The sequence below is a fragment of the Pseudobacillus badius genome (assembly GCF_002189605.1).
Classification (GTDB): Bacteria; Bacillota; Bacilli; order Bacillales; family Domibacillaceae; genus Pseudobacillus; species Pseudobacillus badius.
This window is the reverse complement of sequence record NZ_MWMM01000004.1, coordinates 1-55867: the sequence shown is the minus strand read 5'-3', so window position 1 is coordinate 55867 and position 55867 is coordinate 1. Positions and strand designations below refer to the sequence as shown.

The window sequence follows — 55867 nt, the reverse complement described above, 5'->3', positions numbered from 1 at the left end:
CCTATAGGCCACAGAAGAGATAGAGAATGGAACAACATTAATCTCTTTTTTGTCCGTCAATTTCCCGTTCTTCAGATGAAACGTTTGCTGGAATACATACGTATCTTTATCGCTTGGGTTGCGGTTGCCGCCAAACATAAAGTTGCCTAGACTGTAAACAATAAATTTGCCATTGTATTCTTCTATCCCTTGAACGACATGAGGATGATGACCAAGAACCAAATCGGCCCCGCTGTCTACCGTGTAATGTGCCAGCGTTTTTTGTGACTCTGCCGGCACATAGCTTCGTTCCACTCCCCAATGATAATGAACAAGAACGATTTCAGCGCCTTTTTTCTTCAATGACTGGATATCCTTTGCTACTTGCTCGCGAATCTCTTTTGTATCGTTCCAGCCTTCATAGCCGAGAGCGCCTACCTTTATTCCTTTTACTTCCGTTATATATTGATGGTCATAGCCAAAGTAGCCTATTTTTTGTTTCTTTAGTGTCTCTATCGTATCTTCATAGCCTTTTTGCAAATAGTCATGAATATGATTGTTAGCCAGATTGACGCTCTCAATTCCGCCAAGCTCCAAAATTTGTGCATAGGAAGGATCACCTTTAAAGCGGAATTTCTTGACGGCTTTTTCTGTAGCATTTGTCAAGGTCGTCTCTAGATTAACAGTTGATAAATCATCGTTTTTAAAAATATCGTCTAATTCTGCTACAAAGTACGGAAGACCATTCTTTTCTGCTTCATCAGGAAAAGAGCCTGCATATTGGAACGTTTCATCCGTCCCAAGCGTAAAGTCTCCAGCCGCACTGATGGTGAGCGTGGTTTCCTTTATCGGCGCCGATTGTTTTTTCTCTGCTTGCTTTGCTTCTGCTCTTCCTTTGTTCGTATCTACACTTGCTGCAGTTTCACCAGATTTTAAGCTGAAATTATATATGGAGAGTCCGACAATCAACATACTGAGAACACAAAGCGTCAGTTTCACTGATTTTTTTAAGCGTCTGCGCTTTCTTCTCTTATTTCGGCTGTTTAGTTCATTATTCATCTTCTTGCCAATAGCCCCTTTATGTGATTATTTTTCCACCTCCTATGAATATACTACAATTTTTGTTAAATAACTATCACTATTTTATCAGGGTTTGTGTATCTATCCGGCTGTTTCTGGTACCCTTCCAGCCCTCCCGGGAGAAAACCGCAGGATGAAACAAAAAACAGCTTCAACCTGGGCATTTCTGCTATCACATTAGCGGTTCAAAGCCTCCTGTGAAAAATCAGTTTCATATCCATGTGCCACAATGTTCTTCAAAACTGCCGATGAAGTTTCTGCCTGGCAGCCGCAGGTTCCGCCTGTTACCTTGGCGCGCAAATTTTCGACGGTTGCCTGTTTCACCCCTGCCCCGATCAAAATGCCCGTTTTAGCCGACTGTTCAATTACTACATTTTTCATATGGACATCATCCGCCTTTTGCGCTCCGCCAAATACTTTGATATCTACTCCGGCCGTTCGAAAGTCTTTGATGTGCAAGTTGTGAAGGTGGACGTTTCGTGCTCGGTATTGAATAGCGATGACCGGCTGTTTGTTATAGTTGTAAACCGGGTCGCCGACCGCAGCAAACCGGTTGATTACCACATTTTTATAAGCCGATACAACGAGAGCCCTCGGCTTGGAATCCCGATAAAGGGCGGTTCTGATAGGAGCGACGGCCACAATGCGGGAAGCCGTAATATTATAGGCGGTGAGCGATTCCGGGTCGTCGGCACTATGATGGCCAATATGCCGGAAATTAAAGGAACGATTATCATTCACAGATAAGTGGCCAATAATATGCACATTGTTTGCGGCTGATGAATTATGATGCGCCTTTACTTCCACTCCGCCAAAGCATCTGGCGGTCGAGTTGTTGAACAGCCAAACGTTTTGCGACCCATCGTCTACTTCGATGCCGTTCGAATTAGAAAATCCTTCATTATGCGCCTTTCCGCTCGGATCACACATATGAGAATTAGAAATGAAAATATAATCGCTATGATGGGTGGTGATGCCGTCATCGCCAAACCCATAGCCCTGCAGGCCGTCGAGCCAAACGTACTTGCTGCCCCCCTGCGCTCTCGTTCCATCCCCTGAGTAACTGTATTTCGTGGAGGACACATCGAAGCAATGCAGACCCGGGTTGACCGCCTTCACCTTTTTGACCCATCCATAGGTCACATGGGCATAAGTCAGGCAGCTTGAACGGTTGCCGCCTGTGCTCGTTCGCGGGATATCTCCAAGGCGTTCGACATTCCAATCGAGTGTCATGTTTTCCACACAAAGATGATGATTGCCTTTTTTATGATCTGCATTGGTAATCAGCCAACTGCTTTTCGGGGCTTGATCATGAAGCTTAAGAATTGTTTGCTCTGCTCCTTCTCCCATCAGATAAGTAAAAGAAGGAAGACGAATTTCTTTTACTATGAAGGTTCCTTTCGGGATGCGCACCCTTACTTTTCCGCTGCCGATTGCTTTCTGAAACGCTTCTGTACAATCTGTTATGCCGTCACCTACAGCTCCAAACTGCTCCACACTGACTTCTCGAACGATGTTATTTAAAGCGGCGTATTCCTTATCCAGCCTTTCCTTCCAAGCTGGAAAAACATTTCCATACTCATCTGTTAAAGTGGCTGATGGCACAGCAGGCTTCGCTTTCTCTGCCGGAAGCAGCAGCTGAACAAAAAATGAAACAGCCCTCTGAATAAAACGGCTAATCGAGAACGGCCGGGGCGTCTCCGCAACAGCAGAGGCAGAATAGCGAGTTTTTTGTCTATCGAATAAATTGTTTGTTTCCTGAACAATTTGGTTTATAGATGGTTCATTTTGGAAAAACTGAGAAATGAGCTGATCATTCTTGGAAGGATTATGATTTTTAGGTAAATCAAGCATAAGCTGACACCTGCCCTTTCAATAAGCTTTTTTATTTGTTGCTATCAAATGTACCCTTGTTTTTCAAATGAAATCAAGCTTGAATGACTGAACCTTTCTTTCAAAGGATTAAAAAATCCAGAAATAGGGTATATGTCGATTTGACAGAATGTATATCATAAACAGCAATATCATGGCTTAAACTTTCTTTTCATTCTTCTGTCAATTTGGGGCATACATAAGAAAGAAACTGCACGTTACACAACAGAACCAATTTTATGAAGAGAAGAGGCGGAGAAGTGTGAATACCATTTCAATCATCATACCAGCTTATAATGAAGAAGCGAACATCTCGTTAATCTATGAAAGCATCAAAAAAGAATTTACAAAGTTAGCGTATGATTTTGAAATCTGTTTTATTAACGATGCCAGCACAGACAATACACTAGAAGAAATGAAACAATTAGCTGTAAAAACAACAAAAGTAAAATTCATCTCGTTCTCGCGCAATTTCGGCAAAGAAGCTGCCTTGCTTGCTGGCCTGCAGCATGCCAACGGCCGGGCCGTCATTATTATGGATGCCGACTTGCAGCACCCTCCTTCTTTAATTCCTAAGCTGCTGAAAGGCTATGAGGAAGGATTTGACCAGGTCATTGCACGGCGCAACCGCAACGGGGAAAAAGCGGTAAAGAGATGGCTTTCCTCATCCTATTACAGGTTAGTGAACCACATTGTGGATGTCGAGCTGGAGGATGGCGTTGGGGACTTTCGGCTGCTCAGCGAAAAAGCGGTTCAAGCCGTTCTTTCCCTTAACGAAGGGCAGCGGTTTTCTAAAGGGCTGTTTTCATGGATCGGCATGAATCAAAAAATCATTGATTACAACAACGTATTAAGAGAAAATGGGGAAACAAAATGGTCATTTTCCAAATTGTTGAATTATGGGCTGGACGGTTTTATTTCATTTAACAACCGGCCGCTAAGAATATGCTTTTACTCAGGAGCAGTTGTTTTATGTTTGGCGCTTATTTACAGCGCAATTACCTTTGTTCAAATTTTGCAAAACGGCATCGAGGTTCCCGGTTACTTCACGATTATTACAGCCGTGTTAATACTGGGGGGCATCCAGCTTGTCAGCCTCGGTGTAATCGGCGAGTACATCGGCCGAATTTATTATGAAACCAAAAAACGGCCGCCTTATTTAATACAGGAAACCAATTTTATGAACGGAGCGCAGTATGAAAAGAACAAGCCAAGAATTTATCAGATTCGTCATAATCGGGGGAATCAATACCTTTAATTATTACTTTGTTTATTTACTTCTTCATAAGATCCTCGGATGGCTGTATATGCCCTCCCATGTGATCGCCTTTTTCGTCAGCTTTGTCGTTTCCTTCTTTTTAAACTCTTATTTTACGTTTAAGGTAAAGCCGACATTGGCAAAATTTTTAAAATTTCCGTTATCGCAGGCGGTTAACTTTGCAGCTTCTTCCCTTTTTATGTATGTGTTTATTGAATACTTCGGTATAAACAGCATGATCACTCCTATCCTGGCTGTATTCGTTGCCCTGCCTGCTACATTTATCGTTACAAGCAAAATTTTGAAAAAAGAGAGTGTTAGTGCATGAGAAAAAAAAAGGTCTTGCTTTTGATGATAAGCAGTCTGCTTTTATCGGCGGCTGCTCATTTCTTTTTTATCCAAGAGTGGCTGAATGGACGATTTATGATCGGGCCAAATGACGGCTTGTCGCAAATGGTTCCGTTTAAGAAATTTATTTACGATCAATATAGCGAGGGGAATTTCTTTTATTCATGGGCGTTTGGCTTAGGGGGCGGATTTTACAGCCAGCTCGCTTATTACTTTTCTACTTCCGTCATTTTCCTTATTACTGCAGCCATCGTTTTTTTATTAGAAACTGCTGGACTCATCTCGCCCCCTGATTTGTTATTTTGGGCGAATAGCGTATTAATCGTCAGCCTTATCAGACTCGCTCTAATTATCTTAACAACTGCCTTCGTCTTCAAATACATGGACATTCGCCTGTCAGCAGCTTTTACCGGCGCCGCTGTCTACGGCTTGTCGGTTATGTATTTTCGGCATGTCATATTTTGGGAGTTTTTCACAGATGCGATGCTCTGGCTGCCCCTTCTCGTTTTAGGCACGGAGAAAATCATCCGTGAGGGAAAACCGGCCTGGTTTATCGTTGCCTGGTCGCTCATGTTTTTCAATAATTTTTACTTTGCTTATATTCACTTGATCTTTTTATTTATTTACCTCCTGTTCCGCTGGCTGATGCCGCTTGCCAAACAGGAGCTTCCCAAACAGAAACAGCTCGGGCTTTTTTTCATGGGAGGGCTTATTAGTTTCTGCATAAGTGCTATTTCCTTTCTCCCTGCTGCATATGGATTTTTTAACAATCACCGGCCGGCCTATCAAGCAGAGATTCCTTTTTTCCTAATTACAGATCATGTACTATACGCCAGCAAGTATGTGATTTTGCCGGCTATCCTGCTGTTATTTCTCTTCACTGTCCGGTTATATAAAGAGCGTACATACCGTTTTTTTGCTGTACTGACTGTTTTCTTGATTATTCTTCATTTCAGCCCATGGGCAGCAAGCGCATTCAACGGCTTCTCGGCCCCGCAATACCGCTGGGAATATCTGCTTTCCTTTGCAGCAGGCGGCTGTGTAGCGGCGGGCTTGCAAGTGCTGCATAAGCTTCAAATCCGGCCGCTTATTCTCTCTGCAGCAGGAGCTTTTTTGCTTTATTGGCTGCTGGCAAAAGTAACCATGCAGATCATTGAGCCCGCGCTTCTTCCGACCTTTGCACAGCAAAGAGACCTAATTATTCAGCTTTTTGTGCTTTCTGCTCTTCTGCTGATGCTTTACGTATGGAAAAAAAGAGCCGTGCTCTTCTTTTTGTTACAGCTTGCCATTATCGTCTCCTGCCTCGTTGTTGTCAATAAGTATGAACAAATGACCATGTCTGAAAAATTCGGCGTAGACCAGGTTTCCCGCGACTTTTTGCAAAGCCCGGAATATGACGGAGCGGAGCAGCAGCAATTGATCAAAGAAATTCAGCGTTCCGAAAAAGATCCTTTTGCACGAATCGACTGGATGAACGGCCTTAGAAACAATACACCGATTGTGCAAAACTTTAACGGAACAAGCCTGTATTCAAGTATCTTTAACCAGGAACTGCTCTTCTTCTATTGGCGCGATCTGCAAATCGATATGGGCCGGGAAAGCGTGAGCCGTTATGCTACTTTGGGCAACCGGGCAAATCTTTACGGCTTGCTGCAAACGAAGTACTGGATGAGAGAAAAAGGGGCAGCCGCAAATGCGCCATACGGTTTCACTCCGATAGCGGAAACGGCTCACTACAAAGTATTCAAAAACACGCTTCCCCTTCCGTTTGTTCGAACGACAAGTAACGTATTTTACGAAGAAGACCTGAAAAACCATTCGGCGCTTGACAAAGAACACGCCATGCTTTCAGGAGTCGTGCTGGAGAAAAAGCATGGGCCAGGCCAGGTAGTGGAAAAAGAGAAAAATACGATTGAACAAGCGGAAATCAGAGAGGCGGATGCCATTTATAAGAACGGCAAATTACAGGTGGCGAAAAATGGCGGCGGCCTGATCATCACCCCCCATCCTTCCTCCGAAAAAACAAAAGATTATTATGTGCAATTCTTTATTAAAAATGTTCATGGAAAAGGTTTTAAGCTGAAAGTCAATCAATATGAAACCACAAGAAAAGCGGCTGAGTCTATTTACAAAACCGGCATTTCCACAGTTGTGATTCGGGTGCCGAAAGCGGAACGACTCTCCATCCAGCTGCCTAAAGGAACCTATGAGTTAAAAAATCTGAAGCTGTATGAGGAAGATTACGAGGAGCTGCACCGAGCGGCCGCACAACCGATGAAGCAGCCTGCTATGAACTGGAATAAGAACAAAATCAGCATTGAATATAAAAATACAGCAGGAGAGAAATATATGGTGCTTCCTATCCCATTTGAAAAAGGATGGCACCTGAAAGTAAATAATGAAACGAGGCAGATTGAAAAAGCGAATTTTGCCTTTACCGGCATCCCACTGCAGGCAGGTATGAATCGTATTGAACTCGTCTACCGTCCGCCCTTCTTTGCTTTATCAATGGTTTTGCTCGTTCTTGGTCTCTTGGGAGCTGCCTGGCTTATTCAGAGGACGTCTAGAAGGAAAAAATATTCTCATGTTTAAACCAAGCGCCTACATGGTAAATATATAAAGAATATAAAAATATGAGGAGGCCAATCAAATGGTTACAACAAAAACAGTAGAAAATGCCGTACAAGCAAAACAGGAGATCGAAGGTTTACTTGCTCAAGGGTTTTCCCTTGATGATATGTATATTCTCGCCCATGATGGCCACCGCGGAGAAGATATATCCGAGGCGCTTCATACAAATGAAGTCGGTATGAAGGAGCAAGGGCTTTTAACTAGCATGAGCAACATTTTCAAATCACGAGGCGATGAGCTGCGCAGCAAAATGGAAGCGCTCGGCCTTTCCCAGCAGGAAGCGGAAACGTATGAAAAAGAATTGGATAAAGGCAAGCTGGTTCTGATCGCTAATAAAGAATAACATACAGACCAAAAAAGCTGTCATGGAGCGGAAAGTCCCCTCCATGACAGCTTTTTCTGACGTATTTTGCGGCGAAAAGACGCCCGGCCACATCCAGACGTTCCGCCCCTAAAGGCGGGCTTCTCGACTTACGCAAATTAGCTCATCGCCTGATTACTATAACATACCTTCCCCCTGAACAGCAATCTATTTTTTACATTGACGGCTAATTCCTGAAAAAAGAGCGCAATAAACGAACTGTGGAAACAGACGGAAGCCAGCAAAGGAGACTCAAAATGGAAAAAGAAACTAAAACAAGCAATGGATTATCAGAACGGTTTGAAACGGCATTTAATCGAATACACAATCATTTAAAAGCCATCACCGCACAAAAAGACGGAGATGCTTTCATGGAACTCCTCCATACGAGCGCACGCAACCACGCCAGCGTCCGCGCCCATCTCGACGAATTGAAGCAATACGCCAAATTGCGGAACGCGATCGTTCATCAAAAGACAGAAGCGAACTATTACATAGCCGAGCCGCATCAAGAAATTGTCGAGCGCATCGAACAAATTGACAAGATGCTGTCGGAGCCGGCGGAAGCGATGTCAATCGCCTCGTCACCCGTCTATATTGTGGAGGCAGACACTCCGCTCATTCAAGTGCTCGAAATGGTCCGCGATTTTAAAATAAATGAATACCCCGTGTACGAAAAAGGAGATTGCCAAGGGTTGCTGACCGGGCGGGACATATTAAAATGGATGGCCAATACGCAATTGGACGGACAAATTACGATCGACTCCGTAAAGGTAAAAGATATTCTGCCGGAAAAAAATGAATATCTCATTTCTTTCGCCAAACGGGACGCAAATATTTTTGATATTGAATATACCTTTGAAGAATACCAATCACAGAACAAAAAATTAGAAGCGATCCTGATTACTCCCGAGGGGAGATCAGACGAATTGCCGGTCGGCATTATTACCTCCTGGGACTTAACCAAAAACAATGACGTTATTTTAGGTCCATAATGTGCCTTTAAACACTCGTCTGCGAACGATGCTGCCTGTCGATACAACGGATCAAGCAATAAAAAAACGGATATAAACCTGTCCCGGTTTATATCCGTCCTGTTTTATTCACTTGATAAAGCAAAGTAAACGGTTTCTTTTTATCAGTAAGTTTTTGCTCCTAAGTAACGCTTAGACCAATATGTACTTTTGAGCGAGCTGATGGTTACTCCCGCTGAAGAAGAACTATGTATAAATTGGTTGCCTCCTAGATAAATCCCGGCATGTGATGCCCCTTTTTTGTATGTTTCAAAGAAAACAATATCGCCGACTTTCGGGCTGCTCGTCCTTTTTCCTTTAGAATAAATACCTGATACTGTTCTCGGCAAAGAAATATTCGCGCTGTTTCTGTATACATAACCTAAGAAGCCGCTGCAATCAAATCCTGACGGTGTGGTGCCGCCCCACTTATAAGGAACCCTCATGAACTTTTTAGCGTAAGATGCCGCATTTGTTTTGCTGGATGCACTGCTTGCCGGTTTGGAAGCGGTATGAGAACCTGATTTACCCAGTACCCGGAATGTATTTTTTCCCGCAATGCCATCAGCCTTTAGCCCATGGGCTTTTTGCAATTTGATGACTGCCGTTTTTGTTAATGGGCCGAAGGTGGTATCTAGCGAAGAATGATAATATCCTTTTGACTTTAGGGCTTGCTGCAATTCCTTGACATCCTGATGTTTCATCCCGCTTTTTAACGTTTGATCCCCTAGTGCTGCTTCTCCCACAGCCGGACTTGCCAATAAAGCGCCAGCCATTGTTGCTGCCACGATCCATTTTCTCACTCTTTTTCCCCTGCTTTCTATGTATTTTCTAGTTGTCCCTTATTTTAGCATTGAAAAATTGCTAGCATATTTTAATTAGATTACAAATATATTAAACGTTTGGAGATCTTCTATTCTCCTTTGCTTTTCTTCTATACTGGCGATAATAAATGTAAAAAGCAGAAGGATGCACGTGGGCAAGCTTCTGCTTTTTACATTTATTTCATTTTTCTGTATTGCCACTCAAAAAATTACTTGGCATCACAACCGCTACTACTTCTCCGCGGGCACAGAGCATGTCATCGGCAAACACTTCTGTGTGAACCTTCCATTTCTTTGGATGAATTTCCTCTATGGTGCCAACTGCTTGTAATGGAATGCCTTGCGGCGTCGGCTTCATAAAGTCGACATGCAAGGAAGCGGTTACAAAACGAGGCGGCTGTGACCCGTCCCCTATGTGATGACCGTTTTTGCGATGCAGCGCTAAAGAAGCTGAACCTGTTCCGTGACAATCAATCAATGAGGCGATCACTCCTCCATATACAAATCCTGGAACGGCTGTATGCTCCTTCTCCGGTGTATAAACCGTAACCGTTTTCTCCCCTTGCCAGCCTGTCCGGAAATGGTGTCCCGTTTCATTTAAACGGCCGCACCCATAGCACCAAGCGAAATCATCTGGATAATGATCTTGAATCGCTTCTGTTGCTGTTTTCTCCATCACTCTTCCCCCTTTCAAAACTAGTATACCACACCAAATCTATTACTATTTTCCAATTCCATAAGAAAATGATAGATAAAAAACCGTTCCCTCGTTAGCGGAACGGCTTAGCCCACTCTATTTATTTCAAGGTATCTGCATACGCCTCTACCATTTCCGGCGTGACTAGCTTGCGGGAAGGAATGAGCCGGTGGTTTGACAAAAGGTTAATCTGGGCAGTCACTTCATTAATTTGTTCTGTGGTAAACGCCTTTCCTGCTTTGCAAAGTTCCACTGCCTCTTGAATATGCTTCTCTCTTTGCTGATCAAGGCCGATGAATTTCTGATACAGCTGGTTTTGCTTTTGAGCATGAAGCTCAAGGTCTTTATGTACACTCATGAATGTCCACTCCTGTCATTTAAGATCATCATTATCTCTTATATTAACAAGTTTACGGAAAATACTGAAGAAATAAATGTTTACTTTGTCTCTATCCGAAAAGCATATACAGCTTCTCCTTCTTTCCAGTGAGCATGAATAATATAAATGTAGGTTCCTTTCTTTTTAGGTAACATAACCTTATTATCTTCCACTTCTTTCGAGTGATCTTCGTTATTTGCCCAAATCCCGGCTTCGATCGAAGAAGGCCGATCATCAAAGTGGACCTTCAGTTCTGATCCTGCCGGGACAGCCGGATACTCCTTCCCCTTGGTCAATTCCTCTGGATCAGCAGCATCAGCTTCGATGCTGCGTCCGCTGTCCTCCTAGGAATAAGTGCTTATTTTATAAGGAACCTCCATTGTTCCCAGCGTTAAATAAGGGTCAGGAGGATGAGGAAGACCTAATTGACAGGCGGCTAAACAAGCAGTCAGCAGAATAAACAACAGACGTTTTTTCATTTACCGTTCCCTCCTTGCGCTTGCTTTTTTCAAGCAGGTAAAGAGCAGACCGCATAAGGCGGCTATACTAAAAAACGAAAGGCTGAAAGCAAAGGGATCGATCCATTCTCCGCCAAATGCGACGTCGTTTTGAAGAACGGAAACGGCTGCGGACTCACTCGAAAGCTCCGGCTGGTAAAAAACAGTCTTTACATATCCGTTCACAAACGGAAAGCCGTAATAGACAAGATGGATGAAAAAAGAGCCGATCAGCGCCCGGACAACAGTTTTCAATGGATATCACCTCTTTTTATGGACTGCAGACCAACGATAGGATAGGCGCTCGCCTTTTTTCTAAGTTTCAAAAAAATGGTTCAACCGCCCGACATGGCCAGAACAAATAATGACCAATAGGAAACGAAACCTCCGATAATAATCGTAATCGCTATATACACACCAGACTGACTGTTATTCAGCTTTCCTCTCCATGTTAGAAAGGAGATCCATACAAACGCGCCTGCGTATAATCCCCAGCTTAGCACTGTAACAGCAAACAGCCAATTGAATGGCGATATATTTGGTATATAGCTGTATAAATGATCAGCAACATCTTGAGCATAGACACCTGAAATAGTGGCCAAAATTAACAAGATGCTTATCAACATCCCTCTTCTCCTCAATGCGCTCTCCCCCTGTTAATAGTTCCTTTTATGCACATGAAACGGCCATAGCGGCCACCACCGTTCCCTAATCAATGAGCATCGTTGTTTCTGCATCAAAGCGGGCTATAGAGCACTTCTTTTGCGCCTGTTCGCCATTTGTGATCACAGCTGTATTTTTCATCGGGCACATCACAAGAGCTTCGGTAGGGCTCTTTTTTTCAACAAAATTGAAGGATACCTCCATAACTGCGGACCGGCTTTGCGCGCTGCGGATAAATTGAGCAATCGCCTGCCACTGCTCTTTAGACCCTGAAAAATCTCCCTCTAGCTCCACGCGGACGAATAGTTCGGCATCTGCCTGGCTGTAATGGGGAATAGCAGGACCTTTCACCATATCCACATTTTCAGATCTGACAAAATCTATTTGAATAGTTTTCATATGAGGAAATGCTTTTTTCGCCTCCGGCTCCAGCTCCTCCTTCAACTGCCGGGACCATACGACCCCCGGATAATCATCTGCATACTTGTATTCGCCATATCCTTCATCCGCATAAAACGCCAGAGATGGATCGTCCTTTGGGTAAAAAGAGCCTCCGTATTTTCCATCTTTAAAATTAAAATAGGATTCTTTTAAAACAAAGTCTTTTTCATATTTTTTCTCTAAATGAGCCTCCAGCTTTCCAGCGACCGCTTTTTCCTTCCAGGGCAAGCCGTAAAACGCTGCTGCCAGCCATAAAGCGGCGGACGCCAAGACGACACCGGCAACAATAAATCCGGTTCGAAGCTTAGTCACAGTGCTCCCCCTCTTTCTTAATCAGCTGCTGCCATTCGGCAGTGACCGCCTGTTGATCATAAGTGCTAAAAAGCCGGTAATCCGCCGGATCCAGCATACGATAGTGGCCGCTGATGATATTTTGCTGCAGCCGGAAGCCATTCCACTGTTCTTTTTCCCGCCACCAGACACGGCCGCCCAATGTTTTGTCACGAGAACGGCGGATATAGCGGTGCGCGGCTATCTCCGCTATCTCTACCGGATCAGAACTGCCGAGAGCATCCTGTAAAATCCGGCTTTCACGAAAAAGCGCGCATACAGCAACAGTTGTGGTCCACCCAGCCAAGCTCCGTCCCTTTTCGATCTGGACAAGCGTTTTCTTAGAAAGGCCAATTACTTCTGCCATTTTATCCTGAGTGTATCCCTGTTCTGTCCGAATCAGTTTCAATTTTTCAGAAATGAGCTGGTTTAACCGTTCCTTATCCATTCATTCCCAACCTCCTTTTAGTGTAATTTTACACTAAAAGAGCAAAAACACAATAATTTTGACAATTTTTCTCTAATAAAAGCTATCAAAATAATTGTAAACGATTAAATATCAACAAAAATACTATAAAAAAGCTGGCTCTGCCTCCCAGCAGAACCAGCTCTGTGCCGCTTTTCACCTTATCGCTTTCTGCTTTTAGGCTTCACAGCGGTCATCCATCGTTTAAACAACACATCATTTGCCACTGTAAATAAGCCAAAAAAAGCAAGAAAAAGAATAGGGGTCGATTTTAATTGGGGCTGATAGGCAAAATAAATGCCAAAAAGGCTAGCCGTTAAAATGGCTTTGTACCAGAGGTTATCTAGAAACTTAAGCACGGTATCCTCCATGTTAGTATTAGTTAGTGCTGGCTATGCCGAAAAGCCTGCTTACATGTTTCGGCGCTGAGAAGCTGATAAAACAATGAACATCCCGACAAGCGCGGCGAAGCCAATGAAGCTGATGATCATCATCACGCCTATTCCTTCCCAGCCGCCAATCATAAAAGGGCTGGCTAAAGCGGCTGACGCACTGGCTAACGAAATGGCATAAAAAAAAGCAAACATCTTCGAATGCTTTACATGTTTAGTAAACAAAAGTGTAGCCCCGAGAAGAATAACTGCTCCCATAACAAACATTTTGTACACTCCTTTTAAGCATAAGGCGCACATCCTCGTTGATGCTGCTGAAATCCGTTACTCTTTTTTCGATTTCCCTTGCATCAGATCATCGAATGGGGCTTGCCGATTGCTTGGTAAAGTCTTCTTCTTTATCATTCTATAAATGGAATAAGAAACAACAAAGACGGGGACAGCAAGAAATATGTACGCCATATCACCTCTCCTTTAAACGGCCTTCTCTATTTTAAGCTGGCAAAAGCCATTGCCTATCAGGTGCTAAGACTTTTGAAAAATAACGATAAAAGGCGAAATGCCGGCTTCCGGCAGGCAAAATCGGCAAGCCGCTTCATCGCAGAAGCGCTTTCTAAAAAATTTTTATGATCGCTTTAGGCTCATCGTTACACGCCTTGCTTTAACTCCCATCTCTAGGGCACACACCCCGCTAAGCTTCTCTTTGCCTAAACGAAAAAAGCTTTCTTATTGAATCTTGCAGGCGGGCAGACCTCCTGCTTTTCAACGCATATATTCCTTTTATATCCTTTATTGTAACATACATCCACACCATGCACGCCAATCACCTGTTTTTCTTCTTACAACTAACCAAACGTATCCGGCGCCCAAGTCGCTATGCCATTGCCGGGGACCGCTACAACAAGCCATTCATCCCCTGTATATCCCTCGCCGTCCCCCGCTTGCCAGCATTCATACTGGTCATCATATCCATTGATAAAAAGCGTTTTTTGGGATTTGAAAACGATAAATAAATGCGGAGACTCGTCACCAAGCTTCACATCCGTCACTTCTTCACGGCGAAGGCTGGCCACTTGCTTGATCGCCTGTTCTTCAGTGAGCTCCTCGGTCATTGGCAAAACCTTCTCTGAATGTTTAATAGCAGCAGGCAGTACAGTAAATTTATTGATCTCAATATTCACCCATAGCTTATCAGGCTCTTTTTCTGTGTAATGGAGAAAATATAAGAATGTGCCGCCAGGCCCTGCGCCAAATTTAATGCCATCCAATTGGCTGCCAATCAATAATTGCTGCAACGCTTTTTCGGCAAATTGTTTGTCCTCTGCTTTCATCTGCGACTCCCCTTTTACTTTTTTCTGATGATGGCTAAAAAACGCCCATTAAAAAGCGGTTGCTTCTTAATGGGCGTCAGCTGGATGATTTACTTATACTTTCTTAACAAACTCGGATTTTAACTTCATCGCTCCGAACCCATCGATTTTACAGTCAATATTGTGGTCTCCATCAACTAATCGAATATTCTTGACTTTTGTCCCTATTTTTAAAACCGATGAACTGCCTTTTACTTTCAGATCTTTAATGATTGTGACTGTATCACCGTCATGCAAAGTGTTGCCATTCGCATCTTTAAATACTTGCTCTTCTTCCGTTTCTGACTCTAGCGTCCATTCATGGGCACATTCCGGACAAACGAACAAATTTCCGTCCTCGTAAGTATAGGTTGATGTACATTTCGGGCAGTTTGGCAAAGCTGGCATCCCTATTTCCTCCATTCAAAAACATTCAGTTTTTTGTATTCAGTAGTTGAACGAAATACATAATAAGTATTTCCTCATACTTTTCTATCGTGTCATAACCTTGTCTTATTGACAATCCTTTTTCTATTCTGCTTGAATAGTAAACTGGGCATACGGTTCGTCATCCACTGCCACCTGGACTTCCCATGCTCCCGGTTGGTCAAATACTAGCTTCGCTCCGCTTTGACCGTTTTCAATCACCGCTTCATACAAATCGTTCTGCTGTCCTGTCTCCTGATGCAAAGCAGACAGGTAATAAGTTTTCCCCTCTATCTGTTCAGGCTGATTTAGAAATTGGATGTGATAGTGCCGGCCTTTCCCTGCTGGAAATTCCGGCTCGTCGTTTTCCCCATTCAGCTTCCTGATCCCAAACTTTCCCTCTTCCCCATAAAGAAGCTCTCCATTCATTTTAAATAGAGAAGGTTGTTCTTCCTTTTCCCTCTTCGTTTGGCTTTCTGTACATCCTGACAGTAAAGAAGCAACCATTAGCAGCAAAAAAACGATCCACCGTCTATCCCTGTTTCCCATCCTCTTTCCCCCTATTCTTTTATTGACAAGGAAGCTGGGACAAATTCCGCAATCTATTCCCCTGCATGAATATTCCCCCTATCCTTTACATACAAATGAGGCAACACGTCATGTTGGATAAGAAAGGAAGAATGCCATGAACAAGAAGCCAACCGCTTTCCTGCTGACGGTTCTTCTCGTCCTTCTCACCGCCGTCTCAAGCCTTGATTTCTCCTCCCGCCAGCTTGTTGACGAAAAGACCTCGCTGCAGCCAGATAGCGCGCCGGTCATCGCAGAAGCGAAAGGGGCGGACAAGCAATGGCAGCCTAAAAGCTTCAAGCTAGAAGAACAGCTGGTGAATCGCGAGGAGATCGGCCACTATATCGTTGAAACCTATCGTGAATATGAGGTGTACACAGATGGACAAGGGAACGTGAAGGAAAGTGTGCCTACTTCAAACTATAACTATATCCGTTACCGGAAAAATTAGCCGTCTGCAGGTAAAGTCCGCTTTTTAATCAACCAGAAATACCTCATCACCCGTCTGAATGTCCCCTATTTTTATCACAGAAGCAATACACGCCGAACTCATTGTTTCTTTCCTTTACAACTACTTTCAGAACAGATGGCTGTCTAGGACCGCTCTCCGGGGCAACTGTAATTATCATGCACCTCTCACAATGACGCTTTCACTGCATGCCTACTTCCCGTCCGACCCTGAGCCGCTTGCCAAACCAGCTTTCTTCCATAAACGGAGTATGATCTTTTAATGATAAAATTAAAGGGGGGCGGGAGCGGCGGTGATCCACCCCCGATTTCTCCTAACCTTTCAATCGAAGCGTCTGCAGCAAGCGGGAGCGGCTCTTCCTCAATGGCGCCTCAAGGAACTTGAACAAACGAATCCTTCACAAGGGAGAGTTTCTTTTTCGATCTCACTTCCAGTTCTTTCAGCCGTTCGCCATTTTCAAAGCGGACAACGGTTCCTTTGGGCGTGGTTATTTAAACTTCAGGATAATCTTCTATTCGTTCTTCCCCTGTAAACCTTGCTTGATACCGGACCATATCCGGAAATTGGGTCATCGTCAAAAAATTGCCCGGCCGGCTTTTGTCCTAAAAATCATGGCTGCGGTCACCATATAATCACTACTCCATCAGCTTTGCTCCCTAGACGCTTTCTCCACGAAAGGATTTTGCCGGATGCCTAACAATTTCCTTAATTGAGCCAATAAACCTCTCATTTCCCTTCCCTCTGTTAAGTCAGTGTTCAGATTTCTGCAAAATTCTCCATTCTATGACAATCTTTGCCTATTAATTTGTCGATCGCTTGCCTCCTCATACGTGTAACTAGTACAGCTCCAATGGCGGCGACCTGGCCTTTTCTCTCCTTTCCAGCCATTCTTTAATAGCTCGCGAGCAATGAACTGATTGAACATCCCATGTCCGGAGAGAAGCACGTGTTCATGTTGGGCAGCCAATTCCATTAATCGCCTGCTTGCCTGAACAGCTCTCTCCTTCGCCTCCTTCATTGATTCTTTGTCTCCTTTGTATCCCAGCAGCCAGGCACAGCGGCAATATACCGCCCAAACAGATGGAGGAGCTTTTAAGTGTAAAAAAGAAAAAGCAGAAACAGGCAGATCTGCTTCCCGAAAAAGCGGATCGGAGAGGATAAAAGATGCGGATTCGAGCTTTTCGGCTGATTGAATGGAGCGGCATCGTGTACTCGCAACGATTAACTTCGCCTGCTTCGCTTTCAGTTTCGCTTCGTCTGGGACGGCGGCTTCCTGAATAATTCCCGCTGCTTCATAACCATCGACCCACTTGCGAAATTCAGAGCATGACATAGCTGATTGATCCGCATAGCTCGATTTTCCATGCCTCATAAGCGTAATTTTCACCTTTTCACTCCCTATGTATTGTTTTTATATTTATCATTTCCCAGAAAATATTGTTCGAATATTCTTTCAAATGGAGCGGCAGCTTGCTAAGTGAATGGTGGATTGCTGCTCATTCTTGTGCTATCGAGCAAAATGTTCCGTATACATATTTATCTTCCTATACTAAATCATTTTTTTCAAGGATATTACTTCTTTATTTGGCATTTTTTTATATAAATGACTCGTATGTTTGGATGGCTTCACAAAGGGTATGAAATAACTATCACTTCATTTAACATTCATTACGACATAGGAGGTTTTACAATGAAAGATCATGGCATGGAGGACAAATTAAAAGGAATGGGAAATAAAATGAAAGGAGAAGCAAAGGAGACTTGGGGCAACATGACCAACGACGAACGCACCAGAGCTGAAGGAAAGGCTGATCAGCTAAAAGGGAAATTTCAAGAAAGTGTCGGGAAAGCAAAAGATAAGCTGAGCGATTAATGATTGGATAGTGAGCGTCAAAAGAAAAGAACAGCTTGAAAATTAATATGCTGCACGTCGCCTTGTTAAAGATAGGGTTAACAAGGCGACGTGCTTTTTTTGTTCTATTTTTCTTTTCGGGTAGGAATCTTTGAGACGGGCTTTTTTCCATTTTTGTCTTATAATATAAAAGAGAATATACAAATGGAGGAATGGTTATGGCTATTTGGGAACGATTAAACTTTGCACGCACCGCCACGGTGAACACATTGGAAAAAATTGATGAAAGCAAATGGGACGAGCAGCCTGAAGGTTTTTCCAATACTATTAGATGGAATGCCGGACATATTTATCTTGTCATGGAGTCATTAATGACGATTGCTGCACCTGATTTAGAAACAAAGATCCAAGAATATGCGCCTTTTTTCAGTCCCGGCACAAAACCTTCGGACTGGCCGGATGCTGTCCCTTCAAAGGAAGAAATTATTGAACTGCTTACGGAACAGCACACGCGCCTGCAGCAGCATCTGGAAGGCCGCCTGTCACAACAGCCGGCAAATGAGATTGCTATTGGGCCCTTGAAGCTCGAAACAATTGATGACCTGCTGAATTTCCTGTTGTTCCACGAAGGCATGCACTTAGGCACGATACAAGCTCAAATGAGACTTATCTAATGCAGCACAGGCTGGCCGTAAAGAAACCGGCCAGCCTGATTTCTTATCCTTTGATTCCTTGAAGCCATTCTGAATAACAGTACTCGCACATCGTCTCTTCACGTTCTGCGTTTTCGTGAAAAAAAGAAATGTAATGCGTCCGCTTCTGTGTTAAATCCTCATCGCAATAAAAGCATGTCTGGTCCATTGAGCTACCATCCTTTGTTTATAAAGTGCCTCTAACAAGACAGTTTTATTGTCCCCTTTATTGTTTAGAGCATATCCGGAGAAATATTTTACAGAAGGTCGCTGCTTTTTAATCAAACATAGAAGCACATGAAAAAGCATGGAAAAGATTTGACTTTTCCATGCTTTTTCACTCATTTCCTATCCGATAATGCCTGCAAGACCGGGTTAATCCACTTTTTTCGATATAGACAAGCCCTGCTGCCGTTCTCTTTCCTGCTCTGCAATAATTTCATTGTCTTCTGCATTGTCTCTTGTTACTTTCTGCGTCAAAATCGCCCCAACGGCTACTAAAATCATGACAGCGATATAATACCCTTTTTCATTCAGCTCCATATCAGCGTTATAAAGGCCAATACTAAATAAAAGAACACCTGCAACAAACGTAAAATATGCCAGTACGGTAAAAGCAGTCGTATTTCGCTTTCTGTACTTCTGCATGCCAATGACCTCCTCAACATAGTCCCACATAAAATAAAAAATTTCCTTTTATGCTATATTTTATGATTTTTTCAAAAGAAAGACACTTTTCCTTATCATATCAATTTACTTGCTGAACGGATACCTTTTTATGGATGAACAGTCATTTATTCCTACAAAAAACGCCGAGCTTTTATTTCAAAAGCATGCGTTCTGTGACCATTTCTCTAGTTTGCTGAAGTTCTTCTTCTATCCATGTCAGCAGCTCCTGCTTGGATTTCGGCACTTTTTTTATTTTTTGTCCGGACTTCGCTTGCAAGGCCGCAAATACTTCCATCATCCACGGCTGCTCTAAATGGCAGTCTGCCAACAGCGCTTGGTCATGAAACAGCTCCTCCGCACCAGCGAATGCCCGAACTCCTCCGCTTTGCATAATTAATATTTCATCGGCCCATTCGTAAGCAAAGTTCACATCATGAGTCGAAAGCATAACCGTCGTTTCTTCATTATGCAATTCATTTAAAAGCTGCATAATTTTTCGGGCATAGTAAGGATCAAGTCCGGCTGTTGGCTCATCAAGAATAAGAAGTTTGGGCTGCATAGCCACCACACTGGCAATAGCTGCCCGCTTTTTCTGTCCGAGGCTTAAAAAATGCGGCGGCTTATGCTGAAATTCCAGCACGCCTGTTTTCTCCATCGCCTCCAATGCTGCCTGCTCGGCATGCGCTTGGGACCACCCCAGGTTATTGGGGCCATACAGCACATCTTCGCGAACAGTTGGGGAGAAAAGCTGGGTATCGGGATGCTGAAAAACGATGCCGACCGCCCTGCGCAATTCTTGCAGCTGCCGCCGCTTGTAAGCAACTGGGGTGCCGTTAAACAAAAGCTGGCCTTCTGCCGGCTGAAGCAATCCATTCATATGGAGAAACAGCGTTGATTTTCCTGCTCCATTGTTTCCAAGAACAGCAATCTTTCTTCCGGGAGTAATCGCAAGCGACACGTCGTTTAATGCTTTTGTTCCGTCTGTATAATGATAACTAACGTTTTTTAATTCAATCATTGGATTCCTTCCCTTGTTAGAAAATCAGGCCCAGGCTAAAGGATAAAGAAAACAGGACGAAGGCAGCTGCCAATGCATATGGACGCAGCCGGTAGCCATTGCTTGTCCTTTGCGCCATTTCGGCACCTCCGCGGGCATCTACTGCTAATTGCACCGCTCTGGCCTCTCTCATCGTTTGTATAAATAAATTAGCCGTTAAGCTCGATAACGACTGGAGAGACGAACGCCAGCCGCGATAACCGGCCCGTGACTTTTGCGCTTTATAGGTTTCTTCCGCCTTCACTACTAATACGAAGATAAACCGGTAAGTTACAGCTGTGAGTTCAATGAATACTTGCGGTACACGCAAATGACACAGAGCAAAGGCTACTCCCGAAAACGGCGTTGTTAAAATAAAGAAATACATACAGCTTACCCCGGCATAAGCAGACAAACATAAGACAAACGCTTGCCTGGCTCCTGCAGCAGCAATATAAGCCTGCCAGCCAAAGATGTCCCCGCTTTGAAGAAGACGAGCCGGAACTGTGCCGGCCGGGGCAACAGATACGGCAAGAGGAACCATGCTGATTAATAAAAAAACGAGCGGCAAACTCAATAAAGCGAGATAGCGGCGCCAAGGAATCCCTGCCACCGCTACCGCCGCCAAGCTCATTGTCAAAAAAACGAAAGCTGAAACAGCAGGGCTTTTCAAAAGCAGGACCAAAAACAAATGGGAAAAAGCAAAGATTGCTTTTTCCACCGGATGCCAATCTGCAAGGCGATTATGATGGGCGTAATAATCAATTGCCCTCATTGCGGATGTTCAGCCGCTTTTTCTTCCATTTTTCTTTTCATTCGGCTGGAACCGATGAAATAACCAATAAATAAAGCGCCAATTGCCGCCTGCAAAACGAAAAGCAGGCTTTCTACTTCACCGCTCGGAGGTTCCCACAGAGCATCAAACCAAGGGGTATAGTCAGGGTTGATTTCTGTAATCGCTTCTTCTGCTTCGCCATCCGCTCCATTAAATTCAGCCGCTCGGTTGAAGATAAGCGGCACTACAGCCAAAAGAACGACCAATATCAATAAAAGAAGATTTTTCACCGCTTATGCTCCCTTCTCTACAATGCTCAATTGTTTTAATTCGTTTGTGTTATACTTTAGCAGCCAATTCATCACAATCACCGTTAAGATGCCCTCACACAGCGCCAACGACACTTGTGTCAAGGAGAAAATACCAGCAAATTTCATAAATGAAGCCAAAACTCCTCCGATCTCAGCTGGAAAAGCGAGTGCCAGCTGCAAGGAGGTCAGCGTATATGTACCTAAATCTCCTAGGAAAGCCGCTAGAAAAACAGCTGCGGTAAAGCCAATATTCATTTTTCTGCACCCTTTATAAACCACATAAGTAATCAACGGGCCGGCCACAGCCATGGAAAAAGCATTGGCTCCAAGCGTGGTGATCCCGCCATGGGCAAGCAGAAGCGCTTGAAACAGCAAAACGATGGTTCCGAGAACTGTCATCGCCAATGGACCAAATAACACGGTGCCAAGCCCTACCCCGGTCGGATGCGAGCTGCTGCCAGTTACAGATGGAATTTTTAAAGCGGAGAGTACAAATGTAAAGGCTCCGGCAAGGCCGAGCATCATTTTTGTTTCAGGGTGCTCCTTGATCGTTTTTTGAATAGACCTCAGGCCGGCAGCGAGAAATGGCAGAACAAGAACCCACCAGAAAATGGCCCACTTTAACGGAAGAAACCCTTCCATAATGTGCATCGCAGCGGCCGGCTGAATCGAATTGATCCAAAAGTAGCATACAAATGCGATCGTGATTACCGCTAATTTGTTCCTATTGCGCATACATAGTCACCTTCCAACTAAAAGTTTTCAAACTTATAAGCTCATCGGCTGCTTCCGCTTCTCAGCCTCAAACCATTTAATTTTTTCCCGAAGTTGAACGACCTCGCCAATAAGGACAATAGCCGGATTCTTTATTTGATGATCTTTCGCTATTTGTTCTATCGTCGCCAGCTCTCCAGTCACTGTCCGCTGCTGATCGGTCGTTCCCCATTCAATCAGAGCAACTGGTGTGGAGGGCTTTTTGCCGTAACGAATCAACTGAGTACAAATATGCGGCAAATTGCCAACCCCCATGTAAAAAGCGATCGTATCAATCCCCTGAGCAAGAGCAGGCCAGTTAAGATGATCTTTTCCCTTCTCTTCCCGTCCATGTGCCGTGACAATAGCAAAGCTGGAAGCATGGTCACGATGGGTCACTGGGATGCCGGCATAGGCGGGGGCAGCAATCCCTGCGGTAATTCCAGGAATCATTTCAAACGGAATCCCGCGTACGGCCAGTTCCTCCGCTTCTTCCCCCACCCGGCCAAACACGCATGGATCGCCGCCTTTTAAACGGACAACAGTCAAGCCCTGCTCCGCTTTTTCCACGAGAAGCTGGTTAATCTGCTCCTGAATCAGGGCATGTTTGCCTGGCAGCTTGCCACAGAAAATCAACTCAGCGCCTTTTTTCGCATAAGTGAGCAATTCTTTATTGACAAGCCGGTCATACGCGATCACATCGGCTGCCTGAAGACACTCCATGCCTTTGACTGTGATCAATTTCGGATCGCCCGGCCCCGCACCGACTAAAAACACTTTTCCTATGTTCATTGCTTCTCCCTCCAATCGGTTAACATCTCCGTAAGCAGCTGCTCTCTTTCAATAGAAGAGGCTGCCTTCACTTGTTTTTCAAATCCGGGACTGGCCAGTTGCTTTAACAGCACTTGTCTCATTTCTGAAGCGGGCAGCGCTTGCTTAATCACCGTCCGGCACTTTTCTAAAAACGCTATATACGCAACATCGGCATCATTGAATTGCTCCTTGAGCTCCCGGATGATCCGCTTGCTTAACGCTGGGCTTGCCCCATGCGTGCTCACTGCTATACACAGCTTATCTCGCTGAAAAGAAGCAGGAACAATAAAACGGCTCCCTTGCGGATCATCGGTCAAATTGATGAGCTGGCAAGGAGAAGCGCTTTGCTGCACCAGCTCATTTGTTTCCCGGCTGTTGGTAGCAGCAATAACAAGAAAAGCATCTTTTATGTCAGCGGGGGCAAATTCTTTCTTTTGCCAGCTGATTGTGCTGCCGCTGAGCAGTTCGTTCATTGCTTCTGATACTTCCGGGCTGATTACTTTCACAACCGCCCCTGCGTCGATTAAAGAACGGGCTTTGCGGACGGCTACGGCCCCGCCGCCGACCACGACTGCTTTTTGGCCGGCAATGTTAAGCATCACCGGATAAAGCATAGTCTTCCCTCCCCATTACCTGCAGGTTCTCTTTATACTTTTCACACGCTGCAACAAACCGGGCAGCCATTTCTGGTGAAGAGGCAAAATGAAAGTGAATATAGCTGGCGGCTACATGATGAAGCAGGCAGCCTTCTTCTTTTGTTCCCTTTCTTCCTGAAGCTTGCCAGATTGCCGGTGGCGGACTGTCAGATAAAAACGTTGAATAATGAAATTCATGGCCGCGCGCCTTTTCGCCAGCCGGCAAAAGAAAATTGGGCCGCAGACCTGTCAATTCCCGATAGCCAAGCGCCGCCAGCCGCTTCTGCATCTTTGTCCTCCCCGAGATCACTCCAGCCATCGGATACACTCGGCCGGCCGTATCTTCAATCGATTGTGTTAAATACATGAAGCCTCCGCACTCGGCAAGCACCGGCATCTCGCTTTCAGCAGCCATCCGAATAGAGTTTCTTGCTTGTTCATTCTCAGCCAGGCGGGCAGCAAACTCTTCCGGAAAGCCGCCGCCGATATACAAGCCCGCGGCGTCCTGAGGAACCGGTTCATCAGCAAGCGGAGAGAAAAAGGAAAGCTCGGCGCCGGTTGCCTCCAGCAGTTCGAGGTTTTCTTTGTAATAAAAATTAAATGCTGCATCCCGGGCAACAGCTATTTTCACAGTTGCCGGTTTTTTCTTTGCGAACAACGAGGAAGCGGCCTCTTCTATAGCGGGTGCTTCTGCTATTTTCCAAATTTCGTCCAGATCAAACGCAGCGGAAACGAGCTCGCCAAGCGTCTGAAAAAGCGGGTCCAATTCTCCCCGTTCGACAGACGGCAGGAGGCCAAGATGGCGCTCCGGAATCGCTGTCTCCATGTTTTTCTTTAAGTAACCGACCACCGGGAGCCCGCATTCTTGCTCAATAGCCGCCTTCACGAGCTGATAGTGGCTCTCGCTTCCGACCCGGTTAGCAATTACACCGGCTATCTTGCTTCCCGCATCCATCAGTTGAAATCCCTTGACGATGGCCGCTGCACTGCGTGCCATACTGGCACAGTTGACAACCAGCAAGACAGGACAATCAAGCAGACGGCTAATATCAGCCGAGCTTCCTTCATCGGTGAGCGGGTCGCGGCCGTCGAAATAGCCCATAACCCCTTCCATGATAGAAATTTCTGCCCCCGCTGCCCCTCTCGCATAAACTTCTTTTACTGTTTGCCTATCCAGCATCCAACTGTCAAGGTTTCGGGACGTCCTGCCAGTCACAGCTGTATGGTAAGCAGGATCGATATAGTCAGGCCCGCACTTAAACCCTTGCACGATGCGTCCCTGCGCATGAAAAGCGGCCATCAAGCCCAGCGTCACGGTCGTTTTTCCTGCACCGCTGCTTGTCCCGGCAATCATGATTCGTCTTTGTCCCATCTTTCTTCCTCCTTATGAATAGGAAATCAAGCCAACTGAGATGGTGACATTTCCCGATTTTTTCTTCGCCAGCAACAGCTCATTACTCCCGCTGCAGAGCATAGCAGCCGGCTCGCTCACCCCGTAAGCGCCGGTGAATTTATACACTGTTTCTGAAGGCTGGGTGATTTCTTTTTGGTTCAGCTCATCCGGCCCGTAATAAACAAAATCCCAGCGGTATTTTTGTGCGGTTTCAAGCAGTCCCTCTTCATCTTTTTTCAAGTCAATCGTTGCGATCGCCTTGACACTTTTCATGCTTATCTTTAACTCGTTCAATGTCTCTGCAATCACTTGCTCAATCTCCTCCGCTGACGTGCCGCGGTTGCAGCCCATACCAAGCACGATCACTTTGGGACGGAATAGCACACCATTCGCCAGGATAGCCTCTTCCGCTTTTTCAAGCTCCCGATGAGTAACAACAAGAGCGGCCGCTGGTTCAGCAGCCAAGGCTTCCTGTATTGTTGAAAATAGGTGGATATTCTCCGGCATCGGAGTATCATACATCCACCAGTTTGTCTCGCCGGATTCTTGTATAACAGCTACCTTTTCTTCGTTGACGACAGCCGCACTCACCGGGGTTAACTTCTCATCCGACTCCCACACCCAGCCGAAGCGGCGGCCGAATAGATCCACAGGAATCGTCTTTTGAACATCGGATGCGGTGGTCACAACTGGATATGCCCCGATTAGAGCGGCGACTTCCCGAGCCAGCTCATTGGCGCCGCCGATGTGGCCGGAAAGCACACTAATGACATGCTCTCCCTTGTCATCGACTACAACGACTCCAGGGTCCGTCTTTTTATCTTTTAAAATCGGAGCTATCATCCGGACAACAGCTCCGAGCGAAATAATCAAGATGAGCCCCTTATATTTAGCAAACAGCTCGGGCAACAGCAGACGGACAGAACCTTCAAACAAGGTAATTCCGCGTCCGCTTTCATCGCCCTGCTCAAACTTTTTCATATAATACAGATCGCTGCCGGGAAAGACGGCATGAATGTTTCTGGCTAACTGTGTGCCATACTTGGTGATCGACACAATTGCATAGTCGCCTGCGGCAATTGCTGCAGGCAGCCGGGTCGTTTCTGTTTTGACGGTCACGATTTCACCCCCCGGCGGTAGCCGTGCGTGAACGCTTTGTCATACAGCTTAGAACGAAAATCCTTTTCGTGAATAGCTGGATCAAGTGCCCAGCCGGCTAATATCATCGCTTGTTTGCGGATGCCGTTCTTTCTCATATCTTCATCCAAGTTAGCAACCGTGGTGCGTACAATTTTCTCATCCGGCCAAGTAGCTTTATAAACAACCGCCACCGGTGTCTCCGGCGACCAGCCGGCCTCCATCAGCTCTTTCATCACCTTCTTGGTCAGAGTAGCACTGAGGAAAAAAGCAATCGTACAGTGATGCTTTGCCAAATCAGCCAGCTTTTCCCGTTCAGGAACCGGGGTGCGCCCTTCTGCTCTTGTTAAAATTACGGTTTGTGTCAGGTCTGGAATTGTTAATTCTGCTCCTGCACTGGCAGCAGCCGCGAATACAGAGCTCACTCCGGGCACAATTTCAATCTCTGCCCCTTTTTCTTTCAGCAGCGCTATTTGCTCCATGATCGCCCCGTAAACAGCCGGATCGCCCGTATGCAGCCGAACAACTTTCTTGCCCGCTTTTAAATGGCTGATCATGACATCTGCCATTTCCTCCAAATGCATGCCAGCTGTTTTTAAAATCTCCGCTTCCGGCTTTGCTTCCCGAAATACGTCCTCGTTAACGAGGGAGTCCGCATACAAAATCACATCTGCTTCCTTAATAAGACGAAGTCCCCGGACTGTGATTAAATCAGCCGCTCCTGGACCGGCCCCAACGATAAACAGCTTCATTTTCTCACCACCATTAACGTTAAATATTCCGGTTCTGCGCCTTCCAGTTCCTCTATGCTCCAAACGATTTCCTCTTCCGATGTTACCTTGGAAACCACTTTTGCCTTATCCGTCAAATTCAGCTCTTTTAAAATGCGCAACATTAGATCTATTACTTTAGCTACTTTAATGAAGACCACGCAATCGTGCTCTTCAATCGCCCTTTTCATTGCTTCATAGTCGTCCTTCGCCGGCACAATGGCAACCAGATCATCCCCGTCAGCCAGCGGCAGCGACAAGCGTGCAGCTGCTCCATTGATAGATGAAATACCAGGAATCACTTTCATGCGAATGTCACCATAGCGCTCTTTCATAACTTTCATCATGTGGATAAATGTGCTGTAAAGAAGAGGGTCCCCTTCAGTGATAAAAGCAACGTCTTTTCCTTCACTCAATTTTTCCCAGACCGCTTCGGCTGTCGCGTTCCATTCTCGTTCGAGAATCGCCGGATCTTTTGTCATTGGAAAAACAAGTCCCAGCATTTCTTTTTCAGCGGGATCAACATAAGCATCAATAATTTTTCTTGCATAGCTTTTGCTGCCTTTTCTCTTTTTAGGATAAGCAACTACAGGGGACTCCTGCAACGCCCGAAAAGCCTTTACTGTGATCAGTTCCGGGTCTCCGGGTCCTGCGCCTACCCCATATAACGTACCTGTCATGCTTGCTCCTCCTTCAGCCTCTTGGCTGTAATGATATAAACAGGGTTTAACCCTTCCATTCTCGTTAAATGCAAAATCGGCTTGCTCCTTGCCATTTGCGCCAGTAGAATATCAACCTGGAATCCGCGCTTTTTAAAAGCCTGCTGCGCTTCTGACAGATTTTCGAGCGTGACGACATTCATCACAATGGTGCCGCCATCCTTTAAACGGCCGCAGCACTCGTCAAAAATGCCCTCCATATTTCCGGCGGTTCCGCCGATAAACACCGCATCTGGGTCCGGAAAGCTTTCAAGTCCCTCCGGCGCTTTGCCGAGCACTGCTGTCACGTCTGTGCGGAATTTCTTAAAATTTTTCTGTGCATTTGCCCAGTCAGCTTCATTTTTTTCAATGGCGTAAACCGCACCTTCTGAAGCGACTCTGGCCGCTTCGATAGCAACGGAGCCAGTGCACGTACCAATATCCCAGACGGTGCTGTCCTTCTGAAGAGCCAGCTGGCCAATAGTCAGAACGCGGATTTCCTTCTTCGTCAGCAGCCCCTTATCCGGCTTTCTTTGGACAAATTCCTCATCAGGAATGCCTAACGGCCACACTTTTTGCTTTTCTTTTCGCTTTAAAATCACGACATTTAACGGCGAAAATTCAGCTGTTTCCATGTCCGCTAAAGCCAGCCATCGGCAGCGCTCATGTTCGCCGCCTAAGTTCTCAGCGACGAACGCCTCGTATTCATTTATTCCGTAAGAAGCTAAATACCGGGCAATCGCTTGGGGAGAGTTGCTTTCATCCGTTAATAGGGCCACCTTGTCTTTTCCGTCGATCCGCTGCGCAAGCCCGGTTATCCTGCGGCCATGCAAGCTAATGACAGCCGCATCGTTCCAGCTTTCTCCCATGCGGGCAAAAGCGAGCTGCACAGAACTTGGCTGCGGATAAATCTCTACTTCGGCATGCTTCGCTAAATAACTGCCGATTCCAAAGAACAGCGGATCTCCCGACGCAAGCACAACTGTTTTTTGCTGCGGCTGGCACAGCTTTTCTTTTAGTTCCCGCAAGTTTCCTTTAATCGTGAAGGTGTCTCCGTTGTAATCCGGAAAAAACCCCAGTTGCCGCTCGCCGCCGACTAACAGGTCAGCTTCATGCACCCACTGTTCATAAAGAGCCGGCAAGCCGTTGGGACCGTCGTCTCCTATGCCGATAATTTTGATTTTTTCACCCATGACGCTCCGCCTTTCCTAAACATTCGCCTTTGAATGTATATAACGTTGTCTCTATTTCCATCCCGCCGCCTACTTCCTTCAGCGCATGCTCACAGCAGCTCGCGCAAAGAATAGTGAAGAAACGATCATGGCCGGCAGCTGCCATCAGTTCTCCGGCATGGGAGGCTGTATTCGCCCCCCTGACTTCTTCCGCTTCTCCTAAAGAAGCACCGGCTTCCAATGCGATATCTGCAAGAAAGTTAAAGTCGACGGGCGCGCTTTTTGAATGGACCATCATCACCCCTTGAGCAACTTTGGAAAACTTGCCCATCATGCCGACCATCGATACTCGTTTGATGCCGAGCCGCTTGCAATGTTTTAATGTAAAACCGACAAAATCGCCCATTTCAATAAAGGCTTCTTCTTTTAATTCAGGGAGTTGCTGGATCGCATATTTCTCGCTGCGCCCGCCGGTCGTAATCGCCACATGATCGCAGCCCCCAGCACGCGCCACATGTATCGCTTGAATAATGCTCGCCTTATAAGCAGCGGTCGAAAAAGGCATAACGATTCCGCGCGTGCCTAGAATCGAAATGCCGCCAATAATCCCCAATCGGCCATTGAGCGTTTTTTTCGCCATCTCTTCGCCGCCCGGAACCGAAATAATAATCTTCAAGCCGTCTGTCCGCTGGAACTCCTCTAATATTTTTTCCGCTTCTGAAAGGATCATTTTCCGTGGCACAGGGTTGATCGCCGCCTGACCGACTTCAACCGCAAGGCCGGGCTTCGTTGCGCGGCCGACACCTTCCCCGCCGTCCAACTCAATGCCCCGCTCTTCTTTCAAGATAACTTCTGCATAAATAACAGCCCCGTGAGTGACGTCCGGATCATCGCCAGCATCTTTCTTTATCGCCGCTATAGCCCGGTCCTCTCTTATTTCACAATGCTCTACCGGAAAAGTAGCGAACACTTTTGCCGGCAAATAAATCGTGGCAGTCTCCTGCTTTTCCCCGGACAGTAAAGAAACGAGGGCGGCCTGAACCGCGGCTGTTGCACAGGCGCCAGTCGTGTAGCCTTTTCTAAGCGGCTTGTCCTCTTTCTTTTCTTTAGCTTTCATCGTCATTGCTGTTGCGCGAGCAGGGATAACGCGTTGACAGCGGCCACAGTCACTGTGCTGCCGCCTTTTCTTCCGATATTCGTGATATATGGGATGTCGAGCTTGGCCAGCTCTTCTTTAGATTCGGCAGCAGAAACAAAACCGACCGGCAGGCCGATCACCAGGCTTGGCTTGGCGGCCCCCTCTTTCACAAGGCGGATCAATTCCAGCAAGGCTGTCGGCGCGTTGCCGATCGCATAGATGCCGCCTTCCCCTTCAGAGGTGGCTTTGCGCATGGAAATGATCGCTCTGGTCGTATTTAATCGTTTGGCTTCCGCCATCACATCTTCATCAGAAATATAAACGTGCGTGCTGCCGCCGAACTTTTCGATTCTTGGCTTGCTGACACCGGACTGCACCATTTGCACGTCACAAATGATCCGTTCTCCGTTCCTGATTGCCTGAATGCCTGCTTCTATCGCCTGTGGATGAAACAGCATGCTTTTGCCGAGCTCAAAATCAGCCGAAGCATGAACCACGCGCTGCACAACTTTATATTGTTCATCGGTTAATGAGTGCGGACCAAATTCTTCTGTAATAATGTCAAAGCTGAGTCCTTCAATCTCCATCGGTTGAACCGTTTCTGGTTTAAATTCTGTTTTAAAATCCATCTCCATGTCCCCTTTTAATCTTGAATTTACGCAGCATGTCCCGGACTTCTTCAAAGCTTGAACAGCGGTTCGGATAGTCAATGGACGGGCGTTCGATGACGATCGTTTCAATGCCGAGTTCTTTCGCCGCTTCGATCTTTTGATCGACAGACCCCCGCTGGCCGCTTGCTTTTGTGACCATACATGCCACGTCATATTGCTCGTAAAGAGCTTGATCGAACTTTTTCGTGAACGGCCCTTGAATGGCCACAATGTTTTTTTGCGGCAAGCCAAGCTGTTCACACTTTTCCATGTTGTCTTTACGCGGAAGCATCCGGCACACAAGGCGGATATCTTCGATCGGAAGCAAGCGTTCAGTGAAAATAGCTAATGTTTTGCTTCCTGTTGTCAGCATGACGGTTCCTTTGGTTTTTGCTGCTCTGTCGGCTGCCTCTTCATATGTGGAGACATATGTAATTAGGGACGACTCTTGGAAGTCCTGTTCTTTCCTTTCAAAGCGAACATACGGAATGCCAGCTTGTGAAGCAGCCACCATGGCGTTTTTAGATGCTTCTTCAGCAAATGGATGGCTTGCATCAACGACGGCCGCTGCCTCTTTTTCGCCAATAAACGCCTGCATCGCTTCAGCGTCCATGCGCCCGGCAAATGCCGGAACCCCCACCTGTTTTAATTCATTGGCCGCATTTTCGGTTACAACCGATGCGATGACCGGATAGCCGTCCTGTTGCAGAGTGACAGCCAGCTCCCTTGCATCACTTGTTCCCGCCAAAAAGAAAATCATTTGACTGTTGCCGCCTCGCTTCCCTCTTCATGGCTATGATGGTGGTCATGGTCATCATCATGATCGTGGTGGTGATGATGATCTATATGCTCCATCGCTTCAAAGCGGTATTGGCAGGTGTCGCAATTCATATAGACCTCCCCTTTCAGCACTTCCTCCACCCGGTCTTTAATAACTGTCTTCAGCTTCGGGTGAAAGCCAAAATACTCCGCAAGCGTAAAAGAAATTCCCGGATAAGCAGCCTTGAACTGTTCTGTCATCTGCTCAAGTCTCTTGATTAAGACACCAGTAAAAAGGAAGTACGGGAGAATAATGACTTTTTCCGCTCCGAGACGCACTGTCTTTTCCACCGCTTCTTCCAAGCTTGGGGACGTGACACCGATAAATGCCGGCTCAATCATCGGAACGCGCAGCTTTTCCCATAAAAGCCGGGTGATTTTGAACAAATCGCTGTTGGCATCGGCATCACTGCCGCCGCGGCCAAGCAGGATCACAGCAGTTTTCTCATCGGTCCCCTCCTGATATTCCCCTGTCTCCAAAAGACGGCTTTTGCAAATATCAATCGCTTCGTAGTGGATGCCGATCGGCTTGCCATATGTAAATTGAACCGCCGGATACTTTTCCTTGGCTTCATCTATTTCATGAGGAATGTGAATTTTAGAATGGCCCGCCGGCAGCAGCATTAATGGAATGAGCGCAACAGATGTGGCCCCTTTGGCAATGCAGCTATCAATGCCCTTTGCGATATTTGGCTGTTCAAATTCCAAGAAACATGTTTCATACAGGAGGTCTTTTCCAAGCTCTGGAACGAGCTGTCCGATAAACTGCCTAATTTGTTCATTTCCTTCTGGATCTCGGCTTCCATGGCCGACAAATAAGATTGCCTTCATTTACTGTCCGCTCCTTTAATCCCCGCACGGTGCAGGTTCAATATCGATTTTCGGTTCCATATTGCGATAGTCAAAGCTTTGAATTCTTTTGACGCGTTTGAAATATTTAAAAAACCGTTCATTCGGATGGCCTTTTTCTTTGTATTCAGCAATGATTTCTTCTAAAAGCGGAACAAGCGCTTCCGGTTCGATCCCTTCAGCCACCGGCTGGCCGGCATGAGCAGTCCGTCCAACTGTTTTAGCTCCTAGAAACAAGTCAAACTTTCCTTTGCGAAAAACAATGCCGATATCTTCTTTGACCGCTCCGTAGCAAGCCATGCCGCAGCCGTTCACTCCAATTTTCAGTTCTTTCGGCATCTCCATGCCGTCAAACTTTTCGTGCAGCCGTTCAGCGTACGGAATAGCATCCTTTTTCTCGCCATCGCAAAAATCGCAAGCTTTCACAGTGGCTACATCCCCAATCGGCGAAAGCAGAAAACCGGCGTTTTGCAGGTCGGCCGTCAATTGATCCGGCTCTTCTGTCGGCACCCGCAAAATAATTTGATGATGAGGCGTATATTCGATTGAGCCCCTTTCTCCGGCTGCCTTTGAAAGAACAAGCATTTGCCCAGCAGAAAATACCTTGTTCGCCACACCAGGACTGACGGCGACTTCAAAAATGGACTCGATTTTTCGTTGGAACAGCGGCTTGCTGACACTGGATTTTTCTTTTCCATCCAAGAGCTGAAGTGCTTTCATTCCCAGCTTATAGAGATCGCTTTTTTCTTCCTGTCCCCCATGAAGCGCCCATGGCTCATTTTTAGGCTTCAGCCGCTCGTGCGGTTTCAATGGCTGTTTTTCTGATGTTAACGTATATTTACGCTGATAGCCGCGCGGCGTGATCATTTTATTGTCATAGAGAAAGGTGGCTGAATTGCCGATAATAACGGTCGTCAGCATGCCAATGTCATGATCAAGCATATGTTGAAGATCAGTAATGACAACCTGTTCTCGTTCTCTGTACGCACTTTTAACAAGGCCGACCGGTGTATCCGGGGAGCGATGCTTTAACAAGATTCGCTGCGCTTCCGCAATTTGCCTTGTTCTCCGGCCGCTCTTTGGGTTGTATAATGCAATAACAAAATCAGCAGCCCCCGCGGCCTCGATCCGTTTGGCGATGAGCTCCCACGGCGTTAAGTGATCGCTGAGGCTGATCGTACAGGCATCATGCATCACAGGGGCCCCGAGAAGCGAGGCGCATGAATTGATCGCTGACACCCCAGGGACAATCTCTACGCCTACGCCGCTTTCCTCTTTCCAGCCTTGCTCAACAAGTACTTCATAAACAAGCCCCGCCATGCCGTAAACACCGGCATCTCCGCTTGAAATCACGGCCACTGTTTTACCTTGCTCTGCTAGTTTAACGGCTGCCTGCGCACGGCTGACCTCCTCTGACATGCCTGTGCTGATAATCTCTTTGCCTTTAATAAAATCAGCAATCAAATCAACATATGTTTTATAGCCAATAATGCAATCGCTTTCCTTCAGCGCCTCTTTGGCCCGCTCGGTAATATGTTCCGCGCTTCCCGGTCCAAAACCGATGACTAATAATTTTCCCTTCACTTCGTTCGCCCTCCCGCATTTACTTGATCTTTTGCTTTTCTTTCTCTTTAGCTACTCCGGTTACGCGATCATTTTTCAGGGTCATGCCGTTGTCATGCGATGTATACGTAACAGCGTTCTCAACCGGCTCGCCTTGCTGCAGGTGAGAAGCAACAATCTTTTCTGCAAGCTGTTCGTCCACTTCGTGATACCAGGTTCCTTCTGGATAAACGATTACCACACAAGCATCTTTGCAGCGGCCGTTGCATCTCGTTCTCGTCGTATGCACCCGCACATCTAAATCACGTTCTTTAATTTCCTTCCTGATCGCCTGGGTTACCTCTTCCCCGCCTTTTCTCATACAGCTTGATCCGTTGCAAATAAGCACATGATGGTTCATTTCCGTTAAATCCCATGTCGCCATTTCATTCACTCCTCTTTTAAAAGTAGCCCTTTTTAGTGAACAGAGCCTTAAAAACAAAAAAGCCCTTAACTTCGGAGGAAGTTAAGGACTAAGAGCTGCGTATTGAAGCGGCTAAAGGAACGTACAAACAACCGGACATGCCGGCTTTGCTCCATGCACTCATCCTATTCTTCCCTCCGAAGAATGATGGTTCGAAGAAGAAAGCAGGTCTCCTGGCTTACGGATCGCTTTACTCTTGTCCCTTCCCGGCATCACGCCAGTGGCTGTTGACAATTTCATCACCGTTTACAGTAGCGGGGGCTGCATCGGACTTTCACCGATTTCCCTATTATCCCGGAGTTTTATAACTCCTGGGCACTCTCTTCTTATTTATTCAATTTTATGTATGGCATCCTGAATTTTCTAAAATTCTAACTCTTTTTAATAGATTAGCAGGTTATTCATTCATTTGACAAGAAAAATTTTACACAGTTGGACAAATTATAGCTGGTGCAAGCCCGCCTTTTTCGGCCCAAAAGCGACAGAAGGACCAGATACAGAAGCGGAAAGAACAGGCTGCCACTTGGTTTTTTGCTCAATGATCCGCTCAGCCTGTTCTTTCTTTTCGAGAAAACGAGGATCATTTTTTGAAAATAATAAACCAATCACTGTTCCGCTGTGACCGGCAATCACTCCGCAGCCAAATGTTGCCGCCAGATCTGCAAACAAGTCAAAAAAAGGCTTGGAAAGCAGGCGGTCATTTAACGCGGCGCTTTTCGTCGCGGCTGATAGAATGGCCGCTTGGTCTCCTGACAACAACCCTTGATGCAGCTCGTCAAACAGCTGCTTCATGTCGGCCTTCTCGGCAGGCGAATAAGACCGCTTCATCCTGTAATAGCGCTGCGTATTTAAACGGCCGCCGCTATCATAGCCAAGAAGAAACAGCTCCGGTACATTCGGATAAGCATGAAGCAGCTCACCCGTTTGCTGGTTGATTGCATTGATTCCTTCGTACATGACTCCATCAGTCGGCTCAATGGCAGCGGCAATCTTTGCAATATCCGCCCCCTGCAAGCTGGTGCCAAAGCTTGCCGCAACAGCGCGCACCGCAGCTGTCATATCAGCCGAACTGCTCGCCATCCCTTTGCCGACGGGAATTTGAGAAGAGAGGTAAAGCATGCCTCCTGTGTTTTTTCTCAGCCGTTCTAAAGCAAGCTCGGCGGCCTGAACTGCTTTTTTCTTATGTGATTGATGGCTGCGCACTCCTTGGAGACCGTCCGGAACGAACACCGCCCGGCTCTTTATCGGCACCGGCAGTGTAAATAAAAACGGCTGGCCATCCCTTTCTCCCTGAGCCAGCTCTCCAAAGGTGCCAACTGAACTGCCCATTCCTTTGTTCAAGTCTTCATCCCCTCATTCATCCGTGTCATCTTTTACACTACTATACTACATGACCAAAAGGAGAGCTAAAATTATTGAAAAATTTTGTTCGTTGTAGAGTTTATTTTGAATTTTTCATACAATGTATCTTTAATAATCTTTATTAAATAAGATTCATATTTTAAGCTTATAAGTAATAGGGTGCGGCTGCTTGAAGTCAAACACAGAAATAGCCCGTCTATACAATGAAGAAGCCTTTAAGGGGGATAAGAATGAATAATTCCTGGAACAAGATCATCTATAAAGTCTGGTCGCCAATGTACGATAAAATCTTTAATTCCGGAGCTTTCTTACAAGCTCGCAAACAAATTTTTGAGCACATTCCTTTTGATAGCGGCCAAAAAGTTCTATTTGTCGGCGTCGGAACAGGCGCTGATTTAGAGTTAATTGATCAAGCCCAACTGAATATAACGGCCATTGACTTTTCACCTGATATGCTGCATCGGGCAAGGGATAAATTCAAGCATTCCTCCATTGAGTTCTTAGAAATGGACGCCCAAAATATGACGTTTGAAAATGAAACATTTGATTATGTCATTGCCAGCCTGATTCTTTCCGTTGTACCCGATGCTGATAAGTGCGTTAAAGAAATGGAGAGGGTGTTAAAAAAGGAAGGAACCATCGTTATTTTTGATAAGTTTATTCCGAAAGAACAGACGCTGTCGTGGCCAAAAAAACTGCTCAGGCCGCTAATTCAACTATTAGGAACAGATATCGGATTGAATTTTGAAGAGTTATACCGCAGAAACAATAAGCATTTGACGATTACTGAAGAGAAAAAGGTCCTGATGAATGGGATGTACAGAAAAATCATGATTCGCAAGATAGGTTGACTCGTTTTTCAGTTTCTTCTTAAAGGAGGGCCGGTCCAGAAACCTTGAAAAATAACTTTTTGGCTCGGTCTCTTTTCCTTCTCCAAAACAGACAGATCTTCATTCTGACCGAAGCTTTCTAAGGCAATCATCGCTTTCATTCTAGACAGGCAGAGAAAAATCCTTCCTTTTTCTCCACCTGTTTTTATTTTAGAGACGCAGGAATACCCTCTTATTTTTTCTGCTGATCCGCCTCTGTCTTTTACAGAAACTAAAAACAATTGACACATTTAGTTATCTATAATTAAAATATAGTTAACAATTTTAAAAGATAGATTGGAGGCATGACAATGTCTGCTCAACATGAACGATTAAGAATGATGCTGACAGCCGCTCTTTTCGCGGCTATCATTGGTATTTTCGCCCAAATTACGATTCCGCTTCCCTTTGTCCCGATTACCGGGCAAACGCTGGCAGTCGGCCTGGCAGCCACTATTCTCGGTTCCAGATATGGGGCGCTGTCCGCTCTGTTATATATGCTAGTCGGAGCAGTTGGTGTGCCTGTATTTTCCGGCATGTCGGCAGGAATGAGCATCATCTTTGGGCCAACCGGCGGATATATTATCAGCTTTGTCCTATCAGCGTTCTTTATCGGCTGGTATATTGAAAAAACCAAGGCCACTGTGCCGCAGGCTTTTTCGGCTAACTTGATCGGTATGGTGATTAACCTCGCTTTCGGGACGGTTTGGCTGAAGATTTTTGCTGAATTGAGCTGGATGGAGGCATTGGCAGCTGGATTCCTTCCATTCATTATCGGCGGCATTATAAAAGCCTTCCTTGCTGCCTGGATTGGAATAGAGGTCCGCAAACGCTTAGCTTCTGCCCGTCTGCTCCCCCAATCAACAAAGAACCGTACAGCCTGATCAGCAAAAAGAGCTGTCTTCAAGCGAGCCAACATGGACTAGCTTGCAAGACAGCTCTTTTTTAAAACGGTTCGACCGCAAATTGAAACGATGCTTCTCCGCTCAGCGTTCCTTGGACATACGTTCTTTCAGCAAAAAACACCCGATTCCTCCGATCAACCAAGACGACAGTCGACGACCTTGTTCCGTAGTCCTCACTGTTAATAAAGAGCGGCGACAGCCTTCTTTCCCAATCGAGGGATACACCTGTGTGAGGCAGCTCCTCATCCGGCGCTTGCCGGCCATCTTGTAAAAAAGAAAACAGACAATCAGCCAGGCGCCCCTCAGCATGGTGCAGGCACTCTTCTAAATAAGCCTTTCCTTTCTCAGACTTTGGCCACGGACTGTTTAAAAACGCATTGCTCAAACTATGAACACCGGGAGCGATTTTTTCTTTACCATCGCTTTTATTGTTATAATACCACAGCTCGTCTGCCGTACCAGCCAGCAAGTTAAAGCCCGGGTAATCGTCTTTTCGGCGCTGCAGCTTGTCCATAAAGATCTCAGGCGGCTCTGATCCTGTTAAAAACGCCTGAACGATTTCTCCGCGCGATCGCTTTCCTGCGGTGTGTTCCGCAGGGTCGCGGAAATTCGTCAACGCCGCCACCCGCCCCGTTTTCGTTACCCCGAGCCAGGTTCCCATCTTTTCCAAATCACGTCCGGCCAGAATAACAGGCTGATCCTTCCAATAATGGGCCGGCTTGGTCGGACGGTTAAAAAATTCATCCCGGTTTGCAGCGATGACTAATTTATATTGCTCCTGCGCCTGAAAACAAAAGTTAATTAAACACATAAAGGGACACCTTTCTTATCGTTACTGCCGCTTCACTTCAATCGGCTGTGAAGCGAGCCGGATTTGGTGCTCTTGGAATAAGGAAGCAACAGCATGGCGGAGCCGGCTTTCAATCTTTTGTTTGATACTGATATTCTGTACAGGCACCTCCACCTTAAACACCATTGCTTCATTGCGAAAATCGATAAAGCGGACAGTTGTTGATCCCTGCGGCTCGATTTCTTTTTCAGCGATGACTTTATCGGCTGCTCTATACAGCAGTCTCTCCACCTCTTCTGTATCTTGCCCAAATGTTACTTCTATGACTACTTCTGCTACAATCTCGGCTCCTGAACGGTTTGGCACAATTTGCTCAATGAAATACTGATTAGGCACCACCAAGGAACCCTCCGTCGCTGTTTTCACAATGGTCGAACGGAGTCTGATGCTTTCCACCCGTCCAAATTTGCCATTCACTTCTATCACTTGACCCACTTCAACCGGGCGTTCAAATAAGATAATGATCCCTGATATGAAATTACCGGCCACATTTCTCATGCCAAAGCCGATCCCGATCCCCAGCACGCTAAATAAAGCGGCCGCCGCTGTTAAATCAAGCCCCACTGTGGCAAAACTGATTGCCAGCGCCACGATCATGACCGTATAGTAAATCATTCGATTGAACGTATAGGTGACACCGCTCTCCAATCCATAGTACTCGTAGACTCTGCTCATTACCAGACGGTTAAACAATTTCACCAGCCTTTGGGCAAGAGATACGGTAAGGATCGCAACAAGAATCAAAAAGACAGTGACCTCGGCGTCTCCCGATGTATAAAGCGGGTAAAACAGCCATTTTTCCTTTGAAAAATAGTATAGAAACAATAACAGCAGACCGTAAAAGCTGAGCCAATTCAAGGTGGTGCCAAGCAGGGGCACAAGTTCTCTTTTCCATGCGTCCTGTTCCCTTGTTCTTCTATTTAGCCATCTCATCGTGAGCCATTTGGCAATAACAATGATAGCTGCAAACAGGAGGAATTGCAGCAGCCTGCCCATCAAATGGTCGGCTGAAAAAAAACGGGTCACGTTCTCCATATGATCACCACTACTCTATTTTCTCTTTCCTTTCTCCTTTACCTGAATGAAAGAAGATTAAACAAAAGAGAAAAGGCGCGGCTTTATTGAGGAAACAGCTGCTCTCCCTTGCGGATCATGGCTGCCATCTCTTCTTGCGGGACCAGGCTTCCGCCTGTGGACCATACGAGATGGACAGCATGGGCTCTTTGCTCGTCCGTTAAGTGTCTTTCGAGCCAGCCGCTTCTCTTAGCCCGCAAAGGTCCTTCTATTCCGGCAAGAGCGGAAGGTTCCAGATGCTCGCCTTCACGCTTAGCCATTTGCCCTAAATATATAAACAGCTGATCGTCCGATATAGTAAAAACTCCATCGAGGTCATCCGCTACTGCTCTGCCGACAAAGCTTGACGCCCTGCCGACGGCCAGCCCGTCGGCTTCTGTTGCTAAGTGAATACCGGCATCCTGCACAGCTATCCGGTCATGCAGGCCGGTCATTAATCCAAGCAGCATGCACGGAGCTTGCACCGGCTCCGCAAAAAAACTATACACATGCTCGCCAAACACCCGCTTCAGCCCAGCAAAGATCCCTCCCGGTGCGCCGCCTACTCCGCATGGCAAATACACAATCAATGGATGATCTTTATCAATGAGAAGGCCTTGTTCCTGAAACTGTTCTTTCAAACGAAGGGCAGCCGTTGAATAGCCAAGAAACAACTCCCTGGAATGCTCATCATCAATGAAAAAGCTGTTTTTTGTCTGCGCACTCAGCGTTCTGCCTTCTTCTACAGCTCGGCTGTAATCATCGGCATATTCAATTACCTGCACGCCTCTTTCACGAAGTCGCCGTTTCTTCCACTCTTTCGCATCTATAGACATATGAACCGTTGTCTGAAACCCAAGCGCTGCGCCTGTCATGCCAATGCTTAATCCTAAGTTCCCTGTAGAGCCGACAGCAAGTGAATAGCCAGAGAAAAATTTTCTCATTTCTCCGCTTGCTAGTTTACTATAATCTTCTTCTGTTGATAACAGTCCATTCTCTATTGCAAGCTGTTCTGCATGCTTTAACACTTCATACATGCCTCCGCGCGCTTTCACCGAACCGGCGACCGGTAAAAGGTGATCGGCTTTCATATATAATTGTCCCTCGATCTTTTCCTGATGATACTCTTCAAGAAAAGCTTTCATACGGCCGATCTCCAGCAAAGGCGATTCAATCACGCCAGCCGAATTCCTCGTTTCCGGAAAAACAGCCGCCAGAAAAGGAGCGAATCTTCTTAAGCGGGCATCTGCGTCCTCTATTTCTTCCAGCTGAATTGGCAGCTGGTCCGCTGTGTTCATTGATTTTTGTTCATTGAGCCATGTGACCTCTTGTCCGCCTTTCATAGCTGCGATTAACGGCCATCGTGCTTCAAGATGAGCTGCTTCCTGTTTGCCCTTCGTCATTTATACGCCTCCTCCGTCCCCCTTGATAGAAAGAAATTCCAAGAGCGCACTCTTGGAATTTCTTGTTGTTTAGGCAAATACTGTTTTCTGCAAAAATTCTTTTACCTCACTGCCTAGTTTTTCATACTGCCCTTGCTCTGTCCGTTCCTGCTTCCCGGCAATAGCGAAAGCGGACGGATTGCGAAGATCTACTTCCACAACCGCCTCGTATAAGTAGGTGGCGTTGCCGATTAAATCAATCCAATAGCCGCCATCTGCTTTGCGATGAGCCACACAGCGGACCTTGCCGCCGTTGTTATATACCTCAATGGTTTCCTCTAGCTGATTTTTCTCAAGCAGGCACGTAATCAAGCTAGACGCGGACATCGCTGTTCCGCAGGCATTCGTAAATCCGACTCCGCGCTCAAAGGTGCGCACATAAATTTTTCCCGGCTCAATTGGATGAACGAAGCTGACGTTCACGCCATCAGGGCAAATGTCATTCGGGCCATTCAGCTTTTGCGCAATCTGCTTTTGCTCGTCAGAAGCGATTTGCTCTTCATTCACAATAGCAATTAAATGCGGGTTCGGCACAGCCGCCGCCGAAAACGCGATTGAATCGGAAAGCGCAGGCACCAGTTCATTTAATAATGTGTCCTTTCCCTCGATATGCATCGGCAGGCTGGACAGCTCAAACAAAACCAGTGAGATTTCCACGCGATACGTCGGCACCTCCTCATAGAGCTCCTCATCTTTTGTTACCTGCAAATCTGCTTTCATCGTCTCCACAACGATCTCATCTTTTTTCAGAAGCTCGCACACGTAACGGCCAAGGCAGCGCAGGCCGTTCCCGCACATGGACGCTTCAGAGCCGTCGGAATTAAAAATTCTCATCTTCGCGTCAGCCCGCCCGCTTTCCATTACAAACAAAATACCGTCCGCTCCAAGGCTGGACTCTCTGTTACACAAGGCGATCGATAAATTCCTTCTGTCTTCCTCGGAAAATGAATAGCCATTTGTCCATTCATCGATTAATAAAAAGTCATTACTTGATCCATGGCATTTAATTAATTCAATTTGCATGTTTTCTCCCCACAATCCACTTATGCTTTTCTATTAGCATACAAAAAAATCAAACGCCGGTCTATCTTTTCCTTGCTGCTGCGCTCACACTTCAGGAAGCCGGCGCCAGCATCGGCATTACGCGCTTACTTTATCGGAGAACAAGATTAAATACCCAGCCATATAAAACAAATAAATGCAAGAAGCTCCAATCACCGCGTGCAGGGGTTTCACCCAATGCGTCAGCAAGAAAATGCCGGCTACTAAAATGACCGCCCCTAAAGCGCCGAAAACCGCACTTTTTTGCGTTGTTTGAAACTCATTCAGGTTCATATTCTTTAGTTGTAAGCTCACGTTAATCAGCGTCATCACAGGAAGCAGCGTGATCACCCCCGAGAGGAATAAATACTTGGATTGACTTAACAAGGAGGCCGCTACCAGAATCATGCCGCCGATTACAAACTGTACAATGTAACTCACTGCTTTCTCTCCTTTTCTCAAGATCCAAAGCTGGATGAAGTAGAAGTTGTGACCATTGTATTCCCTGGCTAATTATAAGTAAACTAAATATAATTGATATCAATTATAATAAAATCTTATATCTTAGAGGTGGCGGCAATGAATGTAAAAAAATACCTCGCGTATATTAAAGTTGTGGAAACTGGCAGCTTAACAAAAGCGGCCGACCTGTTAAACTACACGCAGCCAAGCATTAGCCAAATGATCAGCAGCTTAGAGGAAGAATACGGCTTTGCTTTGCTCGTCAGACAAAAAAATGGCGTGAAGCCGACGGAGAATGGTTTAAAGGTATTACAGGCGATGAGAGAGATTGAAAGAGGCTATGAAAAATTGTTGGGAACGGTTGACAGGATTAATGGGCTGGAAACCGGGAAAGTCCGCATCGGCGCCTATATCAGCATTGCCACAAACTGGATGCCGCGGATAGTCAGCGAATTTAAACAGCGCTACCCCTTTATTGAAATCCAATTATATGAGGGCAATGCATCAGAGTTAGACGACTGGCTGGAGGAGGATACAATCGATTTTGCTATCGGCTCCTCTCATCATCACAAATGGGATTTCCGCTTTTTATTGGAGGACCCGATCGTTGCAGTCATGAGCACCAGGCATGAATGGGCGCAAGCTAATATCATCAGCTTACAAGCGATAAAAGAAGCAGAATGGATTTTGCCGTACCCAGATTCCTTGTTCGAGGTGCACAATTTTTTAAAAAAGGAAGGCATCCAGCCGCGGATCACGTATCAAATCAGAGGGGATGAAACGATTCTTGCCATGATCCGCCATAATTTAGGGATCAGCCTGCTGCCGCGCCTGCTGTTAAACAGTACAGTTCTGGACGGCATTGCCACTAGACCGGTTGAAATTCCTTTATCACGAAAAGTAGGCATTCTGACAAATACGAGAAAGCATGCCCCTACGCCCGCTATTTCGAAAATGATCCATTTCATCGAGGAGTGGGTCAATAAGGAAGCAGGCGAATAAGTTTTCTCGGCAAAAAAAGCACACCACTTGTCTATAGCGGTGTGCTTTTTGTCATAGTTGTCAAGCATAATGCACAACAAAATTCAGCAAGAAGAGCACGGAAACAATCCAGAGCAGCTTCGATACCTCGCGCCCTCTGCCCATGACAACCTTTAACAGCGGATATAAAATAAAGCCGGCTGCAATGCCATCCGCAATGCTATACGTAAACGGAATCATCACAATAATGAACAAAGCCGGCACTGCTTCCGTTAAATCGGTTAAATCCAAGTGACGAATGTTTTGGATCATCAAGCTGCCGATCATCATTAACACAGGAGCAATCGCCATATCCGGAATCAGCTTCATATAGGGAATAGCAAAAACTGAAAGCAGAAACAAAATGCCTGCGGTCAGTGTAGTCAGCCCTGTTCTTCCTCCTGCAGCGATCATTGCGGAGCTTTCCACCGTAGACACGGTCGGACTCGTTCCGAAGATCCCTGAAGAAAATGAAGAAAAAGCATTAGCCTGAAGCGCTCTTTTAAATTTATCTGGACGGCCGGCAAATTCTGTATGGCCATGGACTAAACCGACATTTTCAAACACGAGTACCATCGTCAGCGAAAACACAGCAGACCAAAAAGGCACCGATAGCCAGTCAGACAATGAAAACGCGGCGAATACATCGTTGTATACAGCAACAGAAAAGGACGCGTCTCCTACTTCCGGCAACAGCCCGGCGACCCACGCCGCCACAGTTCCAAACAAGATACTCCATAGAAAGCCGCCCGGTACGCCTTTTAAAAACACAATGAGCGTCACTATCAGCGTCAGCACTGTAATCAGTACAGCCGGATCGCCCAAATTGCCGAGCGCTAAAATAGAATGCTCTCCCCGCACGACAAGCCCGCCTTTTTCAAGACCGATCAGCATAAGAAAAAAGCCTAATCCAACTGAAATGGCTTCCTTTAAAATCGGCGGAATCGACGCATTCAGCCAGTCGGCCATTTTTGTGACCGATACAAGCACGAACAGCAAGCCCGATACAACAACAACGCCAAGCGCTTCCTGCCAGCTCAGTGCCATTGACTGGACAAAAGTGTAAGCAAACATGGCATTCAGCCCCATGCCCGGCACAAGCAAAATCGGCGCATTGGCCCAAAATGCCATCACCACACATCCGACCGATGAGGCAAGTATCGTTGCTACTACAGCTCCCTCAAACGGCACGCCAGCCTCGGACAAAATAAACGAGTTCACGGCTACGATATAAATAATCGTAAAAAAGCCGATGATCCCGGCGGTAACCTCCCGCTTCATTGTTGTGTCATGATCAGCTAACTGAAAAAAACCTCCACTCTTTTTCATCTTACATGTACCTTTCGTACAGCGCCCTCTCCCTACCCGCTAGAGCTGGTCAACCAGCCTAGCCACAAAAGGTATTTTACCAAAGCCCCTTCATAAGAACAAGCCTCACCAAAAAGACCGCCTTCCAAGGAGGAGGCGGTCTTTTCATTATCCTTCAATAGATCTTACTAAATTAGCCATTTCAATGGCTGTCGCAGCAGCCTCCCAGCCTTTGTTGCCGGCTTTTGTTCCAGCTCGTTCGATCGCTTGTTCAATCGTATCAGTTGTCAATACGCCGAAGATAACCGGTACACCTGACTGCATGCCCGCTTGTGCCACGCCTTTAGTCGCTTCGTTGCTGACATATTCAAAATGGGCAGTCGATCCGCGAATGACAGTGCCGAGTGTAATCACTGCATCATATTTGCCGCTGTCCGCCATTTTTTTGGCGATTAACGGGATTTCAAACGCGCCCGGCACCCAGGCAATGTCCACGTTGTCTTCTTCCACCCCGTGGCGGCGCAGGGCGTCTTCTGCTCCGCTCAACAGTTTGCCGGTAATAAACTCATTAAAACGAGCCACAACAATGCCCACTTTCAGTCCTGTACCAATTAAATTTCCTTCAAATGTTCTGCTCATGTTCTTCTCTCCCTGATTAAATAGTTAAATAATGACCTAATTTCGTGATTTTCGTTTCTAAATAACGGCGGTTCTCTTCCTTTGGCGGCATTTCCAAAGGCACCCGGTCGACGATTTCAAGCCCGTACCCTTTCAGGCCGGCAATTTTGCGCGGATTATTCGTTAACAGCTTCATCTCTTTAATGCCAAGATCCCGCAAAATTTGGGCGCCAATGCCATAGTCACGCAAATCATCCGCAAAACCAAGCTTCTCATTTGCTTCTACCGTATCATAGCCTTGCTCTTGCAGTTTATATGCCTTTAGTTTATTAATAAGACCGATCCCGCGGCCTTCCTGGCGCATATAAAGCAGCACGCCCCGGCCCTCCTCTTCGATTTGCTGAAGTGCGGCATGCAGCTGCGGGCCGCAATCACAGCGGCAGGAGCCGAAGACATCACCCGTTAAGCATTCAGAATGGACCCGAACAAGTACAGGAGCCTCTTCATCGATTTCCCCTTTAACAAGGGCGACATGTTCCTTGCCCGTCAGCTTTTCCGTATAGCCGACCGCTTGGAAATGCCCGAATTCGGTTGGCAGCTCGATAGTTACTTCCCGGGTAACAAGCGCTTCTTTCTTACGGCGGTACTCTATCAAATGCTGGATCGTAATAATTTTTAAATCGAGTTCTTCTGCTAGTACGAATAAGTCGGGAAGCCGCGCCATCGTTCCGTCTTCCTTCATAATTTCGCAAATCACTCCCGCGCCCTGCTGCCCGGCAATCAATGCCAAGTCCACTGCTGCCTCTGTGTGGCCGGCTCTCTTTAAGACGCCGCCCTTTTTAGCGACCAGTGGGAAAATATGCCCAGGCCGTTTAAAGTCAGCCGGCGCCGCATCCTCTTTCATCATGGCCTGTATCGTTTCCGCCCGTTCAAATGCGCTGATTCCCGTATGGGTGGATGCGTGATCAATGCTGACGGTAAATGCCGTGCCGTGGCTATCCGTATTGTGATCGACCATCATATTCAACCCAAGCTGCTTCGCTTTCTCTTCTTCTACCGGTACGCAAATGAGACCGCGCCCAACCTTTGCCATGAAATTGATCATCTCGGCATCCGCAAAGTCGGCCAAGCCGACAAAATCACCTTCATTTTCCCGATCCTCATCATCCACAACGATGATGACTTTTCCTTTTTTTAAATCTTCCAATGCTTCTTCTATGGATGCAAACATCTTTTTCACCCCGTCTGTTTTATTAAGCAAAGCCATGTTTTTGCAATAAGTCCATCGTTACGTTAGAAGCCGGCTTTTCTGCCTTGTGCCCCAGCATCCGCTCTACATATTTTGCAAGCATGTCGCACTCGATATTGACAAGGTCACCAATCGCCTTCTCCGCTAGAATCGTCTCCTCTTGTGTATGGGGAATAAGCGAAATGGTCAGCTCTTTTTCAGATACATAAAAGAGGGTCAATGACGTGCCGTCGAGTGCTGCGGAGCCTTTCGGCATCAGGTATGGAGAAAGCTCCGCTGAATACTGGATATCAATGTAAAGTGCGTTCTCCACGCGCTTTTTCCCGGTAATCACACCGACTCCATCGACGTGACCGGAAACGAAATGGCCGCCAAAACGGCCGTTTGCCGCCATGGCCCGTTCCAAATTCACTTTCGATCCCCGGCTGAGCCTGCTGAGGGATGTGTCCCGAAACGTTTCTGGCATCACATCAACCGTAAAGCGTTCGGAAGTGAAGCTTGTAACTGTTAAACAGACTCCATTGACCGCAATGCTGTCCCCGAGCCGGACATCCTCAAGCACCTTGTGAGCCGCAATGGTCAGCTGCATCGATTTGTTTTGGGCAAGCACTTCTTCTATCATGCCGATTTCTTCAATTATGCCTGTGAACAATGTGGTTACCCTTCCTTCCGCGAAGCTGTAATCTTAATATCTTGTCCAATCATCTCCACCTTATCAAACACTAGCTGGATGGACTCATCCATCGTCGGGAAGCCTTCTCCCGCAAATGGCGTAGGCGCCATTTTGCCGCCGATCAATTTAGGTGCCATATAGATGACGATTCGTTGAAAGGCTTTCTCCTGAAAGAATGAAGCGTTCACTTCGCCCCCGCCTTCGACAAGCAGCGTCATGATCTCCTCTTCTCCTAATTTTTCCAGAAGAAGCGGGATATGAATATCGGCCGTCTCCAGACGAATCACATCGGCACCAGCCGCGATAAGCGCTTCCTCTTTGTCTAAAGAGGCTTCACTGCCGCAAACGACGATCGTAGCGGCTTCTTTGTTTTCAATAACATTTGCTGTAATGGGTATACGTAAATGCGTGTCTAAAATGACTCGAATGGGGTGTTTTCCTCCGTGGGGCAAACGGGTGGTCAGGAGAGGATTATCCTGAAGAACGGTATTGACACCGACGAGGATCGCGTCATGCTCATGTCTGAGACAATGAACATCTTCCCTTGCCGGCTGACCAGTAATCCAGCGGCTATGGCCTGTGTAGGCAGCTGTTTTGCCATCGGCTGTAATGGCTGTTTTCATTGTGACGAATGGGGTTTGATGCTGAATAAAATGAAAAAACGGTTCTAACAAGCGATCTGCTCTTTCCCGGCAGACTCCAATCTCTACTTCAATTCCGGCAGATTCCAGCTTTTGCACGCCTTTTCCGCTCACTCTAGGATTCGGGTCCACCGTCGCGATAAATACCCTCTTAATCCCGGAGGAAGCTACTAAATTCGCGCATGGCGGCGTCTTTCCGTGGTGTGAACAAGGCTCTAATGTTACATATAAATCGGCACCGGCCGCTTCCTTTCCGGCTGCACGAAGAGCATGAACCTCCGCATGGGCTTCGCCCGCTTTCAAATGGGCGCCCATTCCGATGACACGGCCGTCCTTCACGACCACCGCACCGACCGGCGGATTCGGAGATGTCTGTCCCTTCACGCCTTCTGCCAGCGACAGGGCTAACTCCATATACTGTTCCTTTAACATTTCGCTAGTCCTCTCTCGATTCCTAAATATTTTCGTCCAATGAATGGTTTACAGCCAATAAACCAACAAAGCCCCGTATATATAATATATACGGGGCGCAAAAGGCGTAGCCAAATAAGCATTTTAAAACCTGTTTTTTAAAATGCTTCATCCTTCTCCCATCCAGACTATCACTGTCGGCTTCGGAATTTCACCGAATCCACCGGTTCGAAAACGAACACGGGTCACGGACTAAGAGCATTAGCTCATCACCGCCGGTGGGGAATTTCACCCCGCCCCGAAGGATACACTATTCAAGTTAATTCTTATTATCACTCTAGGAATACGATTGTGTCAAGGTTTAATGTGTGTGAATTCTGATTAATTCGGATGAAAAATGAGGGTTGTTGACCAGTTTCGTCAACAACTTTTCTTTAAACTAAAGCTATTCGTTGACTACACTTCCTTATGTTACTTTGTTTTATTCATTGGCACTATTTCAAATGGTTCTTCTCATTGATGCGCTGCCAGTTACCCACAATACACATTAAACACTACTACGAAATCAGTTTGCATCTATCCTTCAAGATATAAAGGATGAGTTCTATATGGGTCCTAAAACAAATGATTTTGCACCTTATGAAGATATTCGTTTTAACATGAACTGCCCTGTAAATGTTAGACACAAATTAACATTTACGGGGTGTTTTTGTGATTAAATTTAATGCAGAAGAAAAATTACAGATTGTTTTACGTTATCTAGATGGGGCAAAAAGTTATCTTGAGCTGTCGAAGGAATTTAAAGTAGATAAAAATTTTCCACGTACTATGCATAAACCTTTTCATTATAGTTATCTTGAATAAAACAATAGTAGTAAATCCATTGAAAAACTGTTAAATTGTAGAAGTCGGTAATTCGCTATAAAGGAGTGCATAATTATATGAACCGAACACTTGAACAATTACAAACTGATATCATCTTTACTGGAAAGAAGGGCTACCCTATTCTATTATCTGGCGCTATTGTCTTTTTATTATTTGCCTTTATGCCCTTATTTTTTCCAACGAAGACCCTATCTCTTATATGGATTTTTGGATTAAGTGTCATTTTCCCATTTGGAGTCCTGCTAGGCAAAATAGTGAATGTTAATCTTTTATCTAGTGATAATCCATTAGGTACATTAGGTGGAATGGTTGCAGCTATACAAGCATTTTACATACCTGTATTTATCATCGTGTATACGCACATCCCTGAATATATCCCTTTTACCATCGGGTTATTAGCAGGATCTCACTTTCTGCCCTATATGTGGATTTACAAAAGCAAAGCTTACTTATTTGTCACTCTTGCCGCTTGTATATCCTCTTTCATCTTAGGTGGGTTCTTTGTTGAACTCGCATTTAATCTAGTCCCTTTGGCCATTTCGATTTCGTATGGAGTCGGTGTTCTACTAATTCTTAGAGAACTCAAAGTGGTCAAACCAGCTTAATCACCTAATAGGTGATTTTTTTTATGTTTATTACACTCCTTCACATTTTCAACGAACTGAACTATTCATTAAATTCTCTTACTGCTTCTCTATCCAATTATTGGTATAGTAAAAGCAGGAGGTGTTTTAGTGATTAAAAAATATCCACTTATTTCTTTTATTTTTATAGCTTTACTGCTCTTCTTTACTGGCTGCCAAGCTGAGGGCTCTTATCTTAAAGAAGAAGCCCCCATTCAAAAACGTCCTAGCTCCGATAAAGGAATTAAACTATCAACCGAAAAAGCAGTATACAAAACATCTGACAACGAAATCACAATTAATATTCAGAACGATAGTGATACCCAGTTCAGTTACGGTCAAGATTTTGCAATTGAAAAGAAGGTTAAGGATGCATGGTATTCTGTACCATTTAAAGATAAATCCTTTGAAGAAAAAGGGACTTTGCTTCATCCAAAAACCTCTACTTCACAGACATTTTCATTAGAGCAATTAGAGTATAACCTTTCTTCGGGCAAATACCGGATCGTTGTAACTTTTTATAATCCAGAAGATTACTTCCTTATTCTCAAAAAAGAAGGAAACACTCCAAAAGGTGCACCTACTCTTGCCGCCCCATTTAAAGTTGTAAAGTGAGAAAGAACCTGACGTGGTTCTTTTTCTCTTTAGTCAAATTATTAACAGGGCATTCTGTTACACATTTTGTGTCTATTACGACTCAGAGCCGCGTTTGTTCTTCTTCCTGTTATCAATGTATATCCTTAACGCGCTTTCTCCCTCTCATCTTCAGCATATTCAATTTTCTCATGGATGATGTCCATCGTCAGCCATCCGAGCGGATAGGTATAGGAGGAACCCGCTCTGACCACTGACGATGAGCACCAAACGTGCCCATTTATTTACAGTGTGTTACAATGAAAGAGATCTGAATCCCTTAAGAGCGGTAAGCTATCCTCAATTAGCTTGCCGCTTTCTTTGTTAAGGCAAAGTACCGCTTTTTCGCTTCCACCTCAATCCACAAAAGCAAAGCTGGATTGTCCCGAGCTTCTCGGCATTGCCTTCTCACTTCAGAAGCCCTCATTAACCGACTTGCGGATAAAGTAAAAAACATGTGGACCACCCTCCCATTGTTTGAATTATCTTCTTCAAACCTCCTAGGCAAAGCCTGTCTATGCCAGCCACCTGTTTGCTTTCCATTGCAACACCAATCTCTTCATTCCCTTTTTCATCGGAATCCCATAGTCCCTTTCGATCGCCATCATGAAATTGTCAATGAACATTCGGGCTTCAAGCAACTTGTCCATCATTTGAGCAATGCTTTCTTTTTCTTCTTCATCAGCCATGCCAGGCGGCTTAGCCAGACAGAGGGCTCCAACCTCTGTAAGAGCCTCAGCCAGCCCCTTTTCTGCATGTGCTTTTAATGCCAGCATGTGACGCTCAATAGCTGGACCTTTTAGAACGGGTGGAATGTAACCATCGGAAAACTTATAGAGCAGTTCCCCTATGTATTTCGGACTGTCTTCATACACTCGGATGGATTGCTTGGCAATATCCTGTTGCATGGTCCGGCGGTCATTCTTGTAATGGCTGACTAACTGCTTCGAGATATTGAGGTCATCCGCCATTTGTTCGTTGGTCATGTCCTTTTCTGCGAGCAGATGTCTTACAGCCTCCCCCACTTCTGCCGATGGTTTGATCGTCATGTCCCTTCCCCCTTTTGTATTGGGTTTTCAATTATTAAATACATAAATTAGTAGTATGGTAGATTCAAGAAATGACCTGTTGTTCTTGTTCACGTATCCATTCATTAATGGCTGATCTGGTAAAGAAAATACGCCGACGCACCCGAAAATGTGGAATCTCTTTTTCTCGGACCATGTTGTAAATGGTGTCGGTGCATACGCCAAGGTAATCAGCAGCTTCTTGGACGGTCATTGTTTGGCGGGTCATTAAACTTACCTTCTTATTGACTCATTTTGTTTTATTGAGTAATTTTAGTTTTTGTATGAGAATTTTGTTCTTTTTGATTACAAAACAGGTATGCTGCATCTTATTTTTAGAATTTTAGAAAGAGCAAATGCGTCTTTCATCCGTGGTACAGATACGCCATTTCCCCAATTCCAAACTGCTGCTTTAGTATAACCAAGCATTCCAGCAAGCTCTTCTTGGGTAAATCCCTTTTTCTATTCGGGCATTTATTAAACGATCATTTTCCAAATCATCCACCCATTTGTATGATATTCTTGTACTTTATACCTGATTATATGTACAAATTTCTTATATAAAGATTTTTTATATGAATTCCTTGTACTTTATTTTTATTATTTTGCCATTGTTATACAATAAACTTGTACACCTTAAAAGGAGCGTTGTTCATGCTATCAAAAAGATTAAAAGCAGCGCGTTTAAAGAAAAAGCTTACACAACAAGAGCTAGCTAACCGCCTAAAAACTACTAAAGGCACGATAAGTAACTACGAAAATGGCCATAGTACGCCATCCAATGAAATGTTAAAAGAACTGGCTCTAGTTTTGGAAGTAAGTACTGACTATTTACTCGAGGTCACCGATTCAATAAATACTTCTTTAACTCACCTTCCAGATGAGGAAGAAATGAAGGAATTCTTCAGTAATCCTAAATTGAATTTGTTCTTTAGAGAAATAAAGGAGTCTCCAGAGGAGCAGTTAGAGGAACTGCGGGAGATTTGGGAAGTCATTAAGAAAAGAAATAAGAAGTAATAGCACGCTGCGGCGTGTCTTTATTTTAATTACGTAATGGTATTATCTTGGTTTTTTAGTTCTATTATCCAATTATAGAGTTATTTTGATTAAACAAAGGGGTGCAGTAAAATGAATCTTAAAGAAACATTAGAGATGTTAAATAAAGTTGCTACTGATAATAAAGAACTAATAAAGAATGAAGAATCAACCAAGCAATTCTTGATCTTACCTCTGCTCAGAGGACTAGGATATGATACGTATAGCCCTCAGGAAGTTACACCAGAATTCACAGCAGATTTTCATAAAAAGAACGAAAAAGTAGATTATGCTATTTTTATAAACGGTGAACCGAAAATTTTCCTTGAAGCTAAGCCGGTAACAAGCAAAATCACTAAAAGTGCTCCACAGTTAAGCAGATATTTCAGCACTTTTCCTAGTGTACGATTGGGAATCCTGACAAACGGGATAGAATATCACTTTTTCACTGACTTAAATAATGCTAACATAATGGATTCTAAGCCTTTTTTTGTTTTTAATATAACTAATTATAATGAAGAGGATTTCAGCTACTTGATAAAGTTTTCCAAAAATCTTTATGATTATGAAAGTATGAAAAACTTGGCTGAATCTATGATGTACTCCCAAGCCTTCAAATCAGTTATCAAAGAGATTTTCGAAAATCCAAATGATGATTTTATTAAGTTTGTGATAAAGGAAAGGTTTAAATTTAAAGTCACTCAACAGTTTATAAATACTGCGCGGCCATTAGTTCAAAAATGCATTCAAGAATCTTTGGCTGAGATCATTAGCGAAAAATTTGATGTTAACCAAGCAATGCAGGAGATAGCTCCAGAGGTTGAAGAAGTACCACAAGTAGATAAGAAAGTCTATTATTCTATGGAAGAGCTTGAATCGTTAGGTTCGTTCGAAGAATTTGGAGGCGTTAAGGTAGTGCTGCCAAATTCTGAATCTTATAAAAAGCTATTAAAAATACCTGAAGAAGAATATTCTGTAGAAAGAGGAAACCCTCTGAGCAACTTTTTTGTTTCATCAGTTCTTACACAAGGCAATACAATTGTCGGCTACTTGATTGGCCAATATTATAATCAACAAGAGGATACTACACTATACACTGTAAAATCTAACAAGATTGCTAATTTCCTAGAAGAAAATCCTATAGTTAAAGAAACTGGATTTATTAATGCGCGTCTTGGATCTCGAACAAATAAAATTACAAATGAAAAAACTTATTATTTAAGGAGTTGTCTGAAAAACCTTTCATTCAGGGATACTCCAAACCTTGTATCGAAGGTTGAAAATATTGATGAGTTCTTTAATAGTATTCAATAATTAGTTTCCAACTCTAAAGCAAATGTGTTGAGAAAAAATCCATCAAAAAAGTTACCTATCTCTTTTGATGCCTTTCGTCTATAATCCTGTTGTGTCTGCAGCACTTTATAAAGTAAATTCAAAACTTGCTCAGGATGAAGATTGGTATTGCTTGTGAGAAGTACTATTCGATGCTTTATATGCGAAATAATTGTCGATGAGAAAAGCCACTTTAGGCTTTTTAACAAACGAAGCGATATCCATAGCTTGATGAGCATGTTTTAGTGCGTTTTAGTTTAAACTAGGTAAGCCAAATAAAATCCCGCTAAAGAGTAATAAAACTTTGGCGGGATTTTATTTATGTTCCTGTTGAACGTTATACATTAAAGATTAATCAACTCTTCAGAAATCAAATGGTCCAATCCATATTTATTAACAAGTTAGATCTACTAACTTTTCCATTTTATTTTTTATGATTTTAATAAACTATGCTTGTTTTTTAGCTTTCATTCGTTTTTTTAACCAATTAGTAAGCCTTCCAGATTTATTTTCTGCTGCATACCATTTGCCATCAACCGCAACAACTTGACATTGGTCAGTCAAAAGCGTTAGATTGCCATTTTCAAAAGAAACCAAATTTTTTTCTTTCAAATAATTGACAGTTTTTTCCAAATCTTTCTCTTCCTTTAACATCCACTCTCGAAGGCCCAATTCATTTATATTTAAAGCTCCATTAATACAAAGCCAGTTTATTATGACAAATTCTTGCTCATCTAATTCAGCTGGCTCCCACTCAAAGCGAATAGGGTCAAGTTGTCTTAACTCTTCCTTCTCCATGAAGTGATATTTAAATTCCCACCCCATCTTCTCCCCGTCTTCTTTAGCTTTTCCCGCTAAATACATATGAAAGGCTTCAAATTCTAAGTCTTCCCCAAAAATACTGCTGTTAATACTATATTTGTAGCTAAGCTTTGTCCAAATTATTTCTAATAATAGCAATAACGGATTATCATTTGAAGACCCATAAAAGTTCCAAAAATCATTTTTATCCATGAAACCTATGTACGGCATCCCATCCAGCTTCGCTAATGAATAATTACCACAAACGACCAAATCGGGAAATATTACAGGGCTAAATCCTTTCTTACCTGACTGATCATTTAGGAAATTAACAAAAGCCTCTCTTAAAGAAAATTCAGATTTGTATCCATAATAACCAAATATGATTCTTGAAGGTAGAATCTCTTCTATCAATAAAGTGTGATATATCATTTGTTCATGAAATGGAAGTAAGTCAACATCTTTATAATCGGGCAATTCTTTTTTTACAATATGTCTAAAAGCATCTCTTAATCCTCTGATAGATGTAAGTTGATGGCTGCTTATTTTATAAATTTGATGCATTTTATTATAGGAATCTATTAAATCATCTTTATATAGGTTCTTTTTAATTTCTAATACTGCAATAACATTAGAAATATCATAAATAAATTTATTTGTATAAGGAATTGGATCTCCTTCCCCTTCTACAATCATACAGTCTACTTCATTGCTAAATTCCCCTTCTTTGTTTCTAATTTTACCTGATGCTACTCGGATATCTAATTCTTTAAATAGCGCTTTATCCAATAAGCTTGAGGTAAGCCCTTCATACATGTCTCCTATAGTAGGACCATGATCTACAATTTCATATTGCTTAATAAGTTCTTTTTCTTTTTTCATAAGCGAATTTAGAAAATCTGCCACTGTTACTATCATAAAATTTTTCCTCTTTTCTTTAAAAATACGCACCAATCAAGACTATATAACTATTATAATGAGGTGATACTGGGTATTATGTCGCTATTTGACGAACGACAGATGTAGAATTTTAAATCAGCCTATAGGACAATAAAAGAAAACGATTTTTTGTCCCTTCGTAGCACATGAGAAAAATGTTTCTAGGATTTTTTGTCTTCAGATGAACCAAATTATGATTGTAATAAAAGTTACTGGCTTATGAACTATAACTTAATCTTTTATGTGAGATAAAAAGAGCTTTCAAAGAATGGTTAGAGAAGCTAAGAGAGACCTGGCAAGTAATTAAAAAATATAAGTTAAATCACTAGTGTCGCATAAATTTTGACTGAATTTTCTGTTTTCTTGTTTTTACTCATGAGAAGAAAAACAAAGACATTTGAATAGAGGTAGTTAACAT

66 protein-coding genes, 1 pseudogene and 2 riboswitches (1 of these 69 cut by a window edge) are annotated in these 55867 nt (G+C 44.8%); of the genes and pseudogenes, 15 read left to right on the top strand and 52 right to left on the bottom strand.

Annotated elements, in window-relative coordinates:
- Positions 1-1038, bottom strand: partial view of a CapA family protein gene (locus B1A98_RS09275; protein ID WP_063385089.1) — the 5' portion only. 120 nt of this gene lie to the left of the window's left edge; only the first 1038 of its 1158 coding nucleotides appear in the window; it begins with the start codon at positions 1036-1038; its stop codon lies off the left edge, out of view.
- 198 nt (positions 1039-1236) lie between these two features.
- The gene (locus B1A98_RS09270) at positions 1237-2913 is read right to left on the bottom strand and encodes a glycosyl hydrolase family 28-related protein (RefSeq protein ID WP_063385090.1); all 1677 of its coding nucleotides are present in this window, start codon (positions 2911-2913) and stop codon (positions 1237-1239) included.
- A 280-nt stretch (positions 2914-3193) separates the two neighbouring features.
- Here B1A98_RS09270 and B1A98_RS09265 point away from each other — a divergent pair, with 280 nt between their 5' ends.
- The 5 genes from B1A98_RS09265 (at position 3194) to B1A98_RS09245 (ending at position 8524) form a co-directional block, all read left to right on the top strand.
- On the top strand, positions 3194-4189 hold the full coding sequence (locus B1A98_RS09265; protein WP_041096110.1) for a glycosyltransferase family 2 protein: 996 nt from the start codon (positions 3194-3196) through the stop codon (positions 4187-4189).
- Entirely contained in the window at positions 4128-4517 is a 390-nt protein-coding gene (locus B1A98_RS09260; RefSeq protein WP_041096112.1) for a GtrA family protein, read from the top strand. The genes B1A98_RS09265 and B1A98_RS09260 overlap by 62 nt, the downstream gene beginning before the upstream one ends.
- The gene (locus tag B1A98_RS09255; RefSeq protein WP_063385091.1) at positions 4514-7129 is read left to right on the top strand and encodes a YfhO family protein; all 2616 of its coding nucleotides are present in this window, start codon (positions 4514-4516) and stop codon (positions 7127-7129) included. Before B1A98_RS09260 ends, B1A98_RS09255 begins: the two co-directional genes overlap by 4 nt.
- Positions 7130-7187: 58 nt before the next feature.
- Entirely contained in the window at positions 7188-7511 is a 324-nt protein-coding gene (locus B1A98_RS09250; protein ID WP_041096117.1) for a YflT domain-containing protein, read from the top strand.
- 275 nt (positions 7512-7786) lie between these two features.
- Positions 7787-8524, top strand: a complete 738-nt coding sequence (locus B1A98_RS09245; protein ID WP_063385092.1) for a CBS domain-containing protein — start codon at positions 7787-7789, stop codon at positions 8522-8524.
- A gap of 143 nt (positions 8525-8667) precedes the next feature.
- Here the strand turns inward: B1A98_RS09245 and B1A98_RS09240 are convergent, their stop codons facing one another.
- The 14 genes from B1A98_RS09240 to B1A98_RS09180 all read right to left on the bottom strand — a co-directional run bounded on the left by B1A98_RS09240 (position 8668) and on the right by B1A98_RS09180 (position 15555).
- Positions 8668-9345: a C40 family peptidase gene (locus tag B1A98_RS09240; RefSeq protein WP_063385093.1), complete on the bottom strand. Its 678-nt coding sequence runs from the start codon at positions 9343-9345 to the stop codon at positions 8668-8670.
- 202 nt (positions 9346-9547) lie between these two features.
- The gene (locus tag B1A98_RS09235) at positions 9548-10042 is read right to left on the bottom strand and encodes a PaaI family thioesterase (RefSeq protein WP_063385094.1); all 495 of its coding nucleotides are present in this window, start codon (positions 10040-10042) and stop codon (positions 9548-9550) included.
- A 121-nt stretch (positions 10043-10163) separates the two neighbouring features.
- Positions 10164-10421 (bottom strand): DUF2533 family protein, encoded by a 258-nt coding sequence (locus B1A98_RS09230; protein WP_063385095.1) that lies wholly within the window; start codon positions 10419-10421, stop codon positions 10164-10166.
- Between the two features lie 80 nt (positions 10422-10501).
- Complete coding sequence (locus B1A98_RS09225; protein ID WP_063385096.1) at positions 10502-10738, bottom strand: hypothetical protein; 237 nt, start codon at positions 10736-10738, stop codon at positions 10502-10504.
- A 48-nt stretch (positions 10739-10786) separates the two neighbouring features.
- Positions 10787-10921: a hypothetical protein gene (locus B1A98_RS20900; RefSeq protein WP_256682627.1), complete on the bottom strand. Its 135-nt coding sequence runs from the start codon at positions 10919-10921 to the stop codon at positions 10787-10789.
- Positions 10922-11194 carry a hypothetical protein gene (locus B1A98_RS09220; protein WP_063385097.1) on the bottom strand — a complete coding sequence of 91 codons (273 nt, stop codon included), beginning with the start codon at positions 11192-11194 and terminating at the stop codon, positions 10922-10924. It lies immediately after the preceding gene.
- An 80-nt stretch (positions 11195-11274) separates the two neighbouring features.
- Positions 11275-11565, bottom strand: a complete 291-nt coding sequence (locus B1A98_RS09215) for a hypothetical protein (RefSeq protein ID WP_063385098.1) — start codon at positions 11563-11565, stop codon at positions 11275-11277.
- 82 nt (positions 11566-11647) lie between these two features.
- Positions 11648-12355: a hypothetical protein gene (locus tag B1A98_RS09210; protein ID WP_063385099.1), complete on the bottom strand. Its 708-nt coding sequence runs from the start codon at positions 12353-12355 to the stop codon at positions 11648-11650.
- The gene (locus tag B1A98_RS09205) at positions 12348-12821 is read right to left on the bottom strand and encodes a helix-turn-helix transcriptional regulator (RefSeq protein ID WP_063385100.1); all 474 of its coding nucleotides are present in this window, start codon (positions 12819-12821) and stop codon (positions 12348-12350) included. The genes B1A98_RS09210 and B1A98_RS09205 overlap by 8 nt, the downstream gene beginning before the upstream one ends.
- A gap of 179 nt (positions 12822-13000) precedes the next feature.
- Positions 13001-13198: a hypothetical protein gene (locus B1A98_RS09200; protein WP_063385101.1), complete on the bottom strand. Its 198-nt coding sequence runs from the start codon at positions 13196-13198 to the stop codon at positions 13001-13003.
- Between the two features lie 51 nt (positions 13199-13249).
- Complete coding sequence (locus B1A98_RS09195; protein ID WP_063385102.1) at positions 13250-13498, bottom strand: hypothetical protein; 249 nt, start codon at positions 13496-13498, stop codon at positions 13250-13252.
- 578 nt (positions 13499-14076) lie between these two features.
- A complete protein-coding gene (locus B1A98_RS09190; protein WP_063385103.1) occupies positions 14077-14562 on the bottom strand; it encodes a hypothetical protein in 486 nt (161 codons plus the stop codon).
- Between the two features lie 93 nt (positions 14563-14655).
- A complete protein-coding gene (locus B1A98_RS09185) occupies positions 14656-14988 on the bottom strand; it encodes a zinc ribbon domain-containing protein YjdM (protein ID WP_041096143.1) in 333 nt (110 codons plus the stop codon).
- 123 nt (positions 14989-15111) lie between these two features.
- Entirely contained in the window at positions 15112-15555 is a 444-nt protein-coding gene (locus tag B1A98_RS09180; protein ID WP_063385104.1) for a hypothetical protein, read from the bottom strand.
- 136 nt (positions 15556-15691) lie between these two features.
- On the opposite strand from B1A98_RS09180, the gene B1A98_RS09175 reads away from it, so the two are divergent.
- On the top strand, positions 15692-16024 hold the full coding sequence (locus B1A98_RS09175; RefSeq protein ID WP_063385105.1) for a hypothetical protein: 333 nt from the start codon (positions 15692-15694) through the stop codon (positions 16022-16024).
- A 799-nt stretch (positions 16025-16823) separates the two neighbouring features.
- On the opposite strand, the gene B1A98_RS09165 is transcribed toward B1A98_RS09175, so the two are convergent.
- Positions 16824-17429, bottom strand: a complete 606-nt coding sequence (locus B1A98_RS09165) for a histidine phosphatase family protein (RefSeq protein ID WP_063385106.1) — start codon at positions 17427-17429, stop codon at positions 16824-16826.
- 303 nt (positions 17430-17732) lie between these two features.
- On the opposite strand from B1A98_RS09165, the gene B1A98_RS09160 reads away from it, so the two are divergent.
- Positions 17733-17915: a CsbD family protein gene (locus tag B1A98_RS09160; protein ID WP_041096150.1), complete on the top strand. Its 183-nt coding sequence runs from the start codon at positions 17733-17735 to the stop codon at positions 17913-17915.
- 197 nt (positions 17916-18112) lie between these two features.
- A complete protein-coding gene (locus B1A98_RS09155) occupies positions 18113-18568 on the top strand; it encodes a DinB family protein (RefSeq protein ID WP_158286026.1) in 456 nt (151 codons plus the stop codon).
- 43 nt (positions 18569-18611) lie between these two features.
- Here B1A98_RS09155 and B1A98_RS20435 read toward each other — a convergent pair whose 3' ends face one another.
- The 20 genes from B1A98_RS20435 to B1A98_RS09060 all read right to left on the bottom strand — a co-directional run bounded on the left by B1A98_RS20435 (position 18612) and on the right by B1A98_RS09060 (position 35571).
- Positions 18612-18755 (bottom strand): hypothetical protein, encoded by a 144-nt coding sequence (locus B1A98_RS20435; protein ID WP_169713107.1) that lies wholly within the window; start codon positions 18753-18755, stop codon positions 18612-18614.
- Between the two features lie 206 nt (positions 18756-18961).
- Positions 18962-19234: a YiaA/YiaB family inner membrane protein gene (locus B1A98_RS09150; RefSeq protein WP_041096154.1), complete on the bottom strand. Its 273-nt coding sequence runs from the start codon at positions 19232-19234 to the stop codon at positions 18962-18964.
- A gap of 172 nt (positions 19235-19406) precedes the next feature.
- Positions 19407-20273, bottom strand: coding sequence for an energy-coupling factor ABC transporter ATP-binding protein (locus tag B1A98_RS09145; protein WP_063385108.1), 867 nt, complete (start codon positions 20271-20273; stop codon positions 19407-19409).
- A gap of 16 nt (positions 20274-20289) precedes the next feature.
- Positions 20290-21066: a cobalt ECF transporter T component CbiQ gene (gene cbiQ, locus B1A98_RS09140; protein ID WP_063385109.1), complete on the bottom strand. Its 777-nt coding sequence runs from the start codon at positions 21064-21066 to the stop codon at positions 20290-20292.
- Positions 21063-21356 carry an energy-coupling factor ABC transporter substrate-binding protein gene (locus B1A98_RS09135; protein ID WP_041096158.1) on the bottom strand — a complete coding sequence of 98 codons (294 nt, stop codon included), beginning with the start codon at positions 21354-21356 and terminating at the stop codon, positions 21063-21065. Before B1A98_RS09135 ends, cbiQ begins: the two co-directional genes overlap by 4 nt.
- Before the next feature lie 3 nt (positions 21357-21359).
- Positions 21360-22112 (bottom strand): energy-coupling factor ABC transporter permease, encoded by a 753-nt coding sequence (locus B1A98_RS09130; RefSeq protein WP_063385110.1) that lies wholly within the window; start codon positions 22110-22112, stop codon positions 21360-21362.
- 33 nt (positions 22113-22145) lie between these two features.
- Positions 22146-22922: a uroporphyrinogen-III C-methyltransferase gene (gene cobA, locus B1A98_RS09125; protein ID WP_063385111.1), complete on the bottom strand. Its 777-nt coding sequence runs from the start codon at positions 22920-22922 to the stop codon at positions 22146-22148.
- On the bottom strand, positions 22919-23557 hold the full coding sequence (locus B1A98_RS09120) for a precorrin-2 dehydrogenase/sirohydrochlorin ferrochelatase family protein (protein ID WP_063385112.1): 639 nt from the start codon (positions 23555-23557) through the stop codon (positions 22919-22921). Before B1A98_RS09120 ends, cobA begins: the two co-directional genes overlap by 4 nt.
- A complete protein-coding gene (locus B1A98_RS09115) occupies positions 23535-24950 on the bottom strand; it encodes a cobyrinic acid a,c-diamide synthase CobB (protein WP_063385113.1) in 1416 nt (471 codons plus the stop codon). The genes B1A98_RS09120 and B1A98_RS09115 overlap by 23 nt, the downstream gene beginning before the upstream one ends.
- A 12-nt stretch (positions 24951-24962) precedes the next feature.
- Entirely contained in the window at positions 24963-26090 is a 1128-nt protein-coding gene (locus B1A98_RS09110; protein WP_063385114.1) for a cobalt-precorrin 5A hydrolase, read from the bottom strand.
- Positions 26087-26860 carry a precorrin-4 C(11)-methyltransferase gene (gene cobM, locus B1A98_RS09105; protein WP_063385115.1) on the bottom strand — a complete coding sequence of 258 codons (774 nt, stop codon included), beginning with the start codon at positions 26858-26860 and terminating at the stop codon, positions 26087-26089. The genes B1A98_RS09110 and cobM overlap by 4 nt, the downstream gene beginning before the upstream one ends.
- The gene (gene cobI / locus B1A98_RS09100) at positions 26857-27558 is read right to left on the bottom strand and encodes a precorrin-2 C(20)-methyltransferase (protein WP_041096169.1); all 702 of its coding nucleotides are present in this window, start codon (positions 27556-27558) and stop codon (positions 26857-26859) included. Before cobI ends, cobM begins: the two co-directional genes overlap by 4 nt.
- Entirely contained in the window at positions 27555-28769 is a 1215-nt protein-coding gene (locus tag B1A98_RS09095) for a bifunctional cobalt-precorrin-7 (C(5))-methyltransferase/cobalt-precorrin-6B (C(15))-methyltransferase (RefSeq protein ID WP_063385116.1), read from the bottom strand. The genes cobI and B1A98_RS09095 overlap by 4 nt, the downstream gene beginning before the upstream one ends.
- Positions 28762-29865 carry a cobalt-precorrin-5B (C(1))-methyltransferase gene (locus tag B1A98_RS09090; RefSeq protein WP_063385117.1) on the bottom strand — a complete coding sequence of 368 codons (1104 nt, stop codon included), beginning with the start codon at positions 29863-29865 and terminating at the stop codon, positions 28762-28764. The genes B1A98_RS09095 and B1A98_RS09090 overlap by 8 nt, the downstream gene beginning before the upstream one ends.
- A 2-nt stretch (positions 29866-29867) precedes the next feature.
- The gene (locus B1A98_RS09085; protein WP_063385118.1) at positions 29868-30515 is read right to left on the bottom strand and encodes a precorrin-8X methylmutase; all 648 of its coding nucleotides are present in this window, start codon (positions 30513-30515) and stop codon (positions 29868-29870) included.
- Positions 30505-31296 (bottom strand): precorrin-6A reductase, encoded by a 792-nt coding sequence (gene cobK, locus B1A98_RS09080; protein WP_063385119.1) that lies wholly within the window; start codon positions 31294-31296, stop codon positions 30505-30507. The genes B1A98_RS09085 and cobK overlap by 11 nt, the downstream gene beginning before the upstream one ends.
- Complete coding sequence (locus B1A98_RS09075; RefSeq protein WP_063385120.1) at positions 31293-32186, bottom strand: sirohydrochlorin chelatase; 894 nt, start codon at positions 32184-32186, stop codon at positions 31293-31295. Before B1A98_RS09075 ends, cobK begins: the two co-directional genes overlap by 4 nt.
- A gap of 15 nt (positions 32187-32201) precedes the next feature.
- Entirely contained in the window at positions 32202-33788 is a 1587-nt protein-coding gene (gene cobJ, locus B1A98_RS09070) for a precorrin-3B C(17)-methyltransferase (protein ID WP_063385121.1), read from the bottom strand.
- Positions 33789-33807: 19 nt separating this feature from the next.
- Positions 33808-34191 (bottom strand): (2Fe-2S) ferredoxin domain-containing protein, encoded by a 384-nt coding sequence (locus B1A98_RS09065; RefSeq protein WP_063385122.1) that lies wholly within the window; start codon positions 34189-34191, stop codon positions 33808-33810.
- Between the two features lie 185 nt (positions 34192-34376).
- Positions 34377-34568: riboswitch (cobalamin riboswitch) on the bottom strand.
- 103 nt (positions 34569-34671) lie between these two features.
- Positions 34672-35571 carry a GHMP family kinase ATP-binding protein gene (locus B1A98_RS09060; RefSeq protein ID WP_063385123.1) on the bottom strand — a complete coding sequence of 300 codons (900 nt, stop codon included), beginning with the start codon at positions 35569-35571 and terminating at the stop codon, positions 34672-34674.
- A 251-nt stretch (positions 35572-35822) separates the two neighbouring features.
- Between B1A98_RS09060 and B1A98_RS09055 the strand changes: the two genes are divergently transcribed.
- Together B1A98_RS09055 and B1A98_RS09050 are read left to right on the top strand one after the other, a co-directional pair.
- On the top strand, positions 35823-36443 hold the full coding sequence (locus tag B1A98_RS09055) for a class I SAM-dependent methyltransferase (RefSeq protein WP_063385124.1): 621 nt from the start codon (positions 35823-35825) through the stop codon (positions 36441-36443).
- 329 nt (positions 36444-36772) lie between these two features.
- A complete protein-coding gene (locus B1A98_RS09050) occupies positions 36773-37345 on the top strand; it encodes a biotin transporter BioY (protein ID WP_063385125.1) in 573 nt (190 codons plus the stop codon).
- 61 nt (positions 37346-37406) lie between these two features.
- Here B1A98_RS09050 and B1A98_RS09045 read toward each other — a convergent pair whose 3' ends face one another.
- The 5 genes from B1A98_RS09045 to B1A98_RS09025 all read right to left on the bottom strand — a co-directional run bounded on the left by B1A98_RS09045 (position 37407) and on the right by B1A98_RS09025 (position 42193).
- Positions 37407-38177: an NRDE family protein gene (locus B1A98_RS09045; protein WP_063385126.1), complete on the bottom strand. Its 771-nt coding sequence runs from the start codon at positions 38175-38177 to the stop codon at positions 37407-37409.
- Between the two features lie 21 nt (positions 38178-38198).
- Positions 38199-39251, bottom strand: coding sequence for a mechanosensitive ion channel family protein (locus B1A98_RS09040; protein WP_063385127.1), 1053 nt, complete (start codon positions 39249-39251; stop codon positions 38199-38201).
- Between the two features lie 83 nt (positions 39252-39334).
- The gene (locus B1A98_RS09035; RefSeq protein ID WP_063385128.1) at positions 39335-40672 is read right to left on the bottom strand and encodes a D-serine ammonia-lyase; all 1338 of its coding nucleotides are present in this window, start codon (positions 40670-40672) and stop codon (positions 39335-39337) included.
- A gap of 69 nt (positions 40673-40741) precedes the next feature.
- Positions 40742-41734 carry a diaminopimelate epimerase gene (dapF, locus tag B1A98_RS09030; RefSeq protein ID WP_063385129.1) on the bottom strand — a complete coding sequence of 331 codons (993 nt, stop codon included), beginning with the start codon at positions 41732-41734 and terminating at the stop codon, positions 40742-40744.
- Between the two features lie 117 nt (positions 41735-41851).
- Positions 41852-42193: a GlpM family protein gene (locus B1A98_RS09025; protein ID WP_041096198.1), complete on the bottom strand. Its 342-nt coding sequence runs from the start codon at positions 42191-42193 to the stop codon at positions 41852-41854.
- 138 nt (positions 42194-42331) lie between these two features.
- On the opposite strand from B1A98_RS09025, the gene B1A98_RS09020 reads away from it, so the two are divergent.
- Positions 42332-43216: a LysR family transcriptional regulator gene (locus B1A98_RS09020; protein ID WP_063385130.1), complete on the top strand. Its 885-nt coding sequence runs from the start codon at positions 42332-42334 to the stop codon at positions 43214-43216.
- Positions 43217-43276: 60 nt separating this feature from the next.
- Here B1A98_RS09020 and B1A98_RS09015 read toward each other — a convergent pair whose 3' ends face one another.
- The 5 genes from B1A98_RS09015 to ribD form a co-directional block, all read right to left on the bottom strand.
- A complete protein-coding gene (locus B1A98_RS09015) occupies positions 43277-44563 on the bottom strand; it encodes an NCS2 family permease (protein ID WP_063385131.1) in 1287 nt (428 codons plus the stop codon).
- A 147-nt stretch (positions 44564-44710) separates the two neighbouring features.
- Positions 44711-45181 (bottom strand): 6,7-dimethyl-8-ribityllumazine synthase, encoded by a 471-nt coding sequence (gene ribH, locus B1A98_RS09010; protein WP_041096204.1) that lies wholly within the window; start codon positions 45179-45181, stop codon positions 44711-44713.
- A gap of 16 nt (positions 45182-45197) precedes the next feature.
- Complete coding sequence (locus B1A98_RS09005; protein ID WP_041098010.1) at positions 45198-46391, bottom strand: bifunctional 3,4-dihydroxy-2-butanone-4-phosphate synthase/GTP cyclohydrolase II; 1194 nt, start codon at positions 46389-46391, stop codon at positions 45198-45200.
- Between the two features lie 22 nt (positions 46392-46413).
- Positions 46414-47061 (bottom strand): riboflavin synthase, encoded by a 648-nt coding sequence (gene ribE, locus B1A98_RS09000; RefSeq protein WP_063385132.1) that lies wholly within the window; start codon positions 47059-47061, stop codon positions 46414-46416.
- 5 nt (positions 47062-47066) lie between these two features.
- The gene (gene ribD / locus B1A98_RS08995; RefSeq protein ID WP_063385133.1) at positions 47067-48155 is read right to left on the bottom strand and encodes a bifunctional diaminohydroxyphosphoribosylaminopyrimidine deaminase/5-amino-6-(5-phosphoribosylamino)uracil reductase RibD; all 1089 of its coding nucleotides are present in this window, start codon (positions 48153-48155) and stop codon (positions 47067-47069) included.
- Between the two features lie 146 nt (positions 48156-48301).
- Positions 48302-48444: riboswitch (FMN riboswitch) on the bottom strand.
- 631 nt (positions 48445-49075) lie between these two features.
- On the opposite strand from ribD, the gene B1A98_RS08990 reads away from it, so the two are divergent.
- Entirely contained in the window at positions 49076-49624 is a 549-nt protein-coding gene (locus B1A98_RS08990; protein WP_063385134.1) for a DUF7010 family protein, read from the top strand.
- Positions 49625-49753: 129 nt separating this feature from the next.
- Positions 49754-50257 carry an immunoglobulin-like domain-containing protein gene (locus B1A98_RS08985; protein WP_063385135.1) on the top strand — a complete coding sequence of 168 codons (504 nt, stop codon included), beginning with the start codon at positions 49754-49756 and terminating at the stop codon, positions 50255-50257.
- Between the two features lie 322 nt (positions 50258-50579).
- On the opposite strand, the gene B1A98_RS20430 is transcribed toward B1A98_RS08985, so the two are convergent.
- From B1A98_RS20430 to B1A98_RS20740, 4 genes and pseudogenes are all read right to left on the bottom strand, one after another.
- A complete protein-coding gene (locus B1A98_RS20430; protein ID WP_169713106.1) occupies positions 50580-50732 on the bottom strand; it encodes a hypothetical protein in 153 nt (50 codons plus the stop codon).
- 58 nt (positions 50733-50790) lie between these two features.
- The gene (locus B1A98_RS08980; protein ID WP_063385136.1) at positions 50791-51324 is read right to left on the bottom strand and encodes a helix-turn-helix domain-containing protein; all 534 of its coding nucleotides are present in this window, start codon (positions 51322-51324) and stop codon (positions 50791-50793) included.
- 64 nt (positions 51325-51388) lie between these two features.
- Positions 51389-51571, bottom strand: coding sequence for a helix-turn-helix domain-containing protein (locus B1A98_RS08975; RefSeq protein WP_063385137.1), 183 nt, complete (start codon positions 51569-51571; stop codon positions 51389-51391).
- Between the two features lie 77 nt (positions 51572-51648).
- Positions 51649-51792, bottom strand: a pseudogene (locus B1A98_RS20740) (helix-turn-helix domain-containing protein); the annotation flags it as partial.
- A gap of 204 nt (positions 51793-51996) precedes the next feature.
- Between B1A98_RS20740 and B1A98_RS08965 the strand changes: the two are divergent.
- Together B1A98_RS08965 and B1A98_RS08960 are read left to right on the top strand one after the other, a co-directional pair.
- The gene (locus B1A98_RS08965) at positions 51997-52359 is read left to right on the top strand and encodes a helix-turn-helix domain-containing protein (RefSeq protein ID WP_063385138.1); all 363 of its coding nucleotides are present in this window, start codon (positions 51997-51999) and stop codon (positions 52357-52359) included.
- A gap of 111 nt (positions 52360-52470) precedes the next feature.
- A complete protein-coding gene (locus B1A98_RS08960; RefSeq protein ID WP_063385139.1) occupies positions 52471-53691 on the top strand; it encodes a type I restriction endonuclease in 1221 nt (406 codons plus the stop codon).
- A 465-nt stretch (positions 53692-54156) separates the two neighbouring features.
- Here B1A98_RS08960 and B1A98_RS08955 read toward each other — a convergent pair whose 3' ends face one another.
- Positions 54157-55428 carry a DUF6602 domain-containing protein gene (locus B1A98_RS08955; protein WP_063385140.1) on the bottom strand — a complete coding sequence of 424 codons (1272 nt, stop codon included), beginning with the start codon at positions 55426-55428 and terminating at the stop codon, positions 54157-54159.
- Positions 55429-55867: the final 439 nt, after the last annotated feature.

Bases quoted from the DNA above. Each gene is read 5' to 3' on its own strand.
- B1A98_RS09090 (WP_063385117.1), bottom strand. From the start codon at position 29,865: ATGAAAGCTAAAGAAAAGAAAGAGGACAAGCCGCTTAGAAAAGGCTAC.
- B1A98_RS08960 (WP_063385139.1), top strand. From the start codon at position 52,471: ATGAATCTTAAAGAAACATTAGAGATGTTAAATAAAGTTGCTACTGAT.
- B1A98_RS09160 (WP_041096150.1), top strand. From the start codon at position 17,733: ATGAAAGATCATGGCATGGAGGACAAATTAAAAGGAATGGGAAATAAA.
- B1A98_RS09145 (WP_063385108.1), bottom strand. From the start codon at position 20,273: ATGATTGAATTAAAAAACGTTAGTTATCATTATACAGACGGAACAAAA.
- B1A98_RS08965 (WP_063385138.1), top strand. From the start codon at position 51,997: ATGCTATCAAAAAGATTAAAAGCAGCGCGTTTAAAGAAAAAGCTTACA.
- B1A98_RS20435 (WP_169713107.1), bottom strand. From the start codon at position 18,755: ATGGACCAGACATGCTTTTATTGCGATGAGGATTTAACACAGAAGCGG.
- B1A98_RS09115 (WP_063385113.1), bottom strand. From the start codon at position 24,950: ATGGGACAAAGACGAATCATGATTGCCGGGACAAGCAGCGGTGCAGGA.
- B1A98_RS09045 (WP_063385126.1), bottom strand. From the start codon at position 38,177: ATGTGTTTAATTAACTTTTGTTTTCAGGCGCAGGAGCAATATAAATTA.
- B1A98_RS20900 (WP_256682627.1), bottom strand. From the start codon at position 10,921: ATGAAAAAACGTCTGTTGTTTATTCTGCTGACTGCTTGTTTAGCCGCC.
- B1A98_RS09185 (WP_041096143.1), bottom strand. From the start codon at position 14,988: ATGCCAGCTTTGCCAAACTGCCCGAAATGTACATCAACCTATACTTAC.
- B1A98_RS09175 (WP_063385105.1), top strand. From the start codon at position 15,692: ATGAACAAGAAGCCAACCGCTTTCCTGCTGACGGTTCTTCTCGTCCTT.
- B1A98_RS09050 (WP_063385125.1), top strand. From the start codon at position 36,773: ATGTCTGCTCAACATGAACGATTAAGAATGATGCTGACAGCCGCTCTT.
- B1A98_RS09235 (WP_063385094.1), bottom strand. From the start codon at position 10,042: ATGGAGAAAACAGCAACAGAAGCGATTCAAGATCATTATCCAGATGAT.
- B1A98_RS09180 (WP_063385104.1), bottom strand. From the start codon at position 15,555: ATGGGAAACAGGGATAGACGGTGGATCGTTTTTTTGCTGCTAATGGTT.
- B1A98_RS09230 (WP_063385095.1), bottom strand. From the start codon at position 10,421: ATGAGTGTACATAAAGACCTTGAGCTTCATGCTCAAAAGCAAAACCAG.
- ribD (WP_063385133.1), bottom strand. From the start codon at position 48,155: ATGTTAAAGGAACAGTATATGGAGTTAGCCCTGTCGCTGGCAGAAGGC.
- dapF (WP_063385129.1), bottom strand. From the start codon at position 41,734: ATGCAAATTGAATTAATTAAATGCCATGGATCAAGTAATGACTTTTTA.
- B1A98_RS09260 (WP_041096112.1), top strand. From the start codon at position 4,128: ATGAAAAGAACAAGCCAAGAATTTATCAGATTCGTCATAATCGGGGGA.
- B1A98_RS09040 (WP_063385127.1), bottom strand. From the start codon at position 39,251: ATGGAGAACGTGACCCGTTTTTTTTCAGCCGACCATTTGATGGGCAGG.
- B1A98_RS09150 (WP_041096154.1), bottom strand. From the start codon at position 19,234: ATGCAGAAGTACAGAAAGCGAAATACGACTGCTTTTACCGTACTGGCA.
- B1A98_RS09205 (WP_063385100.1), bottom strand. From the start codon at position 12,821: ATGGATAAGGAACGGTTAAACCAGCTCATTTCTGAAAAATTGAAACTG.
- B1A98_RS09015 (WP_063385131.1), bottom strand. From the start codon at position 44,563: ATGAAAAAGAGTGGAGGTTTTTTTCAGTTAGCTGATCATGACACAACA.
- B1A98_RS09065 (WP_063385122.1), bottom strand. From the start codon at position 34,191: ATGGCGACATGGGATTTAACGGAAATGAACCATCATGTGCTTATTTGC.
- cobK (WP_063385119.1), bottom strand. From the start codon at position 31,296: ATGATTTTCTTTTTGGCGGGAACAAGTGATGCAAGGGAGCTGGCTGTC.
- B1A98_RS20430 (WP_169713106.1), bottom strand. From the start codon at position 50,732: ATGTTTTTTACTTTATCCGCAAGTCGGTTAATGAGGGCTTCTGAAGTG.
- B1A98_RS09190 (WP_063385103.1), bottom strand. From the start codon at position 14,562: ATGAAAGCAGAGGACAAACAATTTGCCGAAAAAGCGTTGCAGCAATTA.
- B1A98_RS09055 (WP_063385124.1), top strand. From the start codon at position 35,823: ATGAATAATTCCTGGAACAAGATCATCTATAAAGTCTGGTCGCCAATG.
- B1A98_RS09255 (WP_063385091.1), top strand. From the start codon at position 4,514: ATGAGAAAAAAAAAGGTCTTGCTTTTGATGATAAGCAGTCTGCTTTTA.
- cobA (WP_063385111.1), bottom strand. From the start codon at position 22,922: ATGAACATAGGAAAAGTGTTTTTAGTCGGTGCGGGGCCGGGCGATCCG.
- B1A98_RS08990 (WP_063385134.1), top strand. From the start codon at position 49,076: ATGAACCGAACACTTGAACAATTACAAACTGATATCATCTTTACTGGA.
- B1A98_RS09130 (WP_063385110.1), bottom strand. From the start codon at position 22,112: ATGCGCAATAGGAACAAATTAGCGGTAATCACGATCGCATTTGTATGC.
- B1A98_RS09245 (WP_063385092.1), top strand. From the start codon at position 7,787: ATGGAAAAAGAAACTAAAACAAGCAATGGATTATCAGAACGGTTTGAA.
- B1A98_RS08955 (WP_063385140.1), bottom strand. From the start codon at position 55,428: ATGATAGTAACAGTGGCAGATTTTCTAAATTCGCTTATGAAAAAAGAA.
- ribH (WP_041096204.1), bottom strand. From the start codon at position 45,181: ATGAGCAGAACATTTGAAGGAAATTTAATTGGTACAGGACTGAAAGTG.
- B1A98_RS08980 (WP_063385136.1), bottom strand. From the start codon at position 51,324: ATGACGATCAAACCATCGGCAGAAGTGGGGGAGGCTGTAAGACATCTG.
- B1A98_RS09155 (WP_158286026.1), top strand. From the start codon at position 18,113: ATGGCTATTTGGGAACGATTAAACTTTGCACGCACCGCCACGGTGAAC.
- cobM (WP_063385115.1), bottom strand. From the start codon at position 26,860: ATGAAGCTGTTTATCGTTGGGGCCGGTCCAGGAGCGGCTGATTTAATC.
- B1A98_RS09035 (WP_063385128.1), bottom strand. From the start codon at position 40,672: ATGACGAAGGGCAAACAGGAAGCAGCTCATCTTGAAGCACGATGGCCG.
- B1A98_RS09270 (WP_063385090.1), bottom strand. From the start codon at position 2,913: ATGCTTGATTTACCTAAAAATCATAATCCTTCCAAGAATGATCAGCTC.
- B1A98_RS09195 (WP_063385102.1), bottom strand. From the start codon at position 13,498: ATGTTTGTTATGGGAGCAGTTATTCTTCTCGGGGCTACACTTTTGTTT.
- cobI (WP_041096169.1), bottom strand. From the start codon at position 27,558: ATGACAGGTACGTTATATGGGGTAGGCGCAGGACCCGGAGACCCGGAA.
- B1A98_RS08975 (WP_063385137.1), bottom strand. From the start codon at position 51,571: ATGACCCGCCAAACAATGACCGTCCAAGAAGCTGCTGATTACCTTGGC.
- B1A98_RS09215 (WP_063385098.1), bottom strand. From the start codon at position 11,565: ATGTTGATAAGCATCTTGTTAATTTTGGCCACTATTTCAGGTGTCTAT.
- B1A98_RS09020 (WP_063385130.1), top strand. From the start codon at position 42,332: ATGAATGTAAAAAAATACCTCGCGTATATTAAAGTTGTGGAAACTGGC.
- B1A98_RS09085 (WP_063385118.1), bottom strand. From the start codon at position 30,515: ATGGATTTTAAAACAGAATTTAAACCAGAAACGGTTCAACCGATGGAG.
- B1A98_RS09250 (WP_041096117.1), top strand. From the start codon at position 7,188: ATGGTTACAACAAAAACAGTAGAAAATGCCGTACAAGCAAAACAGGAG.
- B1A98_RS09120 (WP_063385112.1), bottom strand. From the start codon at position 23,557: ATGCTTTATCCGGTGATGCTTAACATTGCCGGCCAAAAAGCAGTCGTG.
- B1A98_RS09005 (WP_041098010.1), bottom strand. From the start codon at position 46,391: ATGTTTGCATCCATAGAAGAAGCATTGGAAGATTTAAAAAAAGGAAAA.
- B1A98_RS09095 (WP_063385116.1), bottom strand. From the start codon at position 28,769: ATGGGTGAAAAAATCAAAATTATCGGCATAGGAGACGACGGTCCCAAC.
- B1A98_RS09075 (WP_063385120.1), bottom strand. From the start codon at position 32,186: ATGAAGGCAATCTTATTTGTCGGCCATGGAAGCCGAGATCCAGAAGGA.
- cbiQ (WP_063385109.1), bottom strand. From the start codon at position 21,066: ATGAGGGCAATTGATTATTACGCCCATCATAATCGCCTTGCAGATTGG.